This is a genomic window from Variovorax sp. CF079, assembly GCF_900101545.1.
Taxonomy (GTDB): Bacteria; Pseudomonadota; Gammaproteobacteria; order Burkholderiales; family Burkholderiaceae_C; genus Variovorax.
Window position 1 is genome coordinate 1 of sequence record NZ_FMZU01000019.1, and the last position, 53,937, is coordinate 53,937.

The window sequence follows — 53,937 nt, forward strand, 5'->3', positions numbered from 1 at the left end:
CCGATCGCCCGAGACGATGAGCCTGGCGCGTGCGGCCACGGCGGCGGCCAGCACGCCATCGTCGTCGGGGTCATCCTTGATGGTGGGCGCGATCGTGGCCGGGCGCACCAGGCTCGCCAGCGTGGCGTAGCCATGCACGAGCTGCTCAAGCGTTGGGTCGCTGAGCTGATGGCACAACATGCGCCTGTCACCGTCCGAGGTGATTCGTGACTTGAGCGTTGAATGCGTAGTTCGGCGACCTGGTCCAGCTCGCGCACTCGCGCCCGATCCAGCGTCGCGTCACCAAGGCGCGGCGAACCTTGCCAGCGACGGCTTTGGTCGGCATCATCGCGAGCGCTGAAGAAGGAGCCTGCTGATGAAACCGTGGATTCGCTATGCCGCCGCTCTCGCCACCTTCGTGACCGCGGCCGCCGCCGCGCAGGCAGCGGGCCTCGTGGGCAACACGCTGCCACCGGGCCTTCCTTCGATCGAAGACACCTCGCTCGCCCGGCCGCTCATTGGCTTCGGCGCCGCCGGGCCGGTGACGCGAACGCCGGTCATCTTCATTCACGGCAACAACGACACGCCGTTCCCCACCGCCTGCAACCCCTACGGGCGCGTTCAGGCGATGGCGCAATACTTCGCCGACAACGGCTATTCCACCAGCGAACTCTGGGGCGTGGGCTACCAGGGCGACCAGTGCGACCTGGCCGCGGACCAGACACGCCGTTCGAGCATCGCCCACACCAATGCGGCCAACGTGCCCGACCTGCGCCGCTTCGTGCGCGCGGTGATGGACTTCACGAGCGCCAAGCGGGTGGACATCGTCGGGCACAGCCTGGGCGTGACGCTCGCGCGTGAATGGATGCGGCAGGACGAGGTGCAACACATGGTGCGCCGCTTCGTCGCGATCGACGGGCCCAACCACGGCATCATCAACTGCTCGCCCGACCCCGCCAACTACTGGCAAGTCCCGGCGGCGGGCGGCTTCACGCCTGCGAGCGACGTGTGCCAGGAACTGGGCTCGCCCGACTCGCCCTTCCTGCGCCTGCTCAATGGCCGCAACGGGCGCAACGAGAACGACGGGCCCACGCGCGTGCTGGTGATCCGCAACGGCGATGCCAGCTTCGTCTACTTCCCGGTGCAGGACGGCTCGGTTGCGCCGGTGCCCGCCGTGGATTCGTTCGGCAGGCCGACTGACTTCTCCAAGAGCGCCAGCCTGCGCGGCGCGCGCGAGATCGTGCTCACGGGCCAGGGCGCCTACGACCCCATCCTGCGCACCGGGCACCTCGGCATCCTGAACTCGCCGCAGACCTGGCAGGCCGCGTTCGAGTTCCTGGACGACCGCATCTCCAGGGGCAAGGACGACTGAGACGCGCTCATACTTCAAGACTCCCCGGCCGCATGAAGCTGCTTTGCTCGAGAAAAGGAAAAATGATGATGCATTCGACGTTGCGTTCGACCTCTCTTGCCGCCATGTTGACAATGTGCGCATCGCTCGCGCACGGTGCCGGCTTTGTGTTGACCAGTCCGAGCATCAAGCCCGGCAGCATGCTCACCGAGGCCCAGGTCTTCAACGGCTTCGGCTGCACGGGCAAGAACGTGTCGCCCGCGCTGAAGTGGAGCGGCGCGCCCAAGGACACCAAGAGCTTCGCGGTGACGGTGTACGACCCGGATGCACCCACCGGGTCGGGTTGGTGGCATTGGGTGGTCTACAACATCCCGGCGACTGCTGTCGAGTTGCCGGAAGGAGCCGGGTTGCCCGACGGCAAACAACTGCCTGCCGGAAGCGTGCAGGGACGTACCGACTTCGGCGCACCGGGATTCGGCGGTGCGTGTCCGCCGAAGGGCGACAAGCCGCACCGCTATGTCTTTACGGTCTACGCGCTGAAGACTGACAAGCTCGACATTCCCCCCGACGGTACCGCGGCGCTGGTGGGCTACATGATCAACGCCAACAAGCTTGCCGCGGCCACTTTCACAGCGAAGTACGGGCGCGCGAAATAGGCGTTGGCAACTGTGCTTGCCTCCATCAGCGTTCCGGCCCGTGCACCAGGCGGTACTCGCCCGGGGCCACGCCGGTCCACTGCTTGAAGGCGCGATGGAAGGTGCTGGCTTCCGAGAAGCCCACGCGGTTGGCGATGTCCAGGAGCGGCAGCGGCGTGTGCAGCAGGTATTCGATGGCGGCATCGCGGCGCAGCTCGTCCTTGATCTGCTGGAAGCCGCGGCCCTCCTCGCGCAGCCGGCGGCGCAGTGTCTGCGGCGTCACGGCGAGCGCCTCGCCCACCTCCTCCAGCGACGGCAGCTCGTTGCCCAGCTGCTTGCGCAGCAGCCGGCGAATGCGTTCGGTGAGGCTGCTGGTGTCGCGGTACTTCACGATCAGGTTGGCGGGCGAGCCGGCGAGGAATTCGCGCAGGCTCTGCGGCGACTGCACGACCGGCAGCGCCAGCCAGCGCGCATCGAACCACAGGCCGACGTGGGGCTGGCCATAGCGGATCGGCACCTGGTAGACGCGTGAGGTGTCGGTGCTCGTCTGCTCCGCCGTGTAGTCCACTTCCAGCAGCGGGATGCGGCGCGCCACCAGCCAGGAGAAGGCGTTGAAGGCGAGCAGCATGAAGGCCTTCACCGCATAGTCCAGCCGCGCGTCGGAGGCGCGCCGCAGCACGAACTGAACGTGTGCGCTGCCCTCGCTTACCGTGAGGCGCGGCACGAAGTCATGCAGGAGCAGGTGATACATGGCGAAGCCGTCGCGCAACGCATCGCCGAGCGTGGCGCAGCGCACCAGTTGGCGCATGCACTGGCCGAAGCTTCCGGGCGGCAGCGGGTGGCTCAGCAGGCCCCAGATCTCGTCGCGCAGTTCGCGCCGCAAGGCGCGGATCAGCAGCGCGTACTGGCGCTGCGAGATGCGCGCCAGCGGCGACTCCAGCAGCGAGGGGGCGATGCCCGCCCGTGCCAGCAGGGGTGCCGCATCGAGCCCGCGATGGCGCGCGCCCATCAGGATGCTGTGCACCTGCTGGATGGCAACGGTGTGGTGGGTGAGCGTCATCGATAGCGGCCGCCGCGGCTCGGCCGACGATTGTAGGCAGCGCCATTCAGTCAACGGCGCCTGCCGCCCGCAGCGCAGCCACGGCCGAGGCGTCCAGTCCTGCCTCGCGCAGGATCTCCTCGGTGTGCTCCCCGGCGTGCGGGGCCGGCCGCGGAGCGGACGGCTCGAAGCCGGTCATCTTGACGGGACAGCCGAGCTGCGGCGCTGCCGCATCGCCGCCCGCAACGCGCATGCCGCGCGCGCGGAAGTGCGGATGGGCGAGGGCCTCGTCGATGCGCAGCACCGGCGTCACGCAGCCGGCGCCGTCGTGGAACAGGCTGCGCCAGTGCGCGAGCGGCCGTGCACCGAAGATGGCGGCCAGCTCGGCGCGCAGGCCTTCCTCGGTCGCGGGGTCGCCGCTGCGGTGCAGCGGCGCGAGATCGGGGCGCTCCAGCGTGCGGCAGAGCTCCTCCCAGAACTTCGGTTCCAGCGCGCCGACCGCGAGCTGCCGGTCGTCGGCGGTGCGATAGAAGCCGTAGCAGGCGAGCGCACCCGTCAGCGCGCTGTGGCCGGTCTGCGGCACCTGGCCGTGCTGGTGCAGGCCGGCCAGCGGCAGCACCGCGTGGGCGAGCACGCCATCGGCCATGGCGATGTCCACATGCCGTCCGCGGCCGCTGCGTGCGGCATCGAACAGCGCGGCAAGAATCCCTGCCACCGCCGTCATGGTGCCTCCCAGCAGATCGGCCACCGGCAGGTTCGACAGGGCCGGCCCCGCGGCGTTGCCGATCTGGTCGGCCACGCCGGCCAGCGCCGCGTAGTTCAGGTCGTGTCCCGGCGTGTCGCGCAACGGCCCGGTCTGGCCGAAGCCGCTGATGCTGCAGTAGACGATGCGCGGGTTGACGGCCGCCACCGCTTCGTAGCCCACTCCCAGCCGCCGCATCACGCCGGGCCGGAAGCCTTCCACCAGCACGTCGGCATCGCGGCACAGGCGCAGCAGCGTGGCCACGCCATCGGCGTGCTTGAGGTCGATGCGGATCGCGCGCTTGTTGCGGTTGACGAGCGCGCGCACGGCGGGGCTGGCGTAGTCGCCGGCGCCGGTGTCCTCGATCTTGACGACGTCGGCGCCGAGGTCGGCGAGGTGCATCGCGCCGAGCGGGCCCGGCAGCAGCCGGGTCAGGTCCAGCACGCGCACGCCTGCCAGCGGTGCGCCGCCGGGTGCGCGCGCCGGGGATTCAGGGGAAGAGCTCATGAGGTCTGCAATCTAGACGGCGCGCAACACCCCGGCAATGGCGGCACCGGTCGCGTCGATTGGCGAAAAGCGTCAGGAGCGGCTATCTCCTGGCAGGCTTCTTCACGCCTCGGCGCACCGAGCGTTGCCGCACGGTTGAGCCCGAGCCGCGCAACGCACGTGCCGGGGCCACATCGTGCTGGCTGGCCCGCAGCTTGAAATCGCAGGTCTCGACGGCCAACTCGACAATGCGCGCCAGTGCAGGGCTGGCATCGTCGCTTCGATAGACCGCGCTGTAGACCAGCGGCGGCGGCATGGGGTCGCTCTTGACGACGCGCAGCAAGCCGCTCTTGATGTCCGGCCGCACATAGTCGAGCGCCTGTTGGCTGATGCCGAAGCCGCTGATGGTCAGTTCGCGCAAGACGGTCGTGCTGTTGGTCAGCAGCACCTTGCCGAAGCGGAAGCCGTGCTCCGCGCGCCAGGCCTCATAGAACTTGTTCTTCGAGGCGCCGGCGGGCTGCTCGATCACGGGGTAGTCGGCAAACTCGTGCGGCTTCAGGGCCCGGTTCGGGATGCCGAGTCGCGGACTCGCGATCCAGGCCTGGTCGACCTGCCCGACCTTGATCGTCTCGAAGGCCTGGCCCCAGAAGGTGCCGGGCATGATGGACAGATCGAGCTTGTTGGCTTCGAGGCGTTCGAACAGCGTCAGGCCCGCATCCACCACCGGCTCGAGCGTCACATGGGGATGCAGCTTCTGAAGAAGCTGGATCAGGCGCGTGAGCCATGTCATCGCGATCAGCTCCGTCACGCCCACGCGGAAGGTGCCACGCAGCGTCTTGTCCACGCTGATGTCATGTTGAATGCGCTGCCACAGGCGCTGGGCTTCTTCCGCGAGCGGCAGCAACTCCCGGCCGGCCTGGGCCAGCTCCAGCCCGTGGGAGGTGCGGTGCAGCAAGGGCCCACCCAGCGACGCCTCGAGTTCCGCCAACCTCTTGGAGATGGCCGACTGCGTGGTGTGCAGCTTCACCGCCGCGGCGCTGAAGCTCTGAAGCTTGGCGCTGAAGAGAAAGGCCTCCAGCTGCTTGAAGGTGAAGTTCATTCCAGCGGAATGTACGCCCAAGGTCCATCGCAGGAATAAAAGGAATAGCCGGATCCTCCGATTTCTCGTTTGTCCTGCGGCGCATGGCCTTTGATACTGCGCCCATGCTCCACATCGCGCCACGCCTGAATCGAATCAAGCCGTCTCCCAGTTCCATGGCCGGCCAGAGAGCGCGCGAGCTGCGCGCGATGGGCCGGGACATCCTGGGCTTGACTGCGGGCGAACCCGATTTCGAGACACCCCAGCACATCAAGGAGTCGGCCATCCGTGCCATGGCTGCCGGCCAGACCCGGTATACGGATGTGGGCGGCACGCCGGCGCTGAAGGAGGCGATCGCCGGCAAGTTCCGAAACGAGAACAGGCTGGCTTACGCGCCGAGCGAGATCATCGTCGGCACCGGCGCCAAGCAGGTGATCTTCAACGCCCTCATGTGCACGGTGGCGGCGGGCGACGAGGTCATCGTGCCGGCGCCCTACTGGGTGTCGTACCCGGACATCGCGCTGCTGGCCGGTGGCGTTCCGGTGTTCGTCGACTGTACGGCCGAAAACGGCTTCAAGCTCCGGCCCGCGGATCTCGAGCGTGCCATCACCGGCCAGACACGGTGGCTGATGCTCAACTCGCCGAACAATCCGAGCGGAGCGACCTACACGCGCGCCGAGCTTCAGGCGCTGGCCGAGGTGCTCCGGCGCCATCCCCACGTCTGGATACTGACCGACGACATCTACGAGCACCTCATCTACGGCGATGTCGAGTTCGCCACCATGGCCCAGGCGGCGCCCGATCTCAAGGACCGCACCCTCACGGTGAATGGCGTTTCCAAGGCCTATGCGATGACGGGTTGGCGCATCGGCTACGGCGCCGGGCCTTCGGAGCTGATCAAGGCGATGGTCAAGCTCCAGTCGCAGAGCACCTCCGGCCCAAACTCGATCGCCCAGGCTGCGGCCGTTGCAGCACTCACGGGACCGCAGGACATCGTGGCCGCGAATCGGCGCGAATATCAGAAGCGACGCGACACGGTGGTGGCGGCGCTCAACGCCATCGACGGCATCCATTGCGAAGTGCCCGGTGGCGCGTTCTACGTCTTCGCTTCATGCAGCGAGCTGTTCGGCCTTCGCACGCGCAAGGGGGCAACGATCGACAGCAGCGACGACTGGGTGATGCACCTGCTCGATTCGCAGGATCTGGCGGCGCTGCAAGGCAGCGCCTACGGCGTGCCGACGCACTTCCGCCTCTCCTTTGCCGCCAGCACCGAACAGCTGCTGGAGGGTTGCCGGCGCATTGCACGGGCGCGCGACGAACTCTCGGGCTAAGCCATCACCTCATCCTTGCCTCCATGTCGAATTGAACCAGGAACCGCCATGAAACTCCGATCGCTTCTGAAGCTCTTGCCGGCCCTCGCCGCAAGCATCGCCTGGCTGGGCGCCACCCAGGTGTGGGCGACCGATCCTTTCCCGTCGAAGCCGGTGAAGATCCTGGTCGGCTTCTCGCCCGGCGGCTCCAACGACGTCGTCGCACGCCTGATCGCGCCGAAGCTGGCGGAAGGGCTCGGCGCGCAAGTCGTGGTCGACAACCGGCCCGGCGCCGGCGGCAACATCGCGGCATCGGCGATGCTCACCGCACCCGCGGACGGACACACGCTGCTGATGTGCACCACGGGGACCTTGTCGATCCAGCCGCATGTGCTCAAGAGCATGCCCTTCGATCCAGAGAAGGACATCGTGCCAGTCACGCAGGTCACCAACGCGCCCTACATGCTGATGGTCAACGCGACCCTGCCCGTGAAGAGCGTCAAGGAACTCGTCGCCTACGCCAAGCAGAAGCCCGGCGAAATCAACTTCGCTTCTTCGGGAACGGCAACCGGGGGCCACTTGGCAGGCGAGATGCTGAAGACGCGCGCAGGCATCGACATCGTCCACGTGGCCTACAAAGGCACCGGCCAGGCGATGACGGATCTGCTGGCAGGCCAGGTCTCGATGATCTTCGACCAGCCCGTCAGCTCGATGCAGTACGCGCGCTCGGGCAAGCTCCGCGCCTTGGCGGTGGCCAGTGCGCGCCGGTTGACGGCCTTCCCTGACATTCCGACCGTGATGGAAGCCGGCGTTCCGGACTTCGAACCCGTGACGTGGGCAGGCATTTGCGCGGCCAGGAACACGCCGCCCGCCATCGTCGAGCGCATCCAGCGCGAAGTCGCCAAGGTGCTTGCGATGCCCGAGATCGCCAAGCGGCTCGCCGCCGACGGCCTGGAACCGGTTGGGAGCACCCCCGAGCAGTTTCGTGCGTTCCTGGTTGCTGACAAGCGCAAATGGGGCCGCGTGGTGAAGGACGCCGACGTCAAGGCCGAGTGAGAACAAGACGATGAGCCATCTACCCGATATCGTTCGCGACTTCCAGCGCGTTCCGCCTGATCTGGTCCAGCAGGCTTCGGCCTTCCAGCCCGCCATCCTGGCCGACGTTGCAGGCCGCCGAGGTGCCCTGCACGGCCGCATCCGGGCCTTGCGTCACCGGATGAAGCTGGCCGGCAGCGCGTTCACGGTGGAAGTGCGGCCGGGCGACAACCTGATGATCCACGCCGCCATCGCGCTGGCCAAGCCCGGCGACGTGCTGGTGATCGACGGCAAGGGCGACCAGAGCGCTGCCCTGATGGGCACCATCATGATGAACGCCTGCAGGCAGGTCGGCATCGCCGGCGTGGTGATCGACGGCGCGGTGCGCGACAGCCTCGAGATCGACGAGATGGACTTTCCCGTTTTCTCGGTCGGCACCAATCCCAATGGCCCGACGAAGCTGGCGTCGGGGCGGATCGGACATCCGGTGTCCGTCGGCGGCGTGGCCGTCCGTCCGGGTGATCTTGTTGTTGGCGATGCCGACGGCGTGGTCGTGGTCGAGCGGGAGAAGGTAGAGGCGCTTCTTCAGGCGGCAAGAAGGAAAGTTGCGGACGAAGCCGCGCGCATCGATGCCATCAAGAAAGGCGATACGGCTGCCAAGTGGCTGGACTCCGCGCTGCGCAACGCGGGTGTGCTCAAGGAAAACGAGAAGCTGTAGGCCGAGCGCCTGCAGTCTGTTCCGCATCCATCAACCAGGCGGCTTCGTGCAGCAGCCCGCGCAGCCAGACCAGTCCCGGGTCGTGGGTGCGGTACTTGTGCCATTGCATCGCCTGCTCCATCCTGGGCATCGGTACGGGCAACGCATGCAGCTTCAAGGGCTGAGACCTCTGTGCGAGTCGCGCCAGTCGTCCATGCACCGTGGCGATGCATTCGGTGCCGATGACGACAAAGGGAGCAGCCACGAAGCTGTAGGTCGTGACTTCGACACGGCGGACGATACCGTGGCGCTGCATGAACCAGCTTTCGAGGGTCGGCTGATCGGTGCCCGTGGGCTGCGTCACGACATGACCGGCGGCCACGTATTGGTCGAGGGTCAATTCGCCGGCGTGCGCAAAGCGGCTGCCGCTCCATACCACGCAGTTGAACTCCTCTTCGAACAGGACCTCGGCGGGATGCTCGCGCGAGCAGTAGTTGCGGGGAATCACCAGCAGGTCCGCGTCGCCGCGCTCCAGCGCGCGTTGCGGTCGGTCCATCTGCGGCAATGGCGAGAGCTGGAAGCGCACGGTGCTCGATTGCCGGCGCGCCAGCGCGAGCAGGTGCGGCATCAACGTCACCAGCGTGTAGTCGGAGACGAACATGCGGAACTCGCGGTCCGACTGCGTCGGGTCGAACTGCGGCTGCGTGGCGATGGCGGTGTCCACACGCGAAAGTACGTCGCGCACGGCTTCCTTCAGCGTTTCGGCCCGGGGCGTGAGCTCCAGCTTGCGGCCGACCTGAACCAGCAGTTCGTCCTCGAAGTACGTCCGCAGACGCGTCAGCGAACTGCTCATGGTGGACTGGCTCACATGCAGGCGCTCGGCCGCCCGGCTGACGCTGCGCTCAGCCAGCATCGCATCGAGCGCCACCAGCAGATTCAGGTCGAGCTTGTTGAAACGCATGGAGCGTTCGCAATGCCGCGGTCAGCCTGGCGGGCGCAAGAAGGCATGGTCAGGGCGAAACCGTGTAGGGCGAAGGCACCGGTGAAACCTTGCCGACGCCGGCGCTGGCCGCCACCTTGGCGCGCAGCGCATCGACGCCGGTGTCGGCGGTGTAGGCATAGCTGGCCGCGGGACTCCAGGTCACGGCGCCGATGAAGGGGGTCGAGCCGCCGTTGTTCTTGGTGTCGATCAGCGACTTGGCCACGGCGTTGAGGTCCACCGTAGCGCCGTTGAGCCATGAGCCCGCATCGGTGAAATACTGGGCCCACTTGTCGAAGTTGGCGCTCAGGAGCTCGCTCGGCGCCGCGCCGGCGATGTCGAATGCATTGCGCTCCGAATAGACCTTCGAGTTGTAGCCCAGCCCGATGCCGTAGCCGAAGTAGTACTGCTGTGTGTAGTCGGCCTGCTTCGGGCCCGCGTACACGTTGTTCAGGATGTGGACTTGGCCGTTTCGCACCCGCGGCATGCGCTGATTCACCCATTGGATATGGTTGTGGTGGAAAGTGATGCGGTAGTCGCCGTCGTTGCTGTCGGTGGCGCCGATCAGCATGGCCTTGTGGTGGTTGTAGAAGCGGCTGTACGACACCGTCACGTAGTCGGCGCCGCTCTTGATGTCGAGCAGGCCGTCGTAGTACTTGTAGCGCGACTTGTCGGTTTGGGCGCCTTGCAGTTCGGGGCCATCGGTGAACTCGCAGTGGTCGACCCAGACGCGGTTGCCGCCGACGATGGTCATGGCGTCGGGTTCGGCGTTCCAGGCGCAGTAGTCCTGGTCGGTGATGCCGGAGGAGCAGCTCTCGAACGAAGGCCAGAAATCGGTCGCCGGCACGAAGCGCAGATTGCGCACGATGACGTTGCTCTGTCCGCTGACCATCAGCCAGCCCTGGTAGAACTCGGGCGTCGTGCCGTCGTCGCCTGGCACGCCGAGGACCGAGATATTGCCGCGCTCCAGCTTCGCCTGCGTCACCGCCTGCTGGCAGGGTTGCCTGGTCTTGCCGGCGCACAAAGCCTCGGTGCCGGTCTCGTATGCGGCCTGCGTCAGAGTCATGCCGCTGTCGTTGACGTTGGCATCGAGGCGGCCCTTGATGAAGATGACGACCGGATAGTCCTTCCAGCCCCCGGTCACGCCGTTGTGCACCTCCCAGGCGGACCAGTTGGGTGCGCCGGCACGCGGGTCGTCGTTGCTGGCGCCGGTCTTCTTCGAGCGGTACAGGCAATCGCGCAGCAGCCGCATGCTGGTGGCGGTGCAGGTCACGGGCGCCTTGCCATCGATAGCGGCGAAGCCGCCGGTGGGAGCGCCTGCGCTATGAGCCGTGGCCCATCCGATCAGGCCGTCATCGGCTGCAGCGCCGGTGGTCATGCTCGTGTTGGTCGAGCCGCTGGTGTTGGTCGCGCCGCTGGAGCCGTTCGATCCTCCCGTGCCGGCCGATCCGGTCGTGCCGGTCGCAGTGGTGGTGCCGTTGGATGGGGTCGTGGTGGCCGCAGCTGGTGTGATGGCTGCGCCGGTGTTCGCTCCCGAACTGCCGCCGCAGGCGGCGAGCAGGGCACAGAGAAGAAGCATCCAAAGCGCACGACGCGCCATCACCACCGAGGAATGTTCTCGCATGATCGTAGTCAAGTGAATTAGTCGCGCTGATCGCGGAATAAGTCACAAATTGTCACATAACGGGCACCCGTGACTAGAGCAAGCCGTGGATTTCAGTCGTGCATTTCCGGTGCAAATGACCGACGCCATGCGCACCTCCTCAGGCTACCGCAGTGCCTGAGCTCTCGGCGGTCAAGGACCTTTGCGACCAGAACCGGGCCATGCCCTCAGCCAGGAAATCGGCAAGAAGCGATGCCGCGAGAGGCTGGTGGCGCCGGCTTGGAAAAACGGCATACAAACCCCCGTTCTCGCGGCGGTAGTCCGGCAGCACGTGCGCGAGCGTTCTCGCACGCACGTGGTCCACAGCCAGCACGGCGGGGATCAACGCAATGCCCATGCCCGCCAGCGCGGCGCTGGTCATGGCCTGGTGGTTGTCCACGCTGAAGCGCCCCTTCACCTCGACCGCTTCAGGGCCATCGGGCCCCGTCAGAAGCCATCTGCTGCGACCGCCAGGGTGCGGCAGGACGAGGCAATCGTGTTCCGACAATGAGTGCGCGGTACGCGGCGTACCTCGAGCCTGCATGTAGGCAGGGCTGGCAACCAGGATGCTGTACGCGCTGTCGATCTTGCGCGCGACCAGGCTGGAGTCCGGCAAATGCCCTTCGCGAAGAGCAAGATCGATGCGCTCGGCAATCAGGTCGACGGCCGCGTCGTTCAACGTGAATTCGAGTTTCACGCGGCTGTGCCGAGCAAGAAACTCCGTGACCCATTCCGGCTTGAAGAAACTGAAAAACCCTGCGGGCGCCGCAACGCGGATGGAACCGCAGGGCGCTTCGTTGCTCTCCAGCATTTCTCTGCCGGCAAGCACGATGTCTCCAATCGATCCACGGCATTGGTCGAAGAACTTGCGGCCTGCCTCCGTGAGACCCAGTTGACGCGTCGAGCGTTGCATCAGCCGGACGCCGAACCGTCGCTCGAGCCATTGCACTCGTCTGCTCAGGGTGCTGGGCGGCATGCCGAGACGTCGTGCGGCCTCGGCGAAACTTCCGGCCTCGACGACGCTGACAAACATGGCTACTTCATTGAAGTCCAGCATTCGATCTCATTGAAGTAGTTGTGAAACAGAGAAGTCAGACAGTCTGCGCTACGCAAAATGCGCACCAGCTTCATGCGTCTGCGAGGGTTCTAGCCAGTAGAGCGCTTCGACAAGCGACTTGACGCCCGAAGGCCAAGCCTACGGCGGATGCCGCCGATCAAGCCTAGCGCAATGTGATTGCGGACCGCGCCGGTCAGCTTCGGGACGATCGGCAGTTCCGTCTCGCGCGGCAGGATCGACTCGGGATGCACCTCCAGCACGCCTGCCTTGCGCAAGGCTTGCAAGAACCCGACGCATCGAGAAAACGACTGCTGACTGAGATCAGCCAGCTCGCTCGCGTTCAATTCGCACCGCGAAAGCAGGCTCGCCATCCGAACATTGCCGGAGTCGTTGCCCAGCAGCGCGGCTGGAGGCCAGCGGCGAAGCATGAAGCGGACCGAATCGGAGACTTCCATCTCCATTGCAGTCTGCTCATCCGTGGTCGGGAGCGCCGGTTGCGCTGCGAGCAACTCACGTTCGGTGTTCTTCAACCATTGCTGAAGCTTTTCGGCGCGAATCGGCCGTTTGAGCGTATTCGGCAGATCGCCTGAACTCATGCGAGTGAGCGTGAGCACCGCTCTTGCCATGGCAGCGGCCTCGGGACACCCGCCTTCGGTCGTGGTCCCGTCGACCAGCAGCGCGTCGTACGGCGGCACATCGACCAGCTTCCATGGGAAGGCGCCGTCGTGCGCAGACAGCCGCACGATCGTTTGAATCACGACGACTTCGGCGGCGGGCAGCCGATGGACGCCAAGCCTCAGCGTGGACATGCGTTGCCCTCGAGGCCGCACTGCGCTGGGTTGAAGCGGAATGCGGGGTCAGGCAAGTGTGGGACGAATACAGAACAACGACACGGCGCGAGAAGTCATGTGACTCGGGTGACTCGAAGAAGCGGTGGAGCCTATGAGCGCCGAGCCCACTAGTAAAATTGATTGTGTCGATGCGACATATCGATGCCGCCGATACTTGTGGGGCTATCCGCAAGGAAGGCCGTGAAGACGACGGCGCGACCAAGTCTTCGCCGACCCGCCGCACCGCTGCGCTACAGCGGTTCAGCCCTGAGCGTGCCGCCGGCACGCACGAAGTTGCCTCCGCCGAGGTGATGGATGGTCTGCAAGTCGGCGTTGTCCTCGCGAAACAACCAATGCCCGCCGGCGAAGATGCGCGCGTCGGCCGCCGCGGCGACCACCTCGCCGAAGCAGGTGTCATAGGCATCTTCGGTATGCGGCTCGCGGATCAGCCGGCATTCCAGCCAGGCGGCGCAGCCCGCCTCGAGCAGGGGCATGCCCAGCACGGGCCCGCGGCTCGCCGCGATGCCGTGGCGCTCGAACTTGTCGAGCGTGCGGCCGCTCGTGTTGCCGAGCGCGTAGGTGAGGTCGACCAGCGCCGTGCCGGGCAGGCAGATGCCGAACGCGCCACTGGCGGCGACGAGCTCGCGCGTGTAGGTCCGCTTGTCGATCACCACCGCGATACGCGGCGGCGTGAACTCTACCGGCATCGACCAGGCGGCGGCCATGACGTTGCGGCGGGCGCCGTCGGCACTCGTCACCAGCACGGTCGGGCCATGGTTGACGAGGCGGCTCGCGTGTTCGAGCGCGACGGGCTGAAAATGATTCATGACAGGCATCCGGTTACTTGCGGGCCCCGGCGCTCGTCAGCGTGAACTCTTCCGCGGGCTTGTCGTTCGGAATCGCCCAGACAGCCTTCGTCGCCTCCGATGCCGGCAAGTTGACGATCGCGCCGGCAGGGGGAATGGGCTTCATGAACCACTTGTCATAGAGCTGCGCGATCTCGCCGGACTTCATCATCCCCCGCAGTGTGTTGTCGATGCTTTGCTTGAAGGCAGGGTCGTCCTTGCGAAGCATGATGGCGATCGGCTCCACGCCAAGAACCTCGCCCACGATCTTGTAGTCCGCAGGATTGCGCGCCTTGGCGATATTGCCGGCCAGTACCTGGCTGTCCATCACAAAGGCGTCCGCCCGGCCCGAGTCGAGGTTGAGCATGCTGTCGGTGTGGTCCTTGCCGAAGATTTCCTGGAAGTCGACTCCCGCGGCCTTCTCATGCTTGCGCAGCAATTGCACGCTCGTCGTTCCGGTCGTTGTTGCCACTCCGCGGCCACTCAGCTGGTTGATCGACTGGATGCCCGAGCTGGCCTTGACTGCCATGCGGACTTCTTCGACGAATGTCGTGAGGGCGAACGCCACCTGCTGCTGCCGCGCGGCATTGTTCGTCGTCGAGCCGCACTCGATATCGATCGTGCCGTTCTGCAGCAGCGGGATGCGATTCGAAGACGACACCGGCGCGTACTTGATATCGAGCTGGGGCAGACCCAGCTGCTTCTGAATGTCGGCCAGGGCACGGTGGCACAGGTCGATATGGAAGCCGACGTACTTTCCGTAGCCGGTCGTGTACGACAGCGCACCCGACGACTCGCGAACGCCCATCCTGACAACGCCCGTCTCCCTGATCTTCTCCAACGTATCGGCCTGGGCTGCGCAGGCGCACGCGGCGGCAACGATGGCGAGTATCGCTTTCTTCATTTGGCGAAGAGCATTTCGATGTTGGCGAAGGCCTTGAGCTCCAGCGCATTGCCGGAGGGATCGAGGAAGAACATCGTGGCCTGCTCGCCGGGCTCGCCCTTGAAGCGGATGTACGGCTCGATCACGAACTCGACGCCCTGCGCCCTCAGGCGAGCCGCCATCGCTTCCCATTCGGACATCGGCAGCACGATGCCGAAGTGGCGTACCGGCACGCCATGGCCGTCGACTGCGTTGCGCTGCGCCACACCCGTCTCGTCGGGCGCCAGGTGGGCGACGATCTGGTGGCCGTAGAAGTTGAAGTCGACCCAGTCGTCCGCGCTGCGGCCTTCGGGGCAGCCCAGCAGCTCGCCGTAGAACTTGCGGGCCAGCGCGATGTCGTGCACCGGAAAGGCTAGGTGGAAGGGGGACATCATGGCCGGGTTGGTGGTCGGAGTCAGCATGGTGTGGGGCTCGGTGTGGATGAGGACGCGTGATCCTAGGGTCGGATGAGAAAAAGAAAAATCAATATATATTTGACAGATGCATCAATGGAATTTGTGAATGATCCGCGAGCTGAAGACCTTCGTCGCCGTGGCCCGGGAAGGCACCTTCGCCGCTGCCGGCCAGAAGATCGGCCTGACGCAAGCGGCGGTCAGTGCGCAGATGCAGCGGCTGGAGGCCGAACTTGGTTTCGCGCTTTTCGACCGTACCGGCCGTTCGGCCCGCCTGAACGCCATGGGCCAGGAGACCCTGGAGCAGGCCACGGAGCTGATTCGCCTCTACGCCAATCTGGGTTCGCGCCATGCCGGCCCGCGCGCGACGGTGCCCGTCAGCATCGGCGCGATCGCGTCGGCGCAGCGCCTGCTGTTGGCCGAGGCGCTGACCAGCCTCCACAAGCAGTCGCCGGACTGCCGCACGCGCGTGATTCCCGGCCTGTCGATGGCGCTGCTGAACCTGGTCGATGCAGGTGAGATCGACATGGCCATCGTCATCCGTCCACCGTTCGCCCTGCAAAGCGACCTGCGCTGGACCACGCTGGCGCATGAACCATTCCGCCTGCTGGTGCCGCGACATGTCGAGGGGAGCGACTGGGCGGAACTGCTGTCCAGCCAGCCCTTCGTGCGCTACGACCGCGCTTCTTTCGGCGGTCGGCAGGTCGACCGCTTTCTGCGCGCCGCGCACTTGAGCGTGCAGGAGATCTGCGAGCTCGATGAGTTGGACGCGATCGTGCGGCTGGTGGCCAACGGCCTGGGGGTGGCCTTGGTGCCGCAGACCGCCACGCACCGGCGCTGGCCTGCCGCGGTACGCGCCATCGATCTCGGCCGCCACACATTCCACCGCGACATCGGGCTGGTGCATCGCTCGAGCCGCAATCTGACCGGGTCCGCGAGCCTGCTGGCGCAGTTGGTCTGCGCGGCCTACAGCGGCAGCCTGTAGCTCACCGCTAACCCGTTGCACCAAACGAAACGGCCCCTCGGGGCCGTTGTCCGTGAGAGCCGCGGCGCCGCCGCGGGGCACTTACTTCTTGGTCTTCTTGGTAGGTGCAGCTTTCTTGGCGACCGGCTTCGCTGCAGCCTTGTCAGCCTTGCGTTTTGCTGCCTTGGGGTCGATGGCGGCTTTGAACGCGGAGCCGGGAACGAACTTCGGGAGCTTTGCCGCAGCAATCTTGATTTTTTCGCCGGTGCTGGGATTCAAGCCCGTGCGGGCTGCACGAGCGACTTGCTTGAACGTTCCAAAACCAACGAGTTGGACGGGATCACCCTTCTTGACAGCAGCGACGATGGAGCCAGTGACGGTCTCAAGAATGCGCGCAGCCTCGGCCTTGCTGACGGTGTGTGCGGTCGCGATTTTCTCGACCAGTTCAATACGATTCACAGATTTCCTTGGAGTAGTTCGCCTTGTTGCCAAAGGCGGCGCAGCCAACCAGACTGGCTGCAAGCGGCGCGGAGTGTAGCCGAGGTCTGCAAACCCTTGGTCAGCCGGCCTTTGATGCGCTCGTGGCAACCGATACGCCCCATAGGCGCGGCTTGCCTTCCCAGACCGAGAAGCCGCTGATGCGCTTGCGCACCGCCCAGGCGTCGAGGCCGTTGTACAGCATGATCAGCGGCACCTGCCGGATCATCTGCGCGTGGATCTGATCGAACAGCGCCTGGCGCTTCTTCGGGTCGGCTTCGGCAAAGCTCTCGTCGATCAGCTTGAGCGCCTGCGGATCTTCCCAGACCTTGCGCGACTGCTTGTCCTTGGGGCCCGCGAACTGCTCGTAGCTCAGCGCCGGATCGAGGCGCGACGAGTACGTGAACGAGCTGATCTGGTAGTTGCCACTGTTGTAGCGGTCGAGCTGCGTGGCCCACTCCAGCACCTCGATCTGCGCGTTGATGCCGACGGACTGCATCATGGCCTGCGCGAGCACCGCCACGGTGTAGCTCGGCACGTGAGCGCGCTTGTTGGTCTGGATGGTGATCTTCTCGCCCTTGTAGCCTGCTTCGCGCAGCAGCTTCGCCGCCAGCGCCGGGTCGTAGCGGTAGCCCTTCTTCTGCGCCGCGCCGTAAAAGGCCGACCCCTTGTGGATCGCCGAGTTGTTGACCGAGCCGAGGCCCTCGGAAGCCGCCGCCACGATCTGCTCCATGTCGAAGGAGGCGGCGATGGCCTGGCGCAGTTTCTCGTTCTTTAGCAGCGGGTCGCGGGTCTGGATCAGCAGCACGTTCTTGGTGGCCTGGCCGGGCGTCTGCACGGCGAGCTTGCTGTCGGTCTTGAGTTCCTGCACGTCGCTCGCGGTGATCTGGCCCGCATCGACGGCGCCGGACTTCAAACCTGCGGTGGCAGTGGACCCATCGGGCACGACGAGGAAGCGCACCGTGTCCACCAGCGGCGCCTTCAGGCCCACGTAGCCGTCGGCCTTGCTGCCGGGCGGCGAGGTGTAGCCCTTGAAGGCCGTGACGGTGACGTACTCGCCGCGTTTCCATTCGCCGAGCTTGAAGGGGCCGGTGCCCACCGGCTTGTCCCAGCTGCCGTCGGCCTTGACTGAGCTGCGATGAAGAATGGCCGTCATGCCGCAATCGGTGCGCGACAGCGTGTCGAGAAAGATCGCCGAGGGCTTGTTGATCTTCATGACGAAGGTGGCGGCGTCGGGTGTCGAGGTTTCGACCACTTTGAGGCCACCGCGGCCGTCGAACTCGCTGAGGCAGCGCCAGTCGGTCTTCGGGTCCATGTAGCGCTTCCAGCTCCAGTCCACGTCGGCCGAGGTGAGCGGCGCGTCGTTGTGGAACTTCACGCCCTTGCGCAGGCGAAAGGTGTAGGTCAGGCCGTCCTTCGACATCTCCACCGACTGCGCGAGCAGCGGGCCCACGCTGCCGTCCTGGCGGTAGCCCACCAGCCCCTCGACCATGTGCAGCACGATGCCGTCGGTGGTGTTGTCGCGGTTGACGCCGGGGTTGGTGGAGCGGATGTCGGCCGGCTGCGCGACCGTCACGGAGGTCTGGGCGAAGGCGGTGGCGCAGGCGATGGATGCGCCGCCGATGGCAGCGAGACGGATGAGAAGACGGGGCATGGTGGCGTACTCCTTCGAAGTCAGTATGGGAAAAGGGCTCTCAGGCCGCAACGGCGGCGCCGAAGCGCCAGCGCAGCCGCACGCCGCCGCTGTCGGTGGACTCGAGTGCCGGAATGGCCGAGAGCAGCTTGCGCGTGTAGTCCTGCTGCGGATGGTCGAACACCGCGTCGCGCGTGCCCTGCTCGACGATGCGTCCGTCCTGCATCACGATCACCCGGTCGGCCACCTGCTCCACCACGCCGAGGTCGTGGCTGATGAAGAGGCACGAGAAGCCGTGGCGCTTCTGCAGTTCGGCGAACAGTGCGAGCACCTGCGCGCGCACCGTCACGTCGAGCGCCGAGACCGGCTCGTCGGCGATCACGAATTCGGGCCGGCGCACGACCGCGCGCGCGATCGCCACGCGCTGCCGCTGGCCACCCGAGAGCTCGTGCGCGTGGCGCGGTGCGAAGCCCGATCCGAGGCCCACCTCGTCGAGCACTTCCTGCACGCGCCGCCCCTTGTCGACGGCAGACATGTTCCGCAGCAACCGCAGGCCTTCGCCCACCAGCTGGCCGATGGTCATGCGCGGGTCGAGCGAGGCGTACGGGTCCTGGAAAACCATCTGGCACTGCAGCCGGTAGTCGAACCAGCGGGGGTCCGAGCGCGCGATCTGCCGGCCGCGGAACAGGATCTCGCCGCCGCTGGGCCGCAGCAGCCCGGCGATGGCGCGCCCCAGCGTGGTCTTGCCCGAGCCCGAGCCGCCGACGACCGCCACCACCTCGCGCGGGCGCACCGCCAGGTCGATGCCGTGCAGCGCGCGCTTGGGTACCGCCTTGGCGAAGAGCCGGCGATGACCGGGATAGTCGACGACGAGGTTGCGCACCTCGACCACCGGCGCTTCCTCCGCCACCGGCCGCGCGGGTAGGCGCCGCGGCATGGCCTCGAGCAGCTCGCGCGTGTAGGGGTGTTGCGGGCGCGCAAGCAGGTCGTCGGTGTTGCCGATCTCCTTCACCTCGCCGTGCCGCATCACGACCACGCGCTGGGTGAAGCGGGCCACCATCGGCAGGTCGTGGCTGATCATCAGCACGGCGGTGCGGTGCTCGCGCGTGAGGCCGACCATCAGCTCCAGCACGTCGCGCTGCACCACGGCGTCGAGCGCGGTGGTGGGCTCGTCGGCGATCAGCAGCGCGGGCTGCAGCAGCATCACCGAGGCCAGCATCATCCGCTGTCGCATGCCGCCCGAGAACTCGTGCGGCCACGCACCGAGCGCGGCCTGCGGATCGCGAATGCCGACGCGCGCGAGCATGTCGAGGATCAGCGCGCGGCGCGCATCCGGCGGCAGCTCGCGCCGGTGCAGCGCCAGCGCCTCGCCGAGCTGGCGGCCGATGGTCATCGACGGGTTGAGCGAGGTCATGGGCTCCTGGAACACCATGCCGACCCGCAGGCCGCGCAGTTCGCGCAACCGCTGCGGCCTTGCCTGCGCAAGGTCTTCGCCCTCGAAGAGGATGCGGCCTGCGGTACGCACCAGCGGCGGCGGCGTGAGGCCCATGATGGCGCGCGCGGCCTGCGTCTTGCCGCTGCCGGATTCGCCGACGATGCCGACCATCTCGCCGGGCGCGATGTCGAACGAGACCTTGCGCACGATCTCGCGGCCGCCCGCGCCGACGGCGAGCGTGAGGCCCTCCACGCTGACCAGGGGAGTCGTCGTCATTGCACGCCTTTCATGCGCGGATCGAGCCAGTCGCGCACCGCATCGCCTAGCAGGTTGATGCCGAGCAGCGTCAGCGCGATGCACAGGCCCGGAAGAATCGAAAGATGGCTGGCCTGCGCCATGAAGGGCCGCGCCGAGGAGAGCATGTTGCCCCATGTGGGCGCCGGCGGCGGCACGCCGAGGCCCAGGAACGAGAGAGCGCTCTCGGCCAGGATCACCCAGCCGAACATCGAGGTGGCCAGCACCGTCAGCGGCGCGGTGCAGTTGGGCAGCACGTGCCGGAACATGGTGTAGAGCTCGGAGTTGCCGAGCACGCGCGAGGATTCGACGAACTCCTTCTCGCGCAGCGACAGCACCGTGCCGCGCACGATGCGGGTGACCGAGGGCGTGTAGGCCAGGCCCAGCGCGAGGATGATGCCGTACTGGTTGGCGCCGACCACCGCGAGCAGGCCCAGCGCCAGCAGCAGGCCGGGGAAGGCCAGCAGCGCATTGTTGAAGGCCATCACGATGCGGTCGGTCCAGCCGCGCAGGAAGCCGGTCAGCACGCCGACGATGCTACCCGCGACGATGGAGAAGCTCACCGTCAGCAGGCTGATCCAGACGCTCGTCGAGGCGCCGGCCATGAGGCGCGAGAATTCGTCGCGGCCGAATTCGTCGGTGCCCAGCAGGTAGCTGCCGCCCGGCGGCCTGAGGCGGGAACCGAAGTTGATTCGCAGCGGATCGTGCGGCGTCCAGAACTGACTCAATACCGCCGCGAGTGCGACGGCGCCGACGATCAGGATGCCCACCAGGGCATTGAGGGGAATGCGTTGCTTGCGGAATTTCATTCGACAGCCACCCGTGGGTCGAAGATCGGATAGCAAAGGTCGATGACGAGGTTCACCGCCACGTAGACCGCGGCGACGAACAGTAGGCAGCCCTGGATCACCGGGTAGTCGCGCGCGAAGATCGCGTCCACCAACAGCCGGCCGAGGCCGGGAATGGTGAACACCGTCTCGACCACCGCGATGCCGCCGAGCAGGTTGCCGAGCACGAGCCCGATCAGCGTCCAGGTCGGGCCGAATGCGTTCTTGAAGGCATGGCGCATCAGCACCGCACGCTCCGACAGGCCCTTGGCGCGCGCGTGGGTGATGTAGTCGAGGCGCAGCACCTCGAGCGTGCTGGCGCGCGCCATGCGCATCAGCACTCCGATCTCATGCAGGAAAAGCGTGAGCACTGGCAGCACCAGATAAAGCAGGCCGGCCCTCCAGTCTTCGGCGAGCGACACGTAGCCGACCACCGGCAGCCAGCCCAGCTTGAGGCCGAACAGCAGCAACAGCAGCAGGCCGAGCCAGAACGTCGGGATCGACACCAGCAGCGTGGCCGAGCCGACGAGCAGCAGGTCGGGTGCGCGGTTCTGCTTCCAGGCGGCGATCATGCCGGCGGGCACCGCCACCAGCGCGGCCAGCGCCACCGCGGCCAGCACGATGCGGCCGCTGATGAGGAAGCGCTCGGCCACCAGCGGCAGCACGTCCTGGCCGCTGTTGATCGAGGTGCCGAGGTCGCCCTGCAGCACGCGGCCGAACCAGATGCCGAACTGGGCCGGCACCGAGCGGTCCAGACCCAGACGGGCGCGCAGGTCCGCAAGGCTGGCGGGCGTGGCCAGGTCGCCGAGCAGCAATTGCGCGGGGTCGCCGGGAATGAGCCGTATCAGGATGAAGACCGACACCGCCACGATGAGCAGTGTGGGAATCGCCATCGCGATGCGGGCCGCAGCGAAACGGAACATGGGCCTGTCTCCTTGCGCGTTCTCAGCCCGGGATCGACGATGGCGACGGGGACGGCGTGGCGCGAAGCTCGCGTAGCACGCGGGCGAGGAAGTCCTGCACCCGCCCGACGCAGGCCAGGCCGTTGTGCGGCACGTTGTCCAGCAGGTCGAAGACGACCTGCACGCCGGCCGCTTCGAAGGAGCGGCGCAGGGTTTGCAGCCGCTCGGGTCGCGTGGGGCCCGCGTCGTTGGCGCCCGGCATGAAGTGCTTTCCGCCGGGCCTGTGGGTGATCTCCCAGGTCTCGATGTCGGCCTTGCCGGCCACCATGTGGACCGGCACGCGGCGCAGCGCCTCGAGGTCGAGCGGCTTGCCGAAGCGGGTGTCGAAATCCTGCGTGCCGACCCACCAGCCCTGCTGCGGATCGATCTGCGTCACCGAACCGGGTGCGCCGATGGACACGGCCCACAGGCGCTCCGGGTGCAGCAGCGCGAAGCGGTTGGCGAACTGCCCGCCGCCCGAGTAGCCGAAGAGCGCGAAGCGGTTGAAGTCGCAATCGAACTTCTCGCCCACCTCGGCCACCATGTCGAGCAGGATCCGGTCGTAGCGGATGTCGGCCTCGATCAGCTGCTTGAAGCCGTCGCGGTTGCCGTCGCCGCGCACGCCGACCGGAAACAGCGGGCACAGCACGATGCAGTCGTTCCACTTGGCGAAGCCGCTGAAGGCCTCCCGGTAGTTGACGAAGGCGCGGCCGGTGCCGTGCATCACGACGATCAGTTGCATGGGCCGCGTGCCGGCGCTGCCGATGTGGTGCGGCACGTAGGTGCAGTACGAGAAGCGCGGATCGCTGCGCGAGGCGTAGATGGTGCTGGGACCCAGGTCGTAGATGGCGCGTGCGCGCTGTTCGGCCTGAACGAAAGAAGCCTCGGGGGTTTCGAGCATGGCGGTGTGTAGGTGCGTATGAAAGGGTATGCGCCGGCGGCGGGCTACAACGTGTATTCCTGGAAGTTGCGTGCCTCGTAGGGCTTGCGCGCGATCCACATCGTCTTGTTGCCGGCGTCGATCAGGGTGGTCGCCACGGTGGCGGAGATGCTGGCGAAGCTCGCGGGTTTGGGCGAGCGCAGCACGCCGTCGGGCTTGCCGAATTCATCGGCGAGGATCGCCTTCACATGGTCCCAGCAGATCGGGCCCGAGACGCGGCGCAGCGCGTTCTCGACCCGGTCCTGGCGGTAGAGGCTGTCGACCCGCTCGCCCATGTACGGGTCGCGCAGCTTGACGCGCGCGGCCGGGCAGAGCCAGTGGTTGGTATGCACCAGCAGGTCGTCCTCGGGCATGACCCAGAAGATCTCGCCCGGCGAGGTTTCGAGGCTCATGCCTGCGCCGTCGCCGGCACCGGCCTGCGCCAGGATCATGTTGTTGGCGCAATAGCGCCGCGAGTCCCAGATCGCCCGCATGGCCTGCGCCAGGTTGGCGGCTTCGAGCACGCGACGGCGCAGCAGCACCAGCGGCACGCCGGCGCCCTTGCGGAAGTCTTCGTCGCTGGAGAGGGAGTTGCCGGTCAGCGAGACGCCATTGGCATTGAAGCCATGGCGCGCAAGCGCGCCGGCCTCGGTGAAGCTCAGGATGTCGGGACCCTCTTCTCGGCGGATGCGCAACACGATGCCTGTGTCCACGCATTCTTCGCGCCAGTCCCAGTTATGGGCATGCATGAGGCGGCCGGTGGCTGAGCGGCCGGGCAGCACGAGCAGGCCGGTGCAGTCGCCGTCTTCCGACGACGGGGCCTTGGCCGGTGCTTCGAGCGACTGCTGGAGGTCGGCATGGCCGAACATCATCTCGGTGCGGCAGTTGATCGTGATGACGTCCTCCAGCGTCGCACCCGCGCCTTCGGCGATGCCGCGCAGTTCCTCGAGATAGGTGGCGTCATAGGCCTCGATGACCTGGGCCATCGATTGCGCGAGGCGCCGCAGCGTGGCCTCGTCGACGCCGCGTTTGCCGAGCTGCGACTTGTAGAGCGCGATGCTGCGCGCCACGCGCTCAGGCACGGCGCGGCCATGCTGCACGCCACGCGCATGCGGCGTGCCGGAAACATCGACAAGGGGAAAGTATCGGGGGGTTGTCATGTTGCTTGAGCCACTTTGTCATTCGCTTGTCGCCGCGAGCGGGTAGCGATGGGGGTGGATTGTTTTGCAAGAACAGAAAAAGATAAATTTAAAAATCATTTAGCATCAATAAAGAAATTATTTATCTTGAAGCTGTCTTCATCCGTGCCTCGGCCATGAGCACCATCCGCTTTCTTCGCACCTTCGTGGCCGCAGCGCGAGGCGGTTCCTTTGCCGCGGCGGCCGATCAGGTCGCGTTGACGCAGGCGGCCGTCGGCCAGCAGATGCGCGCGCTGGAGGCGGAACTGAAGAAAACGCTCTTCGACAAGACCGGCCGCACCATGACGCTGAGCCCCGCGGGCCATCTGCTGCTGCCGCGGGCCGAAGCACTGCTCGCGCACTACGAGGCGATGCGGCAGGACCTACAGGACCAGCGGCAGATCGCCGGAACCATCAAGCTCGGCTCGCTGATCTCGGCCATGGGATTGCTCTCGAGCACGCTGGCAACGCTCAAATCGCTCCATCCCAACCTCGAGGTCGAGCTCAGAGTCCGGGAGCAGTCGCGACTGGCGGAGGACGTGATGAGTGGAGAACTCGATGCCGCGGTGGTCGTTGAGCGCCCATGGCCGGACAAGCCCGGCTTGCTGTGGACGCCCTGCTACGAAGAGACGCTCACTGTGATCGCGAATTCGAGCATCGCCGCGCTCGACACCCCCATTGCGGGCTTGTTCGCAAACCATCCCTTCATCCGCTTCGACCGGCGCACGCCGACGGGTGCACGCATCGACCGGATCCTGCGCCGGCTGCAGTTGGTTCCCAGGGAGTTCCTGGAGCTCAATTCGCTGCTCTCGATCGTCGAACTGGTGCGAAAGAACGTGGGCTTCACCATGGCGCCGCTGCTCAATAACTTCGATTGGGAAAGCGACCCCGGACTGCGCGTGCTGCAGCTGCCCGGCCGGCCGATTGCCCGTCGCCTGGGCATGCTGGAGAGCGGCCGGCGCAGCCACATCACGGGCGTGGTTCGCGAGGAGCTATTGGCGCACCTCCGCCGGGCGAAGCCCGGCGGCCGATCCATCGCCAGCGTCTCATCGTGAAAGCACCGTCAAGAACTTTCAAGCGCGGGGCAACACGAGCCGAAAGGCACTGCCGCGCCCCAGTGCGCTGTCGAGCAACACCTTGCCGCCGTGCCGCTGGGCCACGGTCTTGACAAAGGCCAACCCGAGCCCGGCCCCGTCGATGTTTGCTGTGGCGCTGCCTCGAACGAAGGGCTCGAACGCCTGCGTCCGGAGTTCTTCGGCGATGCCGGGTCCTTCGTCCTTCACCAGCACGGCCCATGCACGCGGAAGCGATTCGACCGCGCAGGTGATCGACGAGCCCGCCGGCGAACAAGGCGAGATCGAACTCATTCTGCGTCAGCGCAACAGGCCTGCCGTCGATCTCCAGTTGCCGGGTCGCAAGCACGAAGCGGTAGCGTCCCCAGACCTGCTCTTCGGGCTGCGTGTCCAGGTAGGCGCGCCGCAGCAGCGCGCGCACGCGAGCGGCCAGCTCGCCTACCCGCATGGGATTGACCATGAAGTCGTCCGCCCCCGCTGCATCGGCTTGAACCACAAAAAGCGGTGAGCCTAGGCCCGGTCAAAAGATCACTTGCGCGCTCCCCCAATCGTCCACGATCACGCTGAAACAGCGTCCACGATCAGCCTGAAACGCCGTCCACGATGCCCTGAAATACGCAGTCCCCGCGAGCCGCGCACGACCATGGAGCCTTGAGCGGCCCGGCCTTGCCTTCGGGAGGCAGATCACTTCCCCTAGGTCCGCTAAGGGCGCTGAGGGCATCTTCGATCGGGGTCAGGGACTTGGCACTGCACACTCAGGATCGAACGACTTAGGAAGCGCGGCGAGCTTTCCTTCCATCAAACGAAGGCGCCGGCTTACGGCAAGGGCAATGCACACGCCCAGCATTCCTTGCATGAGCCGCTTCCGCTTTCTTGTATCGATGGTTGAAGCACTCCGGTCTGGAGCGTTCGAATGGGTGCTGTTCGAATCCTTCGATGACGTGCCTGGCTTTGAGCCCTTGGCACGCTCAGATCTCAGCTTCCCAACATACAAGAGCGCCTGGGAAGCCGGGTGCGTGGCACTTCAATCCCGCATGGACGATCCAAAACTGGACCTACTCGACGACGAGGACTGAGCAGCGGCTGACCAGCTCAGTTGCCTTGGGACGAAGCGCCAGATTGCTGTTCTCGGATCAGGAACTCGTCGATCCAGGCGCGCGCCTTGGCCGCAAGCAGCTTCCTTGCTTTTGCCTCTTCGGATACGCCGCCAACTCCGATTCGGAACATCACTTTCCCGGCCCGCTTTACATCGGCAAAAAAATAATTGCCTTCGCCTACGGGCTCAGATCCAAACTCGATCGTCCAGTCTGGCGGAGCAGCAGGCGGATCGGCGTGGTCGCGCGCCGGGGAAATGTTCATCGGTGGTCAATGGTGAGACTTCTGCAGCCCAGTATGCGCCACTCCTGCTCGGACGCAACGGGGGCAATGTCATGGGTTTGACGGCTGATCCCGCAGCAGAAGACGGCCCCCCGGTCGGGCACCTCCTCCCCCACTGGGGGCGCGGCGAGTTCAAACTAAGCTGCAGAAAATTCAGGCTAAAGTTGAAAACCGCCGACTGTGGAACGCTACTGGAGATTGAGCATCAAGACGGCTTAAGTCATTGATCCGAAAGGGCGCACCGGGGAACTGCGCCGTTGATCGTTCAGCTCATGCGCCGCTAGACATTCGATCCTGTGGTCTTCACGCCTCCGAACATTGAGTTTTTCGCTCCGGCCCGGAGCCATAGGGGCAGAATTTAGCGGCTACGTGCTTGCCGACGAATCACTTCTTCGGCGGCTTGAATGCACGTACCAGTCCCAATCTAGGAGAACCAAGATGGTCAGCAAGAACACGATTTGTCTCTGGTACGACGGCACCGCGTTGGACGCCGCGAAGTTCTACGCCGAGACGTTCCCGGACAGCGCGGTGGGAGCTGTCCATCGCGCGCCTGGCGACTATCCCGCGGGCAAGCAGGGCGATGTCTTGACGGTCGAGTTCACGGTGATGGGCATCCCTTGTCTCGGACTGAACGGGGGCCCGGCGTTCAAGCACAACGAGGCTTTCTCGTTCCAGGTTGCGACCGACAACCAGGCCGAAACGGACCGCTTGTGGAACGCGATTGTCGGAAACGGCGGCCAGGAAAGCGCATGCGGCTGGTGCAAGGACAAGTGGGGACTGTCGTGGCAGATCACGCCACGCGCCCTGACGGCCGCGATCGCCGATCCTGATCGAGCGGCGGCCAAGCGCACGTTCGAAGCCATGATGGGGATGAGAAAGATCGACATCGCTGCGATCGAAGCGGCTCGGCGCGGCTGACGCTCCCGATGCCGGCCCAGCCCCCGTCGCCGCGACAGCCACGCACGCGGAACGCCACGATTTTTTTTGCTAGAACTCCGCCGCATCAAGGGGCGGTGCGCCCTCCTTCCCTCTCAGTGTTGGCCTAGGTTGGCCCTCGAAAGGTGTGCCGCCAGCGTGTGTGCAGTTCGCGCGAGCGTCACCTGAGCATGGCTTCCTTCTCGACTCTCCTGCGGAACGCCACTGGTCTTTGCCCTGACGCGCGCAGCCTCCCTCTGAAATCAGACGGGTGAGTAGACGTACATCTTTGAATTTTCCGTGAACCTGGCGGGAAGCAGGACCGGGGGCCGAAGGGCCGCCACCCACTGAGAACATATGCCCTTCTCGATCGCAGATGGTAGACCGCACGGCAAGGGCCCCGGTTACCCCTGCTTGACGAGGTTTAGCGTCGGCAGCGCCCCACCCGGGAACTGCTGCATTGCGCCACCGCTCGCGAGGCCGCCGAGGTCCACGACCGCGAAACCCAGCAATTCGAAGAGCCGCATCACGTCGGCCTTGGCCGGCGCATCGTCGCCCGACATGAAGAGCACGCGACGTCCGCCGCTCGTGCGCGGGTCGGCCGCCAGCAGCGGGGGCGGCAGCGTGTTGGCGATCTTCACCACCCGCGCACCAGGCACATGCGCGGCCACGACCTGGCTCGAGGCGAGGCCACCGAGTTCGGCGATTCGGAATCCGGGCATCACCACTGGATTCATGGTGTCCAGCACGATACGACCTTCGAGCGTGGGCAAGCCGGCGGTGGCGCTGTCGAGGTGCTGCCAGGGCACGGAGAGCACGAGCACGTCAGCGTTCGCGGCCTCGGCGCGCGTGCCGGCGCGTGTCTTGCCGCCCGTGCGGCGCACCGCGTCGGCGAGCGAGTCGGGGCCGCGGCTGTTCGACAGCACGATGTCGTGGCCGGCGTTGGCGAACTGTTGGGCGAGCGCGAGGCCGATGCTGCCGGCGCCGATGAATCCGATCTTCATGATGAAGCTCCTGTGTGTCCGGTGAATGGAGAAAGTGGTTAGGCCGAGTAGCCGCCGTCGACCGCGATGCTCGCGCCGGTGACGAAGCTCGCCGCCGGGCTCGCCAGCCAGGCCACCGCGTTGGCGATCTCGTCCACCTGCGCATAGCGGCCGAGAGCGATGTAGGTGCGCGCCTGCTGCGCGAACTCGCTCGTCGCGGGGTTCATGTCGGTGTCGGTCGGGCCGGGCATCACGTTGTTGACCGTGATGCCGCGCGGACCGAGGTCGCGCGCCAGCGCCTTGGTCAGGCCGGCCACCGCGGCCTTGGTCATCACGTACAGCGCGCCTCCGGCATAGGGCACGTACTGGCTGTTGATGCTGCCGATGTTCACGACGCGGCCGCCCTCGTCCATGTGCTTGAGGGCTTCCTGCGTGGCGACGAACAGGCCCTTGAGATTGACGTCCACCATGCGGTCGAAGTCGTCCAGCCCGATGTCCTGCACCGGCTTGCCAATGGCAATGGCGGCGTTGTTCACGAGGATGTCGAGGCGACCGAAGGTGGTGACGGCTTGTGCCACAGCGGAGCGCACTTCGTCGGGCCGGCTGGCGTCGGCAGCGACAGCGAGCGCCGTGCCGCCCCCGGCCGCAATGGCGTCGACCGCAGCCTGCGCTGGTTCGGGCGAGGCGACGTAGGTGATGACGACCGCCGCGCCGTCGGCGGCCAGGCGGCGGGCGATGCCAGCTCCCAAGCCGCGCGAGGCACCGGTCACGAGGGCGACCTTGCCGGCCAGGGGAAGAGTAGCGATGGAAGAAGAGGTGGTCATGGCGTTTCCTTTGGGAAAGGGGTTGGACATGGCGCAATGGTCGGGCCGCAGCTCCTTCGCGGGTAGCCGGCAATGGCTGGAATCTTCTTCAAGCAATGCTTGAAAATAGGCACGCATGGAAACGCTCGCCAACCTCGAATCCTTTGTCCGAAGCGCCGAATCGGGCAGCTTCTCGGAGGCGGCGCGCCGCTTGAGCCTGACGCCTGCCGCCGTCAGCCGCAATGTCGCGCGGCTCGAAGCCAATCTCGGCGTGCGCCTGTTTCAACGCAGCACGCGACGGCTCACGCTCACCGAGGCAGGCGAGCGCTTCCTGCAGTCGGTGGCAGGCGGCCTGGAAGACATCCAGGCCGCCATTGCGGGCGTGTCGGCCGACGCGGGTCGCCCGGCCGGCGTGCTCAAGGTGAGCATGTCGCCCGGTTTCGGCGTGGACTACATCGTGCCGCTGTTGCCTGAGTTCATGCAGCGGCATCCGGCGGTGCGGCCCGACTGGCATTTCGACAATCGGCATGTGGACCTGATCGCCGAAGGCTACGACGCTGCTATTGGCGGCGGCACCGAACTCACGCCTGGCGTGGTCGCGCGCGAACTCGCGCGGGCCCACATCGTCGCCGTGGCGTCGCCGGCTTACATGGCTGGACGGCGCACGCCGCGCGAGCCGGCTGATCTGGCGGAGCTCGACGGCATCGTGATGCGCTCGGGCCGGAGCGGTCGCCTGCGTGACCGCATGATGCGCGACCGCGCGGGAGTACAGGCCCCTGTCAAGTTGCAGCCAAGCATCGTACTCAGTGACCCGGACGCGCTGTGCCGCGCCGCGTTGCTCGGTCTAGGCGTGGCGCTCGTCGCGATGCCCCATGCGCTGCCGCACCTGGAAAGCGGCGCGCTGCTGCGAGTGTTGCCGCGCTGGTACGCGGACGGCGGTCCAATCTCGCTCTACTTCGCCGGCGGGCGCCTGCTGCCGGCCAAGACCCGTGCCTTTGTCGACTTCGTGGTCGAGACGTTCGCGCGCGAGCGGCTGGCGCAGCGGTTTTTGGCGGCCTGAACCACACGGCCTCGGGGGCGATTGGCCTCGACAGCCTCGCACAAAGATCCGCCAACTACTTCAACGATTAGTCGGATATGCGGCTAGGCGCCGCTAGGCGATGAGGACGGAGCCAAGTGCACGTGGGAACGTCCGCAGTTGGCTGTTTCCCGGCTGACCGCCCAAGAGCCGAGTTCCAACTAAGCTGCAAAAAATTCCAAGTGAGGTGAAAACCGACATCGACTCTCCTTGGACCGCCGGGCCTTGAAACCCCGCCAAATGCCCTTATGATTAGCACTCGCTGAAGAGGAGTGCTAACAACCCCCCGCTTCCAGTGGCTGGGCAGCCGGCAACCATGCCAGCGCCCGAACCAAACCCCGTTTCTTATCCAGGAGATGCAATGAAACTTCGTCCTTTGCACGATCGCGTGATCGTCAAGCGCATTGAAAGCGAAACCAAGACCGCCTCGGGCATCGTGATCCCCGACAACGCCGCCGAGAAGCCCGACCAGGGCGAAGTGCTGGCCGTCGGCCCTGGCAAGAAGAACGACAAGGGCGAACTCGGCGCGATGAGCGTCAAGGTCGGCGACCGCGTCCTGTTCGGCAAGTACAGCGGCCAGACCGTCAAGGTCGATGGCGACGAGCTGCTGGTCATGAAGGAAGACGACCTGTTCGCGGTCGTCGAGAAGTAATCAACCCCTCTATCTGAATTCGGAGAAATCTCATGGCAGCAAAAGACGTAGTCTTCGGCGGTGAAGCCCGCGCACGCATGGTCGAGGGTGTCAACATCCTGGCCAACGCAGTCAAAGTGACCCTGGGCCCCAAGGGCCGCAACGTGGTGCTCGAGCGCTCCTTCGGCGCCCCGACCGTGACCAAGGACGGCGTGTCCGTGGCCAAGGAAATCGAACTCAAGGACAAGCTCCAGAACATGGGCGCCCAGCTCGTGAAGGAAGTGGCCTCCAAGACTTCGGACAACGCCGGCGACGGCACCACCACCGCGACCGTGCTGGCCCAGGCCATCGTTCGCGAAGGCTTCAAGTACGTGGCCGCCGGCATCAACCCGATGGACCTGAAGCGCGGCATCGACAAGGCGGTCACTGCCCTGGTCGAAGAGCTGAAGAAGGCTTCCAAGGCCACCACCACCTCGAAGGAAATCGCGCAAGTCGGCTCGATCTCGGCCAACAGCGACGACACCATCGGCAAGCTCATCGCCGACGCGATGGACAAGGTCGGCAAGGAAGGCGTTATCACCGTCGAAGATGGCAAGTCGCTCGACAGCGAACTCGACGTCGTCGAAGGCATGCAGTTCGACCGCGGCTACCTGTCGCCCTACTTCATCAACAACCCCGAGAAGCAGTCGGCGTTGCTGGAAAACCCCTTCGTGCTGCTGTTCGACAAGAAGATCAGCAACATCCGCGACCTGCTGCCCACGCTGGAGCAAGTCGCCAAGGCCGGCCGTCCGCTCTTGATCATTGCCGAAGAAGTCGAGGGCGAAGCCCTGGCGACGCTGGTGGTCAACACCATCCGCGGCATCCTGAAGGTCGTGGCCGTCAAGGCACCGGGCTTCGGCGACCGCCGCAAGGCCATGCTGGAAGACATCGCCATCCTGACGGGCGGCAAGGTCATCGCCGAAGAAGTGGGCCTGACGCTCGAGAAGGTGACGCTGGCCGACCTGGGCCAGGCCAAGCGCATCGAAGTGGGCAAGGAAAACACCATCATCATCGACGGCGCCGGCGCTCCCGCCGACATCGAAGCCCGCGTGAAGCAAGTGCGCGTGCAGATCGAGGAAGCCACCAGCGACTACGACCGCGAGAAGCTGCAAGAGCGCGTGGCCAAGCTGGCCGGCGGCGTGGCCGTGATCAAGGTCGGCGCTGCCACCGAAGTCGAAATGAAGGAAAAGAAGGCTCGCGTCGAAGACGCCCTGCACGCCACCCGCGCTGCTGTGGAAGAAGGCGTGGTGGCCGGCGGCGGCGTGGCGCTGCTGCGTGCCAAGCAAGCCGTGGGCGACAAGCTCAAGGGCGACAACGCCGACCAGGACGCCGGCATCAAGCTGGTGCTGCGCGCCATCGAAGCGCCGCTGCGCGAGATCGTCAACAACGCTGGCGGCGAAGCCAGCGTGGTGGTGAACGCCGTGTTGGCCGGCAAGGGCAACTACGGCTTCAATGCCCAGAACGACACCTACGGCGACATGCTCGAGCTGGGCATCCTGGACCCGACCAAGGTGACCCGCACCGCGCTGCAGAACGCAGCCTCGGTCGCTTCCCTGCTGCTGACGACCGAAGCGATGGTCGCCGACGCACCGAAGGACGAGTCCGGCGCCGGCGGCGGCATGCCCGACATGGGCGGCATGGGTGGCATGGGCGGCATGGGCATGTAATGTCTGCCCGGCCTCCGGCCAAATAGAAAAACCCCGCAGCGCAAGCCGCGGGGTTTTTTTACGTTTGCGAGGCCGGACTCAGGCAGCGGCGAGCGGCGGCGCGCCGTACTCGTTGCCCTCGGGCTGGCTGGGCTGGACCATGAAGTACAGCAGCACCAGGCCCACGAGCGGGATCAGGCCGATCAGCAGCCACCAGCCGCTCTTGCCGATGTCGTGCAGGCGGCGCGCGCCGGCCGACAGCAGGGGCAGCAGGAAGGCCAGGATGACGACGAGATAGACGATCTCGTGAATGAAGCCTGCCACGACGGCCACGATGACGTAGGCGAGCACGAACCACCAGTACTCGGAGCGTGATCCGCGACCCGAAAAGTCGACGTACTTGCTGAAGCAGGTCTGAATGGCTTGTTGAAAATTCATCGAACAACTCCTCTCGATAGTTCCCCGGGAAAACTCCCGCGGCCATCATAAAGGGCGGTTCGCCGGCTTTGGTGACCTTCTTCGCTAGCGCAGGCGGGCGAGCAAGCCGGCCGTGGAGGCGTCCAGACCCTGCGTGTCGCCCGAGGCCAGGCGGGGTTCGATGTCCCGCGCCAGCACCTTGCCGAGCTCGACGCCCCATTGGTCGAAGCTGTTGATGCCCCAAAGCGCGCCGCTGGTGAACACCCGGTGCTCGTAGAGTGCGAGGAAGGCGCCGAGTGCCTCGGGCGCGAGCTGGTCGAAGACGAAGAAGCTGCTCGGCCGATTGCCCGGGAAATTGCGATGCCCGCCCTCGTCGCGCTGCCCCACCATGAGCGCCTGCGCCTGCGCCAGTGCATTGGCCAGCAGCTTGGGATGATGGCCCTCGAGCTCGTGCGCCGCATCGCGCACGGCGATGAATTCCAGCGGGATCACGTCCGTGCCCTGGTGCAGCATCTGGAAATAGGCGTGCTGCCCGTTGGTGCCGGGCTCGCCCCACAGCACGGGCGAGGTGCCGAAGGGCAACGCCTGGCCGCCGGCATCGACACGCTTGCCGTTGCTTTCCATCTCGAGCTGCTGCAGGTAGGCCGGCAGCCGCTGCAGCGCGCTGTGGTAGGGCGCGATGCTGCGGCTTGCGAAGCGGTGGAAGTTGCGGTACCAGACATCGAGCAGGCCGAGACGCACCGGCAGGTTCTGCGCCAGCGGGGCGGTGCGGAAATGCTCGTCCATTGCGTGGGCCCCGGCCAGCAGGCGGCGGAAGCCGTCGGCGCCGATCGCCAGCGCGATCGGCAGCCCGATGGCCGACCACAGCGAATAGCGCCCGCCGACCCAGTCCCAGAAGCCGAAAGTCGTCTCGATGCCGAAGGCGCGCGCGGCCTCGACGTTGGTGGTGAGCGCCGCGAAATGACGCGCGATGTCGACGCTGCCCGACTGCTCGAACCAGCGCTTGGCCGACTGCGCGTTGGCCATGGTCTCGGCCGTGGTGAAGGTCTTCGAGGCGACGAGGAACAGCGTGTGCTCGGGCGCCAGGTCGCGCAGCACACGCGCGAGTTCGTGGCCGTCCACGTTGGAGACGAAATGGAAGCGCTTGCCCGGCGCCACGAACTGGTCGAGGGCGCGCACCGCCATCTGCGGGCCGAGATCGGAGCCGCCGATGCCGATGTTGACCACGTCGGTGATCGTGTGGTCGGCGCGGACCGCTTCGGCGTAGGCCAGCATCGCGGCCAGCGTGGCATGGACATCGGCCAGCGCGCCGGCGAGCTGCTCGGGCGCCGGTGCGGAGGCGGGACTTCTCAGCAGGGTGTGGAGTACGGCACGGTCTTCGGTCGCATTGATGTGCGCGCCGGCGAACATCGCGTCGCGGTGCGCTTCCAGTCCAGCCTCCTGCGCAAGCGCCAGCAGCAGTTCTTCGGTCTTCGCGTCGATCAGGTTCTTCGACAGGTCGGCGAAGAGATGGGGCGCCGATTGGCTGAACGCGCCGAAACGCTGCGGGTCGGCGGCAAAGGCCTGCCGCAGGTCGAAGTCGCGGCCGCCAGCGTCGTAATGCGCCTGCAGCCGGCCCCAGGCCACCGTGCGATCGCAACGCGTCTTCATCGTCATGCGACCTCCTCCATCAGTTTCTCCAGCTTCACCGCATCGGCCGCGAAGGCGCGAATGCCTTCGGCCAGCTTCTCGGTGGCCATGGCGTCCTCGTTGAGGGCGAAGCGGAAGGCCGGCTCGTCGAGCCTGAGCTGGGGAATGTCGAGCGCCTTGGCGGCCTCGGCGTCGAGCGCATGCGCGAGCGGCGCTTCACTGGCCGCGAGCTCGGCCAGCAACTCGGGGCTGATGGTCAGGAGGTCGCAGCCTGCGAGTGCGGCGATCTGCCCCACGTTGCGGAAGCTCGCGCCCATCACCTCGGTCGCGATGCCGTGCTTCTTGTAGTAATCGAAGATCTGGCGCACCGATTGCACGCCCGGATCGTTGGCGCCCGAACGCGCCGCTTCGTCCCAGCTGCCGCCGGCCGCTTTCTTGTGCCAGTCGTAGATGCGCCCGACGAAGGGCGAGATCAGCTTGACGCCCGCCGCGCCGCAGGCCACCGCCTGTGCGAACGAAAACAGCAAGGTCAGGTTGGTGTGGATGCCCTTCTCTTCGAGCCGGCGCGCGGCCTCGATGCCTTCCCAGGTGGCGGCGATCTTGATCAGCACGCGCTTCTCGACCTCGATGTCCTCGGCCCGGTAGAGCGCCACGATGCGCTCGGCGCGTTCGATGGTGGCGGCCGTGTCGAAGCTCAGGCGCGCATCGACCTCGGTCGAGACGCGGCCCGGGATGAGGGAGAGGATCTCGGTGCCGAAGCGCACCAGCATCCGGTCGATCACCTCGTCGACGGGCAGGCTGCCGTGCTTCTTCACCGCTTCGTCGAGTAGCGGCCGGTACTCGGCCTTCTGCACGGCCTTGAGGATCAGCGAGGGGTTGGTGGTGGCGTCCCGGGGCTTGAACTGCGCCAGCTGGCGGAAATCGCCGGTGTCGGCCACCACGGTGGTCCATTGACGGAGGGCATCGAGTTGGTTCATGCGGCCATTATCCCGCCGCAAAACTACAGTCCGTGTGGTCCTCGGCTGACGGGGCCGGGCGAGACCCGCGACTAGCCTTCGCTGATCGCCTCCGGAGGAATTCCCATGCCTTTTCGCAGACACCACCATGCGTCGCCATCAGCCGCTGCGTTCGATGACCGCGCGCACAGCGCGTCGATCGGCACGCTGGCCACGGCTTTTTGCGTGGGCGGTGTGCTGATCCTGCTTGCGCTCGCGACCGCCCGGGCGACCCGCACCGAACGCGTGGGCGGCCCCGCCGATGGCGCGCCGCTGATGCGCGCGCCGCTCCAGGTGGTGGCGCCAGTCGACCTGCAGCGTTACGCCGGCCTGTGGCACGAACAGGCCCGCCTGCCCAACCGCTTCCAGAAGCAGTGCGCGGGCCCGGCCACGGCCGAGTACACGCTGCTGGGTGATGGCCAGATGGAGGTTCGCAACCGCTGCATCCTGGACGACGGCAGCTTCGACGAAGCGGTCGGCGTGGCGCGCGTGGCACCGGTTGCCGGCCAGCCGGGCGCAGGCCGCCTCGAAGTGCGCTTCGCGCCTGAATGGCTCGGCTGGCTGCCCGCAGTCTGGGGCGACTACTGGATCCTGAAGCTCGACCGCGACTACCAGGTGGCGCTGGTCGGTACGCCGGACCGCAAGTACCTCTGGGTGCTGTCGCGTGCGCCGCGGCTGGACGACGCCGCGCTCGATGCCGAGCTCGACTACGCGCGCTCGCTGGGCTTCGACGTCGACAAGGTCGAGTTGACCGGCAGGTAGGCCGCGAGCTGCGCCGGCAAGGCGCTGGGCCGCTCGCAATGGATGGCCTGCCACCCGAGTTCGCGCGCCGCCACCACATTGGCCAGCGAGTCGTCGATGAAGACGGTGTCCGCAGCCGCCAGGCGGTAGCGCGCGGTCAGCAGCTCGTAGATCTCGCGCTGCGGCTTGATCATGCGCACGTCGCCTGAAAAGATGCCGCCGTCAAACCAACGGAAAAAGGCGTGGCGCTCTTCGAGCACGCGCGCATAGGGCACCGGCATGTTGGAGAGGTAGTAGAGCCGCAGGTCCTCCCCCGCATCGCGGCGCGCACGCAGCCCGTCGAGCAGATCGATGGTGACAGCAATCGGCTCCAGGCGCTCGCCCATGGGCGCCAGCGCCTCGTTGAGCCGGCCGACCGGCAGCGAAAGCCGCAGCGCCATCCGCCCGATGGCGTCGTCGAGGCTGTGCGTGCCGCGGTCGAAACCCAGCCAGTCCTCGTGGTGGAACATCTCGCGCGCGAGCGCATGTGCGGCTTCGGCGGTGGGCGCGTGACGCATGAACTGGGACTGGACGAGCAGCACCGGCTCCCAGGTCAGTAATACAGCGCCCAGATCGAAGACCACGTTCATGCGGCGGCCGGTACGACGGAAACGCCATGCATGGCGAGGGACAGCGTCGTCTGGGCGCCGGCGGTCAGCGGACGGGACAGATCCGCGGAAACCACGAACACAGAACCGAGCGCAGTGTCGAAGGCGTATTCGTAGACGCTGCCCAGATAGGCAGCCTTGCGCAAGGTCGCAGGCAGGCCGACGGCAGCGCCGATCTGCCACGCTTCGGGCCTGACGGCGACCTTCACGACGCCCGGCGCGATGTCATAGCGCAATGGCAGCGTCAGCGGCCCGAGCTCGACGCGGCCTTCGGGCTGTGCCACGGCGGGAAACACCATGGCCTCGCCCATGAAACCAGCCACGAACTCGCTTTCCGGATGGCCGTAAAGCTGCTGGGGGGTGCCGCGCTGCGCGATCACGCCATGATCCATCACGATGATCTGGTCGCTGACCGCGAGGGCCTCGCTCTGGTCGTGCGTGACATAAGCGACCGTCAAGCCGAGCCGCTGCTGCAGGCTGCGAATTTCCTCGCGCATCTCGCGCCGCAGCCGCGCGTCGAGGTTCGACAAGGGTTCGTCGAAAAGCAGCACCGCGGGTTCCAGCACCAGCGCACGCGCGAGCGCCACGCGCTGCTGCTGGCCGCCGGAAAGCTCGCTCGGCAGCCGTTCGTCGAAACCGACCAGGCCGACTCCCTTGAGCGCGTCACGTGCGCGCGCCATCGCCTCGTTTTTCCTTACGCCGCTCATCTTCAGGCCGTAGCTCACGTTCTCGATCACGTTCATGTGAGGGAACAGCGCGTAGCTCTGGAACATCATGCTCACATTCCGATCGGCCGGACCGAGCGTGGTGACATCGCGGCCGCCCATGATGATCGAGCCGAAACTCGGCGACTCCAGCCCGGCGATCATGCGCAGAGTCGTCGTCTTGCCGCAGCCGGAGGGGCCGAGGATGGTGGTCAGGGTGCCTTCGGGCACTTCGAAGCTGATGCCCTTCACGGCGAGCGGCGCGTTCGCGTCGCTGCCATAGCGCTTGGTGACGTTGTGGAGTTCGATGCCGTTGCTCATGTGTCGGTCCGTGTTCAAGGCGCCGCGACCGCGATGGTCGGCGCGCCGGCCTTGCGCCGCCCCAGTTTGCGCTCGCCGACGACGAACTGCACGAGCGCAATCGCGAGCGACATCAGGATCATCAGCACCGTGCAGTAGGCCAGGGCAATGCCGTAATCGCCGTTGCCGACGCGGCCGATGATGTACGTGGTGGCGAGTTCGTTCTCGGCCGTGACGAGGAAGATGACCGCGCTCACGGTCGTCATCGCGCGGACGAAGCTGTAAATCAGCGCAGCAACCAGCGCCGGCTTCAACAGCGGCAGCACGACCTTGAAGAGGGTCTGCGACGTGGACGCGCGCAGCATCAGCGACGCCTCGTCGAGCGAGCGATCGAGCTGCTTGAAAGCCGCCGTGCCCGCACGCACGCCGACGGGAAGGTTCCTGAACATGAAGCACAGCACGATGATGAGACCGGTGCCGGTCAGCTCGAGCGGCGGCACGTTGAAGGCGAGAATGTAGCTCACGCCGAGCACCGTGCCCGGAATGGCGAAAGCGAGCAAGGCTGCGAACTCGAAGGCACCCTGTCCCCGGAATTCGTTGCGTGCCAGCAGCCATGCGATCAGCAGTCCAAGGCCCGCCGTCAACGGCGCCGAGATGCCCGCGAGCTTGAGCGTCGTGAGCAACGAGTTCCAGGCCGTACCTGCCCAGACGAGACCGAACTGCCCCCACTCCAGCGCAAACGCGGTCTTGAAGTGAACGAGCGTGAGGGTGTAGTCGCGCCCCCAGGTCTGGACGAAGCCGCCCGCGAAGGCGAACAGGTAGACGACCACCGTGAAAGCGATCCACGGCAGCGCGATGCAATAGATCGTGCGACGCACGCCATCGGGCAGTGCCATGGCGATCCCGGCGTCGCCCTTGCCGCTCACGGTGGTGTAGTTCTGCTTGCCGAGCACGCCTCGCTGGATCGCGAACACGCCGAGCGCGAAGATCGTGAGTACCCAGGCCAGCGAGGCGGCGCGGCCCTGGTCATACTGTGCGCCGACGATCGCGAAGAAAATGTCGGTCGACAGCACCGAGAATTGCCCGCCCACCACCACCGGGTTGCCGAAATCCGCAATGCTCTCGATGAAACCCACGAGAAATGCGTTGGCCAGTCCCGGCTTGAGCAAAGGCAGCGTGACGGTGAAGAAGGTGCGCCGGCGGTTGGCGCGCAGCATCTGCGCGGCCTCTTCCAGGCTCGGCGCCACGCCCTGCACCACGCCCCGCATGATCATGAATGCGATCGGGGTGAAGGCAAACAGCTGGGCCACGAGCACGCCCGGCATGCCGTAGAACCAGCGCGTCGGCTCGATGCCGAAGCTGCTCTCGAGCACCTGATTCACGACACCTGCACGACCGAACAACAGGATCAGGCCGAGCCCGACGACGAAGGGCGGCGTGATGATGGGCAGCAGGGCCAGCACGCGCAACGGACCCTGCCAGCGCTTGCCGCCGCGCTCGGCCATCAACGCCATCAAGGTCCCGAGAAGAGTGGTGCCGGCGGCAGTGAGCAGCGCAAGGACCAGCGTGTTCCACGCCACGCCGCAGCGCACGCCGCCGGAGAGGCAGTTCAACCCCCAGACGCGCTCGGTGCCGATGCGAGCGCCGAATGCGGCCAGCGACCAGCGGCCGTCTTCGTCGAAGAAAGCGCCTGCAAGCGCCTTGCTCACGGGGTACGCGATGAAGAGCGCCATCAGCACGCCGCAGCCGATTACCGACGCCGAGACGAACAGATCGCCCTTGAAGAATCCCAGCCGCGCCAGCCCGAAGGCGAAAAGCATTACCAGCGCCGCCAAGGCGATGAAGCCGCCCGCGCCGATGCCGAACTGGTTGATCGGCAGCTCACCAAGGTAGGTGTTGAGGGCGGCGAAGCTCCAGCCGCGCGCGCCGATCAAAAAGCCACTCGCCACCAAGCCGACCGCACCCGCGAACCCGCCCACGATCAGCAAACGGCCCTGGGCTCGGCCGGGACGCAGCAAGCCGCCCAAGACGCACACGCCGAGCCCGAAGAGGCCAACAAGGAGCCAGCTGCGGCCCTGCAGCCAGGCATGCATCACACCGTTCGCGCCCTCGGCTTGGCCGAAGATCTGCCCAAGGGCCTCGTACCAAGCGGTGTCCTGGATCGCGTACCAAGGCAACGCAAGGTAGCCGACCAACCCCACCGCAATGCATGCCCAGATGGGCTCGTTCGGCCGGCGCCCCGCCGTGGAAGCGGACTGCACGCTAGCGCGGCAGCGAGTTGACGTCCTTTTCCCAGCGCGCTATTAGGCGCCGGCGCTCGGCGCTCGCGCCGTACTTCGCATAGTCGTAGTCGATGAACTTGATCTTCTTGAAGTCAGGAATCCGCGGGTCGAGCTTCGCGTTCATGTTGCTCGGCAACTGAAACTGCTTGTTCGCGGCGCCGAGCTCCTGCGCGGAAGGCGTCAGCGCCCATTCGTAGAACTTCTTGGCGGCATCGAGGTTTCGCGAGCCCTTGATGATGCTCATCGAGCCGATCTCGGCGCCGGTGCCATCGGACGGGGTGATGGTTTCCACTGGAAAGCCCTGCATCTTCTCGCCGGGGCCATCATGCACGAAGCTGATGGAGACCGCCGTTTCACCGCGCGCCACGGCCTTGATGGGACCAGTGCCCGAGCGCGTGTATTGACCCACGTTCCTGTGCAGCGCCTTGAGGTATTCATAGGCCTTGTCTTCGCCCATCAGTTGCACGAGCGTCGCGATCATGGTGTAGGCGGTGCCGCTGGAAGCCGGATTGGCCACCTGGATGTCGCCCTTGTATTCAGGCTTGAGCAGATCGGCCCAGGTCTTGGGCACCGGCAGCTTCTTCTTGGCCAGGAGTTCCGGGTTGTAGCCGAATCCCAGAGGCCCGGAATAGATCCCGACGGTCTTGTAGCCGGACTGCTTGGCCTGCTGCTGTGCCCAGGGATGCAGCTGCGCCAGCGTGGGCGATTTGTATTCGAGCGTAAGGCCTTGTTCGGCCGCCTGCAGGTGCGGATCACCAGTGCCGCCGAACCAGATGTCGGTCTTGGGGTTGTCCTTTTCCGCGATGAGCTGCGCGAGCGCTTCACCCGAACCCTTGAGCGCCATGTTGATCTTAACGCCCGTCGTGCGCGCATAGACCGTCGAGATCACGTTGCACCACTCGGCCTGGACGGAGCAGATGACGTTGACGGTCTGTGCCGACACCGCGGCCGACAGGCCCATCAATGCCGCGACGGCGAAAAGCTTTTTCATGGGAACCTCGCTCGAAAAACAAAAAAGGGCCCCGCGGGCCGACCTTCAGCTTAGCGCGCCGGTGCCGTTGTCGGATCGGTACAAGTACCATTCGAGGTCAAGCTTCGTGCTCGGCATTTCACGCAACAACACGGATGTATCCCCATGAGTTTTGACCTCGTCCTCTTCGGCGGCACCGGCGACCTCGCGTGGCGCAAGCTGATGCCGGCCTTGTTCCAGGCCTTCCGGCACGGCAGCCTGCCCGAAGACGGCCGCATCATCGGCGTCGCGCGCGACGATCTTTCCGACGACGGCTATCGCGAGCTGATCCAGTCGCGCTTCGAGGCGGTCGAGGGCGCCAAGCGGCCGACGCCCGAGGAGTTCAAGAGATTTGCCTCCATGCTCTACTTCCTGCGCATGGACCTGTCGAAGGCCGAGGACTACGCCAAGCTCGCCGATCTGCTCAAGACCCGCGACGCCACCACCGTCGTGATGTACCTCGCCACGGCGCCGGCGCTCTTCACGCAGGTGGTGGAGCAGATCGCCGCGGCCGGGCTCAACGGCCCGCAGACGCGCGTCGTGCTCGAAAAGCCGCTGGGCCACGACCTGGCCTCGAACCGGGCCATCAACAAGGCCGTGTGCAAGGTGCTGGACGAGCACCAAGTGTTCCGCATCGACCACTACCTGGGCAAGCCCTCGGTGCAGAACCTGTTCGCGATGCGCTTCGGCAACGCGCTGTTCGAGCCGATCTGGCGCCGCGAGCACATCGCCAACATCCAGATCACGATCGCCGAAGACCTCGGCGTCGAGAAGCGCGGCGCCTTCTACGACCAGACCGGGGCGCTGCGCGACATGGTGCAGAACCACGCGCTGCAGCTGGTCTGCGCGATCGGCATGGAGCCGCCGATCAATGCGCACGCCGACGCGATCCGCGACGAAAAACTGAAGGTGCTGCGCGCGCTGAAGCCGTGGACTGCGGAGTCGATCGGCCTGCACGCGATCCGCGGGCAATACACCTCGGGCACGGCCTACGGCGAGCGCGTGCCGGGCTACCGCGACGAGCCTGGCGTGGACCCCGAGAGCCGCACCGAGACCTTCGTCGCGCTGCGCACCGAGATCGCCAACTGGCGCTGGGCCGGCGTACCGCTCTACATCCGCACCGGCAAGCGGCTGGCCTCGCGCGATGCGCGCATCGAGGTCAACTTCAGGCCGACGCCGCATGCGATCTTTCGCGCGCCGCCCAGCGCGGTCAACAAGCTCGTGATCAACCTCCAGCCCAAGGACGGCCTGGAGCTGCACATGCTCGCGCAGGCGCAGGACAACCGCCAGCGCAACGGCAACCGCCGTGCCGGCCCGCAGCTCGCACCGGTGCAGCTGGACCTCGACTTCGACAAGCGCTTCGGCGCCGAGCGCGTGGGTGCCTACGAACGCCTGCTGCTCGACGTGATCGACGGCCGGCTCAACCTGTTCGTGCGCAGCGACGAGCAGGAAGAGGCGTGGCGCTGGGTCGAGCCGCTGATCGACAGCTGGGCCTCGGACGGCGTGCCGCGCCCTTACGCAGCGGGCACCTGGGGGCCGAGCGCATCGAGCGCGATGATCGCGCGCGACGGCTTCGCCTGGAGCGAAGAGCAGTAGCTGAGCACACCCCCAGGCTGCGCGCACTTTGTGTCGCTTCGCCAACCCCCTTGCAGGGGGCAACACCAGCGGCCCGGCGCAGCCGGTTCCGCGGTGTTTCTGGAATGGGGCGCTAGATCCGGCCTTCTTCGACGGCGTGGCAGGCCACCTGCACGCCGCGCAGCATCTGCAGCGGCGGCCGTTCGGCCTTGCAGCGCGCGTTGGCATGCGGACAGCGCGGATGGAAGGTGCAGCCGGTGGGCGGATTGAGCGGGTTCGGCACCTCGCCCTGCACCGGCGTGCGCCGCTCGCCGGCGTGCTTCATCTTCGGAATCGCCTCCAGCAGCATGCGCGTGTAGGGGTGCTGCGGCTCGCTGAAGAGCTTGCCCTTGTCCGCCACCTCGACCAGCCGGCCCAGGTACATCACGCCGACCTGGTCGGCCACGTGGCGCACCACCGCGAGGTTATGCGAGATGAAGAGGTAGGTCAGGCCGCGCTCGCGCTGCAGGTCCTTCATGATGTTGAGCACCTGGGCCTGCACGCTCACGTCCAGCGCCGAGGTGGGCTCGTCGCACACCAGGAATTCGGGCTGGGTGGCGAGCGCCCGCGCGATCGAGATGCGCTGGCGCTGGCCGCCGGAGAACTGGTGCGGGTACTTCACCATGTCCAGCGGGCTCAGGCCGACCGATTGCAGCAGCTCGCCCACGCGCGCCTTGAGCGCCGGGCCTTCCTTGAGGATTTCGTGCTCGCGCAGCGGCTCGCCGACGATGTCCTCGACGATCCAGCGCGGGTTGAGGCTCGCGTAGGGATCCTGGAAGATCATCTGGATGCGCCGGCGCAGCTTGCGCCCCTCGGCGGTCTTGAAGGCGGCATGCGCGTCCTGGCCGTCGAAGTGCATGCCGCCACGGGTGGGCTCGTACAGGCCCACCAGCAGGCGCGCGACGGTGCTCTTGCCGCAGCCCGATTCGCCCACCAGCGCGAGCGTCTTGCCGCGCTCGATGGAGAAGCTCACGCCGTCGACGGCGTTGAGCAGCACCCGCGGCTTGCGTTCGAGCACGCGGTTGAGCCAGGGCGGCGAGACGTCGAAGCTCTTGGCGAGATCGTTCGCCTGGACCAGTGCGCTCATCGGGGCGCTCATGCCGCAATCCCGTCGATCGGCGCCGCGCTGTGCGCAGCGTGCAGCCAGCAGGCAGCGCGGGTCGCGCCCGCGTTGAGCAGGTCGGGCCGCTCTTGCAGGCAGCGGTCGAAGACGCGCGGGCAACGCGGGTTGTAGGCGCATCCGCGCGGGATGGCATTGAGGCGGGGCATGGCGCCGTCGATCTGGTTGAGGCGTTCGCGGTCCATCGTCATGTCGGGGATGGCGGCCATGAGGCCCGAGGTGTAGGGATGCGCGGGCTGGTGGATCACCTCCTGCACCGGTCCTATCTCGGCCACGCGGCCGGCGTACATCACCGCCACGCGATCGCAGGTCTCGGCGATCACGCCCATGTCGTGGGTGATCAGCATGACGGCGGCGCCGCGGTCCTTGCAGATCTTCTTGAGCAACTGGATGATCTGCGCCTGGATCGACACGTCCAGCGCGGTGGTGGGCTCGTCGGCGACGATCAGCTTCGGCTCGGCCGCCAGCGCGAGCGCAATCACCACGCGCTGGCGCATGCCGCCGGAGAACTGGTGCGGATAGTGGTCGATGCGCTGCTCGGCACCCGGGATGCCGGTGTCCTGCAAGAGGCCGATGGCGCGCCGGCGCGCTTCTTGCTCGCTCACGGGCAGGTGGGTGCGGATGGTCTCCGTCAATTGCCGCCCGATGGTGTAGAGCGGGTTCAGCGAGGTCAGCGGGTCCTGGAAGATGGCGCCGATCTTGCGGCCGCGGATGTGGCGCATGGCCTCGTGGCCCAGGTTGTCGATGCGCTGCCCTTCGAGCCGGATCTCGCCGCTGGCGATGCGCCCCGGTGGCTCGAGCAGTCCGATGATGGCCGCGCCGGTGAGCGATTTTCCGGCGCCGGATTCGCCGACCACGCCGAGGATTTCGCCGGGTGCGATCTCGAAGGAGATGTCGTCCAGCGCGCGCAGCGTGCCGCGCCGGTGCGGGAATTCGACGACCAGATGGTTGACTTGCAGAAGGCTCATGTGCGGTGCTCCACCTTCTTCAGCGCAAGCGTGGGTTGAGGGCGTCGCGCAACCAGTCGCCCAGCAGGTTCACGCTGAGCGCGATCAGGACCAGCATCGCGCCCGGGAACACGGTGATCCACCATTCGCCCGAGAACAGGTAGTCGTTGCCGACGCGGATCAGCGTGCCCAGCGAGGGCGAAGTCGGCGGTACGCCGACGCCCAGGAAGGACAGCGTGGCCTCGGTGATGATGGCCGTGGCGACCTGGATGGTCGCCAGCACCAGCACCGGGCCCATCACGTTCGGCAGCACGTGGCGCACCATGATGCGCCAGGGGGACACGCCGGTCACGCGGGCCGCCTGCACGTATTCCTTGTTGCGCTCGACCAGCGTGGAACCGCGCACGGTGCGCGCGTACTGCACCCAGCCGGTGAGCGAGATCGAAATGATCAGGACGCCGAAGGCCACCGAGTCGTGCGCATTCGGAAACAAGGCACGGCCGACGCCGGCGATCAGCAAGGCGACCAGGATCGGCGGGAAGGACAGCATCACGTCGCACACCCGCATCAGGAAGGCGTCGAGCCAGCCGCCCCAGAAGCCGGCCAGGAGTCCGAACAGCACGCCGACGATGACCGAGAGCATCACCGACACGAGGCCGACGACCAGCGAGATGCGCGCACCGTAGATCAGCGCAGAAAGGATGTCGCGGCCCTGGTCGTCGGTGCCGAGCAGGTACTTGCGTGTGCCCTCGGACTCCCAGGCGGGCGGCAGGCGCGCATCGCCGAGCTCGAGCGCGGCCAGGTCGAAGGGGTTGTGCGGCGACACCCAGCCGGCGAACACCGAGCAGAAGATGCAGACGAAGGCGATCGCGGCGGCCAGCATCGCGACCGGCGAGCTGCGAAAGCTGTGGCCGACATCACTGTCCAGCCAGCGGGCTAAGGTTTTTTTCATCGGGTTGTGGGAGCGAATTCCGCGGGGCGCAGACTAGGCCGCCGCCGGGCCGCCCCAAGGCGGCCGAGCCTCCCCCTCGGGCGGTGGCGAAGCACACGAAGTGGCAAGCCGGGGGGGCCGTCATTTTTTCAGGGCTTGATGCTCATCCACTTGAAGAACATGAAGTTATCGGCCAGCTGGGTGAGCTCGACCTTCTTGCTCACGCCCCAGGCGAGCGACTGCTGGTGCAGCGGAAGGTGGCCAATGTCGTCCGAATGGATCTTGAAAGCCTCCTTGATCAGTTCGTTGCGCTTGGCCTTGTCGGTCTCGGACTGGATCTTCTTGGTGACCTCGTCGAGCTTCGGATTGCAGTAGGCGCCGAGGTTGAACTGCCCGGTGCCCTTGTCGTCCGGACAGGCCGTCAACGAACTCAAGGCGTTGTGGGCATCGTAGGTGGTCGGCGTCCAGCCCAGCAGGTAGAAGCTGGTGTCGCGGCGCAGGATCTTGGGGAAGTAGGTGCCCTTGGTTTCGGTGGCGAGGTTGATCTTGACGCCGATGCGCGCCAGGCTCGCAGCCACGCTCTGGCAGATCTGGCCGTCGTTCACGTAGCGGTCGTTCGGGCAGTTCATCGTGACCTCGAAGCCGTTCGGGTAGCCGGCATCGGCCAGGAGCTTCTTGGCTGCCTCTGTGTCGTAGGGCAGGCGCTTGTCCTGCTCGGCGGTCCAGCCGTTGACGCCGGGGCCGACCATCAGCCCGGTGGGACGCGAAGCGCCGCGCATCACGGTGCGCTGGATGCCATTGATGTCGATGGCCTCGTAGAAAGCCTGGCGCACGCGCTTGTCCTTGAACGGGTTCTTGCCCTTGACGCTGGAGTACTGCAACTCGTCGCGCTTCTGGTCCATACCCAGGAAGATGGTGCGCAGTTCCGGCCCCGCGATCACGCGGGCACTGGGGCTGCTGTTGATGCGCGCCACGTCCTGAACCGGCACCGGCTCCATCACGTCGACCTCGCCCGAGACAAGCGCCGCAACGCGCGTTGCGGGGTTGGCGATGGGCGTGAAGACGATCTCCTGCGCGTTGCCGTCGATCTTGCCCCAGTAGCTTGCGTTGCGAACGAAGACGGTGCGCACGTTCGGCTGGCGCTCGCGCACGCGGAACGGGCCGGTTCCGTTGGCCTTGAACGAGGCCGTGTTCTCGATGCCCTTGCGGCGATCGACCGGGTTGGTCGCCTGGTTGGTCTCGCACCACTTCTTGCTCATGATCATGATATTGGTGATCACGTCGGGCAGGATCGGAAACGCTCCCATGGTCTCGATCTCGATGGCGGAGTCGCCCGCCTTGCGGACTTCCTTGATCTCGCTCACGTGGGCCTTCATGTCGGAGCCTTCGCCCGCGGCGCGGCGGAAGCTGAACACCACGTCGTCGGCGGTGAACGGCGTGCCGTCGTGGAACTGCACGCCCTTGCGCAGCTCGAAACGCCAGACAGTCGGCGAGCTCTGCTTCCAGGACGTGGCCAGCAAGGGCGCCAGGCTCAGGTCCTTGTTGCGTCCGACCAGGGTCTCGTAGACGTTGGAAGTGACGGAGAGCTGCAACGATTCGTTGAGCGAATGCGGATCGAGCGAGAGCGCGTCGCCTTGGTTAGCGATCCGGATGGTCTGTGCGCTGGCCACCAGGCTCAAGGCGCTCAGCACGGCCGCTGCGGCCAGTTGATTCTTCAGATTCATGAGAAGCACTCCTCGGGTTGAAGGGATCAGGACGCCGTCGAGGCGACTTTGTTCTTGGTGGATTTGCCGGCAGCGGCCAGTGGCATGCCCTGCTCGATCAGGCCGGCATGCAATGCGGCACCGAGCGGCAGGATCTCGTCGTTGAAATCGTATTTGCTGTTGTGCAGGAAAGCGCCGCCGCGGGCGTCCTGCCCGATGCGCATGTAGGCGCCCGCCTTCTTCTGCAACATGAAGGAGAAATCTTCGGCGCCCATGCTGGGCTCCATGTTGCGCTCGACGTTGTGCGCGCCCACCAGCGATTGCGCGACGTCGCCGGCGAACATCGCTTCGGGCGCCGTGTTGATAGTGGCGGGATAGATGCGTTCGAACTTCACCTGCGCCGTGGCGCCGAAGCCGGAAGCGACCGCGGCGCACAGTTCCACGAGCCTTTGCTCGACCTGCGCCTGCACCCGGGCGCTGAAGGTCCGCACGGTGCCCACCAGCATGGCCTTGCCCGGCACCACGCTCATGGCGCCGAGGTCGCCGGCCTGGACGGCGCAGATGCTGATCACTGCCGCGTCGATCGGGCGCACGTTGCGCGACACGATGCTCTGCACCGCGGTGATGATGTGTGCGGACACCAGCACCGGATCGACCGTGAGATAGGCATGCGCGCCGTGGCCGCCCTTGCCGGCGATTTCGATCGTGATGCGATCGGCGGCCGCCATCATCGCGCCGCGGTTGATGCCCACCGTGCCGGCCGGCAGGCCGGGCCAGTTGTGCATCGCATAGACCGACTGCACGGGGAAACGGTCGAACAGGCCGTCTTCGATCATTGCGCGCGCGCCGGCAAAGCCCTCCTCGCCCGGCTGGAAGATCAGGATCGCGGTGCCGTCGAAGTCGCGAGTTTCGGCGAGGTAGCGCGCTGCCCCGACCAACATGGCGGTGTGGCCGTCATGCCCGCAGCCGTGCATCAAGCCCTGCTTGGCCGACGCCCAAGCGAAGTCGTTTTCCTCCCGCATCGGCAAGGCGTCCATGTCTGCGCGAAGGCCGATCATGCGGCGGCTGGCCGTGGACCGGCCGCGGATCACGCCGACCACGCCGGTCTTCCCGATGCCGGGATGGATCTCGTCGACGCCGCAGGCCCGAAGCGCTTCCTGGACGCGGCCGGCCGTGTAGACCTCCTCGAAGCCGAGTTCGGGATGCGCATGCAGGTCGCGCCGGAAGGCGGTGATCTCCGGATAGAAGCGCGCGATGTGCGCGAACGCCCTGCCGTTCGCCTGCAGACGTGCCTCGCTCATCAGTGGCCTCCCGCGCGGCCGATGCGCAGGCGCGGATCGACCACGAAATAGAGCAGGTCGACCACCAGGTTGATGACGACGAAAATCAGCGCGATCAGACACAGGTAGGCGGCCATCACCGGAATGTCGGCGAAGGTCACGGCCTGGATGAACAGCAGCCCCATGCCGGGCCACTGGAAGACGGACTCGGTGATGATTGCGAAAGCGATCAGACCGCCCAGTTGGAGGCCCGTGATGGTCATCACCGGCACCAGCGTGTTCTTGAGCGCGTGGCCGAAATGGATGACCCGATCCGACAGGCCGCGGGCGCGTGCGAACTTGATGTAGTCGGTGCGCAGCACCTCGAGCATTTCGGCGCGCACCAGCCGCATGATCAGGGTGAGCTGGAAGATGGCGAGCGTGACCGCCGGCAGCACGATGTGGTGCCAGCCGTCGACTCGCAGAAGGCCTGTGCTCCACCAGCCGATCTGCACCGTTTCTCCGCGCCCGAAGCTCGGGAACCAGCCGAGCAGCACGGCAAAGACAAGAATCAGCAGGATGCCGATCAGGAAGGTGGGCAGCGAGACGCCAAGCAGGGAGATCGTCATGAACACCTGGCTCATGAAGGTGCCGCGGCGCAGCGCCGTATAGACCCCCATCGGGATACCGATCAGCAAGGCCAGGAAGGCCGCAGCCAGCGCCAGTTCGAGCGTGGCCGGGAAGCGTTCGCCGATCAGCCGCGAGACCTTGCTGCCTTGCCGCAGGCTCAACCCGAATTCGCCTTGCGCGGCATTGACGAGGAAATGCCAGAACTGCACGAAAAAGGGCTTGTCGAGCCCGAGGCCGATACGCAGTTCGCGAACCTGCTCGGGCGTTGCGTCCTGACCGAGCAGGAACACCACGGGATCGCCCACATACTGGAAAAGGAGGAAGGCGAAGAAGGCGACCGTGATCATGACGATCACGGCCTGGATCAGGCGGCGCAGTACGAAAGCAATCATTCAGCAAAGCATGTGTTCAACGATGCTAGCAGAGCAAGGTGCGTGCCCAAGAGGTGGTTCCCCGGGTTGCGCCTTGCTCGAAGCCGAGCCAAAAACGAGGCGCGACGAGGCGCCTGCAGCAAACGCTTTGCAGCGCGTCAGTTCACCTTGATGACGCGCCAGTCGAGCCGGTTGTCGGCGCGATGGATCACGTCGATGTTCTTCTTCATGGCCCAGGGAATGATCTGGTTGTGCAGCGGAATGTGGGATACGTCGTCGTTCTGCAACTGCAGCGCCTCGGTCAGCAGGCGATCGCGCACCGGGAGATCGGTTTCCGTCTTCACGCGATCGATGATCTGGTCCATCTTCGGATTGCTGTAGCGGCCGACGTTGTAGTTGCCGTCGCCCCCGCTGCCCACGCTGCGCGTGAGCGACTGCAGGCTGTAGAGCGCATCGAAGGTCGGCACGCCCCAGCCCAGCATGTAGATGCTGGCTTCGTAGCGCTGGATCATCGGGAAATAGGTTACCAGCGGCAGCGTGCGAAGCTTCGCCTTGACGCCCACGCGCGCCCACATCGCGGTCACGGCCTGGCAGATTTCCTCATCGTTGATGTAGCGGTTGTTGGGGCAGGCCAAATCGACCTCGAAGCCGTTGGGGTAGCCCGCATCGGCCAGCAGCTTCTTGGCGGCCTCTACGTCATAGGGATGGCGCTTGTGCACGCCTTCGCTCCAACCGTTGACCTGTGGCGCCACCAGCGCACCGGTGGGCTGGCTCAGGCCTCGCATCGTCACGCGATTGAGGCTCGCGCTGTCGATAGCCTGGTAGAGCGCCTTGCGGACGCGCTGGTCCTTCAGCGGATTCTTGCCCTTCACGTTGGAGCCGGGCAACTCGTCGCGGAACTGGTCCATGCCGAAGAAGATGGTGCGGTTTTCGACGCCATCGATGACCTTCAGGTTGCCGCTCTGGCGCAGGCGCCCCAGATCCTGCGGGCTCGGATCCAGTACGAAGTCGATCTCGCCCGAAAGCAGCGCCGCGACACGCGTGGCCTCGGACTTGATCGGGCTGTAGATCACCTCTGTCACGTTCGTATCGTTCTTGCCCCAGTAGTTGGGGTTCTGCACAAGAACCAGGCGCTGGTCCGGCTGCCATTCCTTGACCATGTACGGGCCGGTGCCCATGGCGTTGCGGTGGGCGTAGCTTTCCTCAGGCGTCTTGATGTCCTTCGGCTCGACCGACTTGTTCTTCTCCGCCCAGGCCTTGCTCATGATGCGAAGCTCCGTCAGCTGATTCAGCAGCACGGGATTGGGGCCCTTGAGGAGGACATCGACCGTATTCGCATCGATCTTGACCACCTTGTCGATGCCCTGGGCGTAGACCGCGTAGTTGGAAGTCTTGGCCATCGCGCGGGTCAGCGAATACACCACGTCCTCGGCCGTCAGCGCCGAGCCGTCGCTGAACTTGACGCCACTGCGCAGGGTGAAGCGCATCTGGGTCGGCGTCACGAGCTTCCAGCTGGACGCGAGTTGGGGCTCGGGTTTGAATGTCTTGCTGTTGTAGTAGACCAGCGAGTCGTAGATGGCCGCGTGCACGCCGTTGCCCAGTGCGTTGTTCTGAGAATGGATGTCGAGCGTCGGAATGTCGCTCGCGCTCGTCCATTTGAAAGTCTTTGCCTGCTGTGCGGGCGCTGCCAGCACAAAGGCCGCGAGGGCGACAGGAATCAGTACGCGCTTGGAATCCATGGTTAACCATCCGTCACAAAGTCAAAACGCGGACTATGCAACAGCCGGGCCAGCTTCGGACACGGGAGAACGCCGACCCGAGGGATATCCCTGTTCGAGAAAGCCCGAGCCAAGAAAAAAGCCACCCGACTTGCGTCGGGTGGCCTTTAAGACTTCCCATCAAAGCTGGCTTGCGCCAGCGTCAAATCAGAAAGCGTGACGGATACCGACGTCGTAGCCGGTCGAGGTCTTCGGCAGGAAGGCTTGGCCCGGCAGCAGGGTCGTGGTGGTCACGAACGACGGGCCACCCAAGGTCAAAGCTGCGCCATCCTTGTTGCGGATGCGAGCCACCGTTGCGTACAGAGCCGTGCGCTTCGACAGGTTGTGCACGTAGCCGATGGCGAACTTGTTGGCCTTCGGGTCTTCGAGCACCGAGAACGGCACGTTCAGGTCGTACTTGACAGCAGAGTAGGCCGCGCGGATGAGGCCAGCGCCCACCGGCACAGTCACGCCGATCAGGTAACCCTTGAGGTCGATGTCGTTGCCGATGGTGCCAGTGACGAACGGCGTATCGACGTCGATTTCGTTCTTGGCGCGCGAGTATTCACCGAAGAGCTTCACGACGCCGAAGTCGTACGAAGCGCCGAGGTTCCACGTCTTCACCGAGGTGGTGGTGCCGACGTAGTAGTTGTCACCGATCGTGCTGTTGCCATACGAGGTAGCGACGTCCAGCGGGCCATTGGCATAGCCGACGCGGCCGCCGACGTAACGTCCGGTGCGCGAGTTGTTCAGCGCGGTCGGCGTGACGGTACCCGGATCGAACTTGTTCTGCTCGTGGAAGCCGTACTGCACCTGGCCATAGAAGCCACCGAGGTTCGGGGGCAGGAAGTAGCCGATGGTGTTGCTGGCGCGAACGTAGTTGTTGCCGCCAACGTTGGGGACGCCGGCGACCACCGGGGGAGCAGCGCCGTTGAAGGTACCGAACGCGTCGTTGGCGGTCGAAACCAGATTGGTACCCACGCCGTTGGTGCCGAACGGATCGAACACGGTGTCGTTCCAGAAGGTCGGGGTGTAGTCGCGACCCAGGCGGACTTCACCGAAACCACCCGACAGGCTCACGGTCGAACGACGACGGAACGTCGAGATACCGGTTTGGCCGTCATCATTGCTGATCGGGGCTTCGAGCCAGAAGCTGGCAGCCAGGCCGCCACCGAGGTCTTCCGTACCACGGAAGCCGATACGGCTGGAGTTGTAGCCCGAGTTCGTCAGCGCGGTGCGGCTGGCCTTGATGCTATCAACGTAGAAGGGATTGGCGAGGGTCGGGAAGCCGACGTTCTCCGACTTATTCGAATAGCCGCTGATGGCAGCGTCAACCACACCGAACAGCGTGACCGACGACTGAGCCGAGGCAACACCGGCAACAGCCAGGGCAGCCAGAGCAACTAGAGATTTTTTCATTGCAAGTTTCTCCAAGGTTAAACATAGGGCTCCGGTGCGAAGGGCTCACCGTGACTGGCACATTTGTGCTCCTACCGGACCCCGGGCCAACCTCCTTTTGGGAAGTTGTCGCTATTGCACCAGAGCCGCCTCACCAGGGCAAAACAAATCGCCCGAAATCGCGGCTGGGCTCGGCGTTTCGTTGCAGCAGTGCAACAAAGCTTTAGCAGTCATCACGACACCACCATGCGAAACAAGACCTGCCCTGCATGAGCTCTATTTCGGATCGGTTCCAATCGCCCCATGAATCCTTCGCTCGACTCCGCCCTGGCCGTCGTAGACGCGGCCTTGCGTACCTTGTTCGCCAAGCCGCATGCAACGCGGGCCGCCCCGCCACCGGCGGATCCCGCAGGCGAGCTCAGCGAGGCCGAGCGCCGGGAAGCGGGCGCGTTGATGCGCGTGAATCATGTCGGGGAAGTGTGCGCCCAGGCCTTGTATACAGCGCAGGCTGCCGTTGCGCGGGATCCGGTGCTGCGGGCGCATTTCGACGCGGCAGCGCGCGAAGAAACCGATCATCTCGCCTGGACGCGACAGCGCCTCGACGAATTGGGAGCCCACCCCTCGGTGCTGAATCCCGTCTGGTATCTGGGCGCATTCGGCCTGGGCCTCATTGCCGGCCGGCTCGGCGATCCGCTGAGCCTGGGCTTCGTGGCCGAAACCGAGCGCCAGGTGGAGGCACACTTGGACGGGCACCTCGACCGCCTGCCGGCGGGCGACACCGCATCGCGGGCCGTGATCAACCAAATGAAGCTGGACGAAGCGCGCCACGCAGCGCAGGCATGGAGCGCCGGCGCCCAGGAATTGCCGGCACCGACCAAGGCCCTGATGCGCTTGGCCTCCCGGGTGATGACGACAGTTGCCCACCGCATCTGAGCGGGCGGGCCCGGGCTGCATTCAAGTTTCGATCAGATCGAAGCTGGTCGTGATCTCGGCGGTCTTGGCCAGCATGATGGTGGCCGAGCAATAGGTGTCGTGGCTCAGCGCGATCGCGCGTTCCACGGCGGCCGCCGGGATTCCCTTGCCCGCCACCGTGAAGTGCATGTGGATCCTGGTGAAAACCTTGGGGTCCTTTTCCGCCCTCTCGCTGGTCAGCTTGACGCTGCAGCGCTCGACCTGGTGCCGCCCGCGCTTCAGGATCAGCACCACGTCGTAGGCGGTGCAGCCGCCGGT

General features: G+C 65.9%; 55 protein-coding genes (1 of these 55 only partly in view). 17 read left to right on the forward strand and 38 right to left on the reverse strand.

Annotation, left to right across the window (positions count from 1 at the left end; genetic code table 11):
- A partial coding sequence (locus tag BLS74_RS23705; RefSeq protein WP_139191733.1) for a PIN domain-containing protein occupies nucleotides 1–180 on the reverse strand: 180 nt, incomplete at its 3' end.
- A gap of 175 nt (nucleotides 181–355) precedes the next feature.
- Here BLS74_RS23705 and BLS74_RS23710 point away from each other — a divergent pair.
- Together BLS74_RS23710 and BLS74_RS23715 are read left to right on the forward strand one after the other, a co-directional pair.
- Nucleotides 356–1,351 carry an alpha/beta hydrolase family protein gene (locus BLS74_RS23710; protein ID WP_093109609.1) on the forward strand — a complete coding sequence of 332 codons (996 nt, stop codon included), beginning with the start codon at nucleotides 356–358 and terminating at the stop codon, nucleotides 1,349–1,351.
- A 32-nt stretch (nucleotides 1,352–1,383) separates the two neighbouring features.
- Nucleotides 1,384–1,986 carry a YbhB/YbcL family Raf kinase inhibitor-like protein gene (locus BLS74_RS23715; RefSeq protein WP_280142659.1) on the forward strand — a complete coding sequence of 201 codons (603 nt, stop codon included), beginning with the start codon at nucleotides 1,384–1,386 and terminating at the stop codon, nucleotides 1,984–1,986.
- 25 nt (nucleotides 1,987–2,011) lie between these two features.
- Here BLS74_RS23715 and BLS74_RS23720 read toward each other — a convergent pair whose 3' ends face one another.
- From BLS74_RS23720 to BLS74_RS23730, 3 genes are all read right to left on the reverse strand, one after another.
- Complete coding sequence (locus BLS74_RS23720; RefSeq protein ID WP_093109610.1) at nucleotides 2,012–3,025, reverse strand: AraC family transcriptional regulator; 1,014 nt, start codon at nucleotides 3,023–3,025, stop codon at nucleotides 2,012–2,014.
- 46 nt (nucleotides 3,026–3,071) lie between these two features.
- On the reverse strand, nucleotides 3,072–4,253 hold the full coding sequence (locus BLS74_RS23725; RefSeq protein WP_093109611.1) for a CaiB/BaiF CoA transferase family protein: 1,182 nt from the start codon (nucleotides 4,251–4,253) through the stop codon (nucleotides 3,072–3,074).
- A gap of 82 nt (nucleotides 4,254–4,335) precedes the next feature.
- The gene (locus BLS74_RS23730; RefSeq protein ID WP_093109612.1) at nucleotides 4,336–5,331 is read right to left on the reverse strand and encodes a LysR family transcriptional regulator; all 996 of its coding nucleotides are present in this window, start codon (nucleotides 5,329–5,331) and stop codon (nucleotides 4,336–4,338) included.
- 104 nt (nucleotides 5,332–5,435) lie between these two features.
- Between BLS74_RS23730 and BLS74_RS23735 the strand changes: the two genes are divergently transcribed.
- The 3 genes from BLS74_RS23735 to BLS74_RS23745 are packed head-to-tail and all read left to right on the forward strand — an operon-like array spanning nucleotide 5,436 to nucleotide 8,373.
- On the forward strand, nucleotides 5,436–6,641 hold the full coding sequence (locus BLS74_RS23735) for a pyridoxal phosphate-dependent aminotransferase (protein ID WP_093109613.1): 1,206 nt from the start codon (nucleotides 5,436–5,438) through the stop codon (nucleotides 6,639–6,641).
- A 48-nt stretch (nucleotides 6,642–6,689) separates the two neighbouring features.
- The gene (locus BLS74_RS23740; RefSeq protein ID WP_093109614.1) at nucleotides 6,690–7,676 is read left to right on the forward strand and encodes a Bug family tripartite tricarboxylate transporter substrate binding protein; all 987 of its coding nucleotides are present in this window, start codon (nucleotides 6,690–6,692) and stop codon (nucleotides 7,674–7,676) included.
- 10 nt (nucleotides 7,677–7,686) lie between these two features.
- A complete protein-coding gene (locus BLS74_RS23745) occupies nucleotides 7,687–8,373 on the forward strand; it encodes an RraA family protein (RefSeq protein ID WP_093109615.1) in 687 nt (228 codons plus the stop codon).
- On the opposite strand, the gene BLS74_RS23750 is transcribed toward BLS74_RS23745, so the two are convergent.
- Both BLS74_RS23750 and BLS74_RS23755 read right to left on the reverse strand, forming a co-directional pair.
- On the reverse strand, nucleotides 8,351–9,313 hold the full coding sequence (locus tag BLS74_RS23750) for a LysR family transcriptional regulator (RefSeq protein WP_093109616.1): 963 nt from the start codon (nucleotides 9,311–9,313) through the stop codon (nucleotides 8,351–8,353). The genes BLS74_RS23745 and BLS74_RS23750 overlap by 23 nt on opposite strands.
- Before the next feature lie 49 nt (nucleotides 9,314–9,362).
- Nucleotides 9,363–10,709 (reverse strand): pectate lyase family protein, encoded by a 1,347-nt coding sequence (locus BLS74_RS23755; protein WP_170855692.1) that lies wholly within the window; start codon nucleotides 10,707–10,709, stop codon nucleotides 9,363–9,365.
- Between BLS74_RS23755 and BLS74_RS34520 the strand changes: the two genes are divergently transcribed.
- Nucleotides 10,708–10,971 (forward strand): hypothetical protein, encoded by a 264-nt coding sequence (locus tag BLS74_RS34520; RefSeq protein WP_170855693.1) that lies wholly within the window; start codon nucleotides 10,708–10,710, stop codon nucleotides 10,969–10,971. The two genes, BLS74_RS23755 and BLS74_RS34520, sit on opposite strands and share 2 nt — an antisense overlap.
- Nucleotides 10,972–11,094: 123 nt before the next feature.
- On the opposite strand, the gene BLS74_RS23760 is transcribed toward BLS74_RS34520, so the two are convergent.
- From BLS74_RS23760 to BLS74_RS23780, 5 genes are all read right to left on the reverse strand, one after another.
- Complete coding sequence (locus BLS74_RS23760; RefSeq protein WP_093109618.1) at nucleotides 11,095–12,030, reverse strand: LysR family transcriptional regulator; 936 nt, start codon at nucleotides 12,028–12,030, stop codon at nucleotides 11,095–11,097.
- Between the two features lie 89 nt (nucleotides 12,031–12,119).
- A complete protein-coding gene (locus BLS74_RS23765; protein ID WP_093109619.1) occupies nucleotides 12,120–12,839 on the reverse strand; it encodes a hypothetical protein in 720 nt (239 codons plus the stop codon).
- Nucleotides 12,840–13,111: 272 nt separating this feature from the next.
- Nucleotides 13,112–13,687: a flavin reductase family protein gene (locus BLS74_RS23770; protein ID WP_093109620.1), complete on the reverse strand. Its 576-nt coding sequence runs from the start codon at nucleotides 13,685–13,687 to the stop codon at nucleotides 13,112–13,114.
- 13 nt (nucleotides 13,688–13,700) lie between these two features.
- Nucleotides 13,701–14,609, reverse strand: coding sequence for an amino acid ABC transporter substrate-binding protein (locus tag BLS74_RS23775; RefSeq protein ID WP_093109621.1), 909 nt, complete (start codon nucleotides 14,607–14,609; stop codon nucleotides 13,701–13,703).
- Complete coding sequence (locus BLS74_RS23780) at nucleotides 14,606–15,049, reverse strand: VOC family protein (RefSeq protein WP_093109622.1); 444 nt, start codon at nucleotides 15,047–15,049, stop codon at nucleotides 14,606–14,608. The genes BLS74_RS23775 and BLS74_RS23780 overlap by 4 nt, the downstream gene beginning before the upstream one ends.
- A 100-nt stretch (nucleotides 15,050–15,149) precedes the next feature.
- Between BLS74_RS23780 and BLS74_RS23785 the strand changes: the two genes are divergently transcribed.
- A complete protein-coding gene (locus BLS74_RS23785) occupies nucleotides 15,150–16,025 on the forward strand; it encodes a LysR family transcriptional regulator (protein WP_093109623.1) in 876 nt (291 codons plus the stop codon).
- An 81-nt stretch (nucleotides 16,026–16,106) separates the two neighbouring features.
- Here the strand turns inward: BLS74_RS23785 and BLS74_RS23790 are convergent, their stop codons facing one another.
- From BLS74_RS23790 to BLS74_RS23820, 7 genes are all read right to left on the reverse strand, one after another.
- Nucleotides 16,107–16,496 (reverse strand): HU family DNA-binding protein, encoded by a 390-nt coding sequence (locus BLS74_RS23790; protein WP_170855696.1) that lies wholly within the window; start codon nucleotides 16,494–16,496, stop codon nucleotides 16,107–16,109.
- Between the two features lie 67 nt (nucleotides 16,497–16,563).
- Nucleotides 16,564–18,135 (reverse strand): ABC transporter substrate-binding protein, encoded by a 1,572-nt coding sequence (locus BLS74_RS23795; protein WP_093109625.1) that lies wholly within the window; start codon nucleotides 18,133–18,135, stop codon nucleotides 16,564–16,566.
- A gap of 40 nt (nucleotides 18,136–18,175) precedes the next feature.
- Nucleotides 18,176–19,825, reverse strand: a complete 1,650-nt coding sequence (locus BLS74_RS23800) for an ABC transporter ATP-binding protein (protein ID WP_093109626.1) — start codon at nucleotides 19,823–19,825, stop codon at nucleotides 18,176–18,178.
- Complete coding sequence (locus BLS74_RS23805) at nucleotides 19,822–20,652, reverse strand: ABC transporter permease (protein WP_093109627.1); 831 nt, start codon at nucleotides 20,650–20,652, stop codon at nucleotides 19,822–19,824. Before BLS74_RS23805 ends, BLS74_RS23800 begins: the two co-directional genes overlap by 4 nt.
- A complete protein-coding gene (locus BLS74_RS23810; RefSeq protein ID WP_093109628.1) occupies nucleotides 20,649–21,593 on the reverse strand; it encodes an ABC transporter permease in 945 nt (314 codons plus the stop codon). Before BLS74_RS23810 ends, BLS74_RS23805 begins: the two co-directional genes overlap by 4 nt.
- A gap of 22 nt (nucleotides 21,594–21,615) precedes the next feature.
- The gene (locus BLS74_RS23815) at nucleotides 21,616–22,512 is read right to left on the reverse strand and encodes an alpha/beta hydrolase (protein ID WP_093109629.1); all 897 of its coding nucleotides are present in this window, start codon (nucleotides 22,510–22,512) and stop codon (nucleotides 21,616–21,618) included.
- Between the two features lie 44 nt (nucleotides 22,513–22,556).
- Nucleotides 22,557–23,690 (reverse strand): C45 family autoproteolytic acyltransferase/hydrolase, encoded by a 1,134-nt coding sequence (locus tag BLS74_RS23820; protein WP_093109630.1) that lies wholly within the window; start codon nucleotides 23,688–23,690, stop codon nucleotides 22,557–22,559.
- 155 nt (nucleotides 23,691–23,845) lie between these two features.
- Between BLS74_RS23820 and BLS74_RS23825 the strand changes: the two genes are divergently transcribed.
- The gene (locus BLS74_RS23825; RefSeq protein ID WP_093109631.1) at nucleotides 23,846–24,763 is read left to right on the forward strand and encodes a LysR substrate-binding domain-containing protein; all 918 of its coding nucleotides are present in this window, start codon (nucleotides 23,846–23,848) and stop codon (nucleotides 24,761–24,763) included.
- A gap of 18 nt (nucleotides 24,764–24,781) precedes the next feature.
- Here BLS74_RS23825 and BLS74_RS23830 read toward each other — a convergent pair whose 3' ends face one another.
- Entirely contained in the window at nucleotides 24,782–24,997 is a 216-nt protein-coding gene (locus BLS74_RS23830) for a sensor histidine kinase (protein ID WP_170855694.1), read from the reverse strand.
- Between the two features lie 34 nt (nucleotides 24,998–25,031).
- Here BLS74_RS23830 and BLS74_RS34525 point away from each other — a divergent pair, with 34 nt between their 5' ends.
- Together BLS74_RS34525 and BLS74_RS23835 are read left to right on the forward strand one after the other, a co-directional pair.
- On the forward strand, nucleotides 25,032–25,289 hold the full coding sequence (locus BLS74_RS34525; RefSeq protein WP_170855695.1) for a hypothetical protein: 258 nt from the start codon (nucleotides 25,032–25,034) through the stop codon (nucleotides 25,287–25,289).
- Between the two features lie 346 nt (nucleotides 25,290–25,635).
- Nucleotides 25,636–25,857, forward strand: coding sequence for a hypothetical protein (locus BLS74_RS23835; RefSeq protein ID WP_139191734.1), 222 nt, complete (start codon nucleotides 25,636–25,638; stop codon nucleotides 25,855–25,857).
- A 16-nt stretch (nucleotides 25,858–25,873) separates the two neighbouring features.
- On the opposite strand, the gene BLS74_RS33980 is transcribed toward BLS74_RS23835, so the two are convergent.
- Nucleotides 25,874–26,140 (reverse strand): hypothetical protein, encoded by a 267-nt coding sequence (locus tag BLS74_RS33980; protein ID WP_139191735.1) that lies wholly within the window; start codon nucleotides 26,138–26,140, stop codon nucleotides 25,874–25,876.
- 456 nt (nucleotides 26,141–26,596) lie between these two features.
- On the opposite strand from BLS74_RS33980, the gene BLS74_RS23840 reads away from it, so the two are divergent.
- Complete coding sequence (locus tag BLS74_RS23840) at nucleotides 26,597–27,076, forward strand: VOC family protein (protein WP_093109634.1); 480 nt, start codon at nucleotides 26,597–26,599, stop codon at nucleotides 27,074–27,076.
- 401 nt (nucleotides 27,077–27,477) lie between these two features.
- Here BLS74_RS23840 and BLS74_RS23845 read toward each other — a convergent pair whose 3' ends face one another.
- Together BLS74_RS23845 and BLS74_RS23850 are read right to left on the reverse strand one after the other, a co-directional pair.
- Nucleotides 27,478–28,077, reverse strand: coding sequence for an NADPH-dependent F420 reductase (locus BLS74_RS23845; protein WP_093109635.1), 600 nt, complete (start codon nucleotides 28,075–28,077; stop codon nucleotides 27,478–27,480).
- Nucleotides 28,078–28,115: 38 nt separating this feature from the next.
- Nucleotides 28,116–28,880 (reverse strand): 3-oxoacyl-ACP reductase family protein, encoded by a 765-nt coding sequence (locus BLS74_RS23850; RefSeq protein WP_093109636.1) that lies wholly within the window; start codon nucleotides 28,878–28,880, stop codon nucleotides 28,116–28,118.
- Between the two features lie 115 nt (nucleotides 28,881–28,995).
- Here BLS74_RS23850 and BLS74_RS23855 point away from each other — a divergent pair, with 115 nt between their 5' ends.
- The 3 genes from BLS74_RS23855 to groL all read left to right on the forward strand — a co-directional run bounded on the left by BLS74_RS23855 (nucleotide 28,996) and on the right by groL (nucleotide 32,274).
- A complete protein-coding gene (locus BLS74_RS23855) occupies nucleotides 28,996–29,919 on the forward strand; it encodes a LysR family transcriptional regulator (protein ID WP_093109637.1) in 924 nt (307 codons plus the stop codon).
- Nucleotides 29,920–30,298: 379 nt separating this feature from the next.
- Nucleotides 30,299–30,589 carry a co-chaperone GroES gene (gene groES / locus BLS74_RS23860; RefSeq protein ID WP_093109638.1) on the forward strand — a complete coding sequence of 97 codons (291 nt, stop codon included), beginning with the start codon at nucleotides 30,299–30,301 and terminating at the stop codon, nucleotides 30,587–30,589.
- Nucleotides 30,590–30,621: 32 nt separating this feature from the next.
- Nucleotides 30,622–32,274 carry a chaperonin GroEL gene (groL, locus tag BLS74_RS23865; protein ID WP_093109639.1) on the forward strand — a complete coding sequence of 551 codons (1,653 nt, stop codon included), beginning with the start codon at nucleotides 30,622–30,624 and terminating at the stop codon, nucleotides 32,272–32,274.
- A gap of 78 nt (nucleotides 32,275–32,352) precedes the next feature.
- Here groL and BLS74_RS23870 read toward each other — a convergent pair whose 3' ends face one another.
- The 3 genes from BLS74_RS23870 to tal all read right to left on the reverse strand — a co-directional run bounded on the left by BLS74_RS23870 (nucleotide 32,353) and on the right by tal (nucleotide 35,276).
- Nucleotides 32,353–32,691, reverse strand: coding sequence for a DUF805 domain-containing protein (locus BLS74_RS23870; RefSeq protein ID WP_093109640.1), 339 nt, complete (start codon nucleotides 32,689–32,691; stop codon nucleotides 32,353–32,355).
- A gap of 84 nt (nucleotides 32,692–32,775) precedes the next feature.
- Nucleotides 32,776–34,326, reverse strand: a complete 1,551-nt coding sequence (gene pgi, locus BLS74_RS23875; protein ID WP_093109641.1) for a glucose-6-phosphate isomerase — start codon at nucleotides 34,324–34,326, stop codon at nucleotides 32,776–32,778.
- On the reverse strand, nucleotides 34,323–35,276 hold the full coding sequence (gene tal / locus BLS74_RS23880) for a transaldolase (RefSeq protein WP_093109642.1): 954 nt from the start codon (nucleotides 35,274–35,276) through the stop codon (nucleotides 34,323–34,325). The genes pgi and tal overlap by 4 nt, the downstream gene beginning before the upstream one ends.
- A gap of 105 nt (nucleotides 35,277–35,381) precedes the next feature.
- On the opposite strand from tal, the gene BLS74_RS23885 reads away from it, so the two are divergent.
- Nucleotides 35,382–36,056 carry a lipocalin family protein gene (locus BLS74_RS23885; protein WP_093109643.1) on the forward strand — a complete coding sequence of 225 codons (675 nt, stop codon included), beginning with the start codon at nucleotides 35,382–35,384 and terminating at the stop codon, nucleotides 36,054–36,056.
- Here the strand turns inward: BLS74_RS23885 and BLS74_RS23890 are convergent.
- From BLS74_RS23890 to BLS74_RS23905, 4 genes are read right to left on the reverse strand one after another with little or no spacing between them, the layout of a single operon-like run.
- Nucleotides 36,002–36,664 (reverse strand): HAD family hydrolase, encoded by a 663-nt coding sequence (locus BLS74_RS23890; protein ID WP_093109644.1) that lies wholly within the window; start codon nucleotides 36,662–36,664, stop codon nucleotides 36,002–36,004. The two genes, BLS74_RS23885 and BLS74_RS23890, sit on opposite strands and share 55 nt — an antisense overlap.
- On the reverse strand, nucleotides 36,661–37,707 hold the full coding sequence (locus BLS74_RS23895) for an ABC transporter ATP-binding protein (RefSeq protein ID WP_093109645.1): 1,047 nt from the start codon (nucleotides 37,705–37,707) through the stop codon (nucleotides 36,661–36,663). The genes BLS74_RS23890 and BLS74_RS23895 overlap by 4 nt, the downstream gene beginning before the upstream one ends.
- Nucleotides 37,708–37,721: 14 nt before the next feature.
- Complete coding sequence (locus BLS74_RS23900) at nucleotides 37,722–39,947, reverse strand: ABC transporter permease (protein WP_093109646.1); 2,226 nt, start codon at nucleotides 39,945–39,947, stop codon at nucleotides 37,722–37,724.
- A 1-nt stretch (nucleotide 39,948) separates the two neighbouring features.
- Nucleotides 39,949–40,959 carry an ABC transporter substrate-binding protein gene (locus BLS74_RS23905; protein WP_093109647.1) on the reverse strand — a complete coding sequence of 337 codons (1,011 nt, stop codon included), beginning with the start codon at nucleotides 40,957–40,959 and terminating at the stop codon, nucleotides 39,949–39,951.
- Between the two features lie 144 nt (nucleotides 40,960–41,103).
- On the opposite strand from BLS74_RS23905, the gene zwf reads away from it, so the two are divergent.
- The gene (gene zwf / locus BLS74_RS23910) at nucleotides 41,104–42,573 is read left to right on the forward strand and encodes a glucose-6-phosphate dehydrogenase (RefSeq protein ID WP_093109648.1); all 1,470 of its coding nucleotides are present in this window, start codon (nucleotides 41,104–41,106) and stop codon (nucleotides 42,571–42,573) included.
- Nucleotides 42,574–42,685: 112 nt separating this feature from the next.
- On the opposite strand, the gene BLS74_RS23920 is transcribed toward zwf, so the two are convergent.
- From BLS74_RS23920 to BLS74_RS23955, 8 genes are all read right to left on the reverse strand, one after another.
- Entirely contained in the window at nucleotides 42,686–43,690 is a 1,005-nt protein-coding gene (locus BLS74_RS23920; protein WP_093109649.1) for an ABC transporter ATP-binding protein, read from the reverse strand.
- Complete coding sequence (locus tag BLS74_RS23925) at nucleotides 43,687–44,679, reverse strand: ABC transporter ATP-binding protein (protein WP_093109650.1); 993 nt, start codon at nucleotides 44,677–44,679, stop codon at nucleotides 43,687–43,689. The genes BLS74_RS23920 and BLS74_RS23925 overlap by 4 nt, the downstream gene beginning before the upstream one ends.
- 19 nt (nucleotides 44,680–44,698) lie before the next feature.
- On the reverse strand, nucleotides 44,699–45,610 hold the full coding sequence (locus tag BLS74_RS23930) for an ABC transporter permease (RefSeq protein WP_093109651.1): 912 nt from the start codon (nucleotides 45,608–45,610) through the stop codon (nucleotides 44,699–44,701).
- 128 nt (nucleotides 45,611–45,738) lie between these two features.
- Nucleotides 45,739–47,313, reverse strand: coding sequence for an ABC transporter substrate-binding protein (locus BLS74_RS23935; protein ID WP_093109652.1), 1,575 nt, complete (start codon nucleotides 47,311–47,313; stop codon nucleotides 45,739–45,741).
- A gap of 26 nt (nucleotides 47,314–47,339) precedes the next feature.
- The gene (locus BLS74_RS23940) at nucleotides 47,340–48,593 is read right to left on the reverse strand and encodes a M20 aminoacylase family protein (RefSeq protein ID WP_093109653.1); all 1,254 of its coding nucleotides are present in this window, start codon (nucleotides 48,591–48,593) and stop codon (nucleotides 47,340–47,342) included.
- A complete protein-coding gene (locus BLS74_RS23945; protein ID WP_093109654.1) occupies nucleotides 48,593–49,573 on the reverse strand; it encodes an ABC transporter permease in 981 nt (326 codons plus the stop codon). The genes BLS74_RS23940 and BLS74_RS23945 overlap by 1 nt, the downstream gene beginning before the upstream one ends.
- A gap of 137 nt (nucleotides 49,574–49,710) precedes the next feature.
- On the reverse strand, nucleotides 49,711–51,291 hold the full coding sequence (locus tag BLS74_RS23950) for an ABC transporter substrate-binding protein (RefSeq protein WP_093109655.1): 1,581 nt from the start codon (nucleotides 51,289–51,291) through the stop codon (nucleotides 49,711–49,713).
- 186 nt (nucleotides 51,292–51,477) lie between these two features.
- Nucleotides 51,478–52,728, reverse strand: coding sequence for a porin (locus BLS74_RS23955; protein ID WP_093109656.1), 1,251 nt, complete (start codon nucleotides 52,726–52,728; stop codon nucleotides 51,478–51,480).
- Nucleotides 52,729–53,010: 282 nt separating this feature from the next.
- Between BLS74_RS23955 and coq7 the strand changes: the two genes are divergently transcribed.
- Nucleotides 53,011–53,640, forward strand: a complete 630-nt coding sequence (coq7, locus tag BLS74_RS23960) for a 2-polyprenyl-3-methyl-6-methoxy-1,4-benzoquinone monooxygenase (RefSeq protein ID WP_093109657.1) — start codon at nucleotides 53,011–53,013, stop codon at nucleotides 53,638–53,640.
- 21 nt (nucleotides 53,641–53,661) lie between these two features.
- Here coq7 and BLS74_RS23965 read toward each other — a convergent pair whose 3' ends face one another.
- Nucleotides 53,662–53,937, reverse strand: the 3' portion of a protein-coding gene (locus BLS74_RS23965; RefSeq protein WP_093109658.1) for an OsmC family protein. Its footprint extends 174 nt past the window's final position; 276 of the gene's 450 nt are visible here — the last part of the coding sequence; the start codon falls outside the window, past its right edge; its stop codon occupies nucleotides 53,662–53,664.

Bases quoted from the DNA above. Each gene is read 5' to 3' on its own strand.
- BLS74_RS23710 (WP_093109609.1), top strand. From the start codon at position 356: ATGAAACCGTGGATTCGCTATGCCGCCGCTCTCGCCACCTTCGTGACC.
- BLS74_RS23715 (WP_280142659.1), top strand. From the start codon at position 1,384: ATGAAGCTGCTTTGCTCGAGAAAAGGAAAAATGATGATGCATTCGACG.
- BLS74_RS23720 (WP_093109610.1), bottom strand. From the start codon at position 3,025: ATGACGCTCACCCACCACACCGTTGCCATCCAGCAGGTGCACAGCATC.
- BLS74_RS23725 (WP_093109611.1), bottom strand. From the start codon at position 4,253: ATGAGCTCTTCCCCTGAATCCCCGGCGCGCGCACCCGGCGGCGCACCG.
- BLS74_RS23730 (WP_093109612.1), bottom strand. From the start codon at position 5,331: ATGAACTTCACCTTCAAGCAGCTGGAGGCCTTTCTCTTCAGCGCCAAG.
- BLS74_RS23735 (WP_093109613.1), top strand. From the start codon at position 5,436: ATGCTCCACATCGCGCCACGCCTGAATCGAATCAAGCCGTCTCCCAGT.
- BLS74_RS23740 (WP_093109614.1), top strand. From the start codon at position 6,690: ATGAAACTCCGATCGCTTCTGAAGCTCTTGCCGGCCCTCGCCGCAAGC.
- BLS74_RS23745 (WP_093109615.1), top strand. From the start codon at position 7,687: ATGAGCCATCTACCCGATATCGTTCGCGACTTCCAGCGCGTTCCGCCT.
- BLS74_RS23750 (WP_093109616.1), bottom strand. From the start codon at position 9,313: ATGCGTTTCAACAAGCTCGACCTGAATCTGCTGGTGGCGCTCGATGCG.
- BLS74_RS34520 (WP_170855693.1), top strand. From the start codon at position 10,708: ATGCTCGTGTTGGTCGAGCCGCTGGTGTTGGTCGCGCCGCTGGAGCCG.
- BLS74_RS23755 (WP_170855692.1), bottom strand. From the start codon at position 10,709: ATGACCACCGGCGCTGCAGCCGATGACGGCCTGATCGGATGGGCCACG.
- BLS74_RS23760 (WP_093109618.1), bottom strand. From the start codon at position 12,030: ATGCTGGACTTCAATGAAGTAGCCATGTTTGTCAGCGTCGTCGAGGCC.
- BLS74_RS23765 (WP_093109619.1), bottom strand. From the start codon at position 12,839: ATGTCCACGCTGAGGCTTGGCGTCCATCGGCTGCCCGCCGCCGAAGTC.
- BLS74_RS23770 (WP_093109620.1), bottom strand. From the start codon at position 13,687: ATGAATCATTTTCAGCCCGTCGCGCTCGAACACGCGAGCCGCCTCGTC.
- BLS74_RS23775 (WP_093109621.1), bottom strand. From the start codon at position 14,609: ATGAAGAAAGCGATACTCGCCATCGTTGCCGCCGCGTGCGCCTGCGCA.
- BLS74_RS23780 (WP_093109622.1), bottom strand. From the start codon at position 15,049: ATGCTGACTCCGACCACCAACCCGGCCATGATGTCCCCCTTCCACCTA.
- BLS74_RS23785 (WP_093109623.1), top strand. From the start codon at position 15,150: ATGATCCGCGAGCTGAAGACCTTCGTCGCCGTGGCCCGGGAAGGCACC.
- BLS74_RS23795 (WP_093109625.1), bottom strand. From the start codon at position 18,135: ATGCCCCGTCTTCTCATCCGTCTCGCTGCCATCGGCGGCGCATCCATC.
- BLS74_RS23800 (WP_093109626.1), bottom strand. From the start codon at position 19,825: ATGACGACGACTCCCCTGGTCAGCGTGGAGGGCCTCACGCTCGCCGTC.
- BLS74_RS23805 (WP_093109627.1), bottom strand. From the start codon at position 20,652: ATGAAATTCCGCAAGCAACGCATTCCCCTCAATGCCCTGGTGGGCATC.
- BLS74_RS23810 (WP_093109628.1), bottom strand. From the start codon at position 21,593: ATGTTCCGTTTCGCTGCGGCCCGCATCGCGATGGCGATTCCCACACTG.
- BLS74_RS23815 (WP_093109629.1), bottom strand. From the start codon at position 22,512: ATGCTCGAAACCCCCGAGGCTTCTTTCGTTCAGGCCGAACAGCGCGCA.
- BLS74_RS23820 (WP_093109630.1), bottom strand. From the start codon at position 23,690: ATGACAACCCCCCGATACTTTCCCCTTGTCGATGTTTCCGGCACGCCG.
- BLS74_RS23825 (WP_093109631.1), top strand. From the start codon at position 23,846: ATGAGCACCATCCGCTTTCTTCGCACCTTCGTGGCCGCAGCGCGAGGC.
- BLS74_RS23835 (WP_139191734.1), top strand. From the start codon at position 25,636: ATGAGCCGCTTCCGCTTTCTTGTATCGATGGTTGAAGCACTCCGGTCT.
- BLS74_RS33980 (WP_139191735.1), bottom strand. From the start codon at position 26,140: ATGAACATTTCCCCGGCGCGCGACCACGCCGATCCGCCTGCTGCTCCG.
- BLS74_RS23840 (WP_093109634.1), top strand. From the start codon at position 26,597: ATGGTCAGCAAGAACACGATTTGTCTCTGGTACGACGGCACCGCGTTG.
- BLS74_RS23845 (WP_093109635.1), bottom strand. From the start codon at position 28,077: ATGAAGATCGGATTCATCGGCGCCGGCAGCATCGGCCTCGCGCTCGCC.
- BLS74_RS23850 (WP_093109636.1), bottom strand. From the start codon at position 28,880: ATGACCACCTCTTCTTCCATCGCTACTCTTCCCCTGGCCGGCAAGGTC.
- BLS74_RS23855 (WP_093109637.1), top strand. From the start codon at position 28,996: ATGGAAACGCTCGCCAACCTCGAATCCTTTGTCCGAAGCGCCGAATCG.
- groES (WP_093109638.1), top strand. From the start codon at position 30,299: ATGAAACTTCGTCCTTTGCACGATCGCGTGATCGTCAAGCGCATTGAA.
- groL (WP_093109639.1), top strand. From the start codon at position 30,622: ATGGCAGCAAAAGACGTAGTCTTCGGCGGTGAAGCCCGCGCACGCATG.
- BLS74_RS23870 (WP_093109640.1), bottom strand. From the start codon at position 32,691: ATGAATTTTCAACAAGCCATTCAGACCTGCTTCAGCAAGTACGTCGAC.
- pgi (WP_093109641.1), bottom strand. From the start codon at position 34,326: ATGACGATGAAGACGCGTTGCGATCGCACGGTGGCCTGGGGCCGGCTG.
- tal (WP_093109642.1), bottom strand. From the start codon at position 35,276: ATGAACCAACTCGATGCCCTCCGTCAATGGACCACCGTGGTGGCCGAC.
- BLS74_RS23885 (WP_093109643.1), top strand. From the start codon at position 35,382: ATGCCTTTTCGCAGACACCACCATGCGTCGCCATCAGCCGCTGCGTTC.
- BLS74_RS23890 (WP_093109644.1), bottom strand. From the start codon at position 36,664: ATGAACGTGGTCTTCGATCTGGGCGCTGTATTACTGACCTGGGAGCCG.
- BLS74_RS23895 (WP_093109645.1), bottom strand. From the start codon at position 37,707: ATGAGCAACGGCATCGAACTCCACAACGTCACCAAGCGCTATGGCAGC.
- BLS74_RS23905 (WP_093109647.1), bottom strand. From the start codon at position 40,959: ATGAAAAAGCTTTTCGCCGTCGCGGCATTGATGGGCCTGTCGGCCGCG.
- zwf (WP_093109648.1), top strand. From the start codon at position 41,104: ATGAGTTTTGACCTCGTCCTCTTCGGCGGCACCGGCGACCTCGCGTGG.
- BLS74_RS23920 (WP_093109649.1), bottom strand. From the start codon at position 43,690: ATGAGCGCCCCGATGAGCGCACTGGTCCAGGCGAACGATCTCGCCAAG.
- BLS74_RS23925 (WP_093109650.1), bottom strand. From the start codon at position 44,679: ATGAGCCTTCTGCAAGTCAACCATCTGGTCGTCGAATTCCCGCACCGG.
- BLS74_RS23930 (WP_093109651.1), bottom strand. From the start codon at position 45,610: ATGAAAAAAACCTTAGCCCGCTGGCTGGACAGTGATGTCGGCCACAGC.
- BLS74_RS23935 (WP_093109652.1), bottom strand. From the start codon at position 47,313: ATGAATCTGAAGAATCAACTGGCCGCAGCGGCCGTGCTGAGCGCCTTG.
- BLS74_RS23940 (WP_093109653.1), bottom strand. From the start codon at position 48,593: ATGAGCGAGGCACGTCTGCAGGCGAACGGCAGGGCGTTCGCGCACATC.
- BLS74_RS23945 (WP_093109654.1), bottom strand. From the start codon at position 49,573: ATGATTGCTTTCGTACTGCGCCGCCTGATCCAGGCCGTGATCGTCATG.
- BLS74_RS23950 (WP_093109655.1), bottom strand. From the start codon at position 51,291: ATGGATTCCAAGCGCGTACTGATTCCTGTCGCCCTCGCGGCCTTTGTG.
- BLS74_RS23955 (WP_093109656.1), bottom strand. From the start codon at position 52,728: ATGAAAAAATCTCTAGTTGCTCTGGCTGCCCTGGCTGTTGCCGGTGTT.
- coq7 (WP_093109657.1), top strand. From the start codon at position 53,011: ATGAATCCTTCGCTCGACTCCGCCCTGGCCGTCGTAGACGCGGCCTTG.